This is a genomic window from Cohnella sp. WQ 127256, from assembly GCF_024519285.1.
Lineage (GTDB): Bacteria > Bacillota > Bacilli > Paenibacillales > Paenibacillaceae > Cohnella.
Window position 1 is genome coordinate 1 of sequence record NZ_JAMZCY010000002.1, and the last position, 57,671, is coordinate 57,671.

54 protein-coding genes, 7 tRNA genes and 1 rRNA gene (1 of these 62 running past the window's edge) are annotated in these 57,671 nt (G+C 48.2%); 55 read left to right on the forward strand and 7 right to left on the reverse strand.

What is annotated here, in order from left to right:
- From M1K58_RS08245 to M1K58_RS08405, 33 genes are all read left to right on the forward strand, one after another.
- Window positions 1–115: ribosomal RNA gene (locus M1K58_RS08245) — 23S ribosomal RNA — on the forward strand; the annotation flags it as partial.
- Between the two features lie 142 nt (window positions 116–257).
- Window positions 258–334, forward strand: a tRNA-Met gene (locus M1K58_RS08250).
- A 13-nt stretch (window positions 335–347) separates the two neighbouring features.
- A tRNA-Val gene (locus M1K58_RS08255) sits at window positions 348–423 on the forward strand.
- A gap of 9 nt (window positions 424–432) precedes the next feature.
- Window positions 433–509, forward strand: a tRNA-Asp gene (locus M1K58_RS08260).
- Window positions 510–526: 17 nt separating this feature from the next.
- Window positions 527–602: transfer RNA gene (locus M1K58_RS08265), tRNA-Phe, on the forward strand.
- A gap of 35 nt (window positions 603–637) precedes the next feature.
- Window positions 638–721 (forward strand) — tRNA-Tyr (locus M1K58_RS08270).
- Window positions 722–731: 10 nt separating this feature from the next.
- Window positions 732–807 (forward strand) — tRNA-Lys (locus tag M1K58_RS08275).
- A 117-nt stretch (window positions 808–924) separates the two neighbouring features.
- Window positions 925–1,872 (forward strand): MraY family glycosyltransferase, encoded by a 948-nt coding sequence (locus tag M1K58_RS08280; RefSeq protein ID WP_256758288.1) that lies wholly within the window; start codon window positions 925–927, stop codon window positions 1,870–1,872.
- A gap of 72 nt (window positions 1,873–1,944) precedes the next feature.
- Complete coding sequence (locus M1K58_RS08285) at window positions 1,945–3,042, forward strand: PucR family transcriptional regulator (RefSeq protein ID WP_256758289.1); 1,098 nt, start codon at window positions 1,945–1,947, stop codon at window positions 3,040–3,042.
- Window positions 3,043–3,133: 91 nt separating this feature from the next.
- The gene (locus M1K58_RS08290; RefSeq protein ID WP_256758290.1) at window positions 3,134–4,255 is read left to right on the forward strand and encodes an ABC transporter ATP-binding protein; all 1,122 of its coding nucleotides are present in this window, start codon (window positions 3,134–3,136) and stop codon (window positions 4,253–4,255) included.
- 128 nt (window positions 4,256–4,383) lie between these two features.
- Window positions 4,384–5,316 carry an HPr(Ser) kinase/phosphatase gene (gene hprK / locus M1K58_RS08295; RefSeq protein ID WP_256758291.1) on the forward strand — a complete coding sequence of 311 codons (933 nt, stop codon included), beginning with the start codon at window positions 4,384–4,386 and terminating at the stop codon, window positions 5,314–5,316.
- A 17-nt stretch (window positions 5,317–5,333) separates the two neighbouring features.
- Window positions 5,334–6,329, forward strand: a complete 996-nt coding sequence (gene lgt, locus M1K58_RS08300) for a prolipoprotein diacylglyceryl transferase (protein WP_256758292.1) — start codon at window positions 5,334–5,336, stop codon at window positions 6,327–6,329.
- Entirely contained in the window at window positions 6,292–6,966 is a 675-nt protein-coding gene (gene ppaX, locus M1K58_RS08305; protein WP_256758294.1) for a pyrophosphatase PpaX, read from the forward strand. Before lgt ends, ppaX begins: the two co-directional genes overlap by 38 nt.
- On the forward strand, window positions 6,963–7,436 hold the full coding sequence (locus tag M1K58_RS08310; RefSeq protein ID WP_256758295.1) for an acyltransferase: 474 nt from the start codon (window positions 6,963–6,965) through the stop codon (window positions 7,434–7,436). Before ppaX ends, M1K58_RS08310 begins: the two co-directional genes overlap by 4 nt.
- A gap of 248 nt (window positions 7,437–7,684) precedes the next feature.
- On the forward strand, window positions 7,685–8,908 hold the full coding sequence (locus M1K58_RS08315; protein WP_256758296.1) for an ATP phosphoribosyltransferase regulatory subunit: 1,224 nt from the start codon (window positions 7,685–7,687) through the stop codon (window positions 8,906–8,908).
- Window positions 8,905–9,543, forward strand: coding sequence for an ATP phosphoribosyltransferase (gene hisG / locus M1K58_RS08320; protein ID WP_256758297.1), 639 nt, complete (start codon window positions 8,905–8,907; stop codon window positions 9,541–9,543). Before M1K58_RS08315 ends, hisG begins: the two co-directional genes overlap by 4 nt.
- A gap of 55 nt (window positions 9,544–9,598) precedes the next feature.
- On the forward strand, window positions 9,599–10,888 hold the full coding sequence (gene hisD, locus M1K58_RS08325; RefSeq protein WP_256758298.1) for a histidinol dehydrogenase: 1,290 nt from the start codon (window positions 9,599–9,601) through the stop codon (window positions 10,886–10,888).
- A complete protein-coding gene (gene hisB, locus M1K58_RS08330) occupies window positions 10,885–11,493 on the forward strand; it encodes an imidazoleglycerol-phosphate dehydratase HisB (RefSeq protein WP_256758299.1) in 609 nt (202 codons plus the stop codon). Before hisD ends, hisB begins: the two co-directional genes overlap by 4 nt.
- Window positions 11,494–12,111 carry an imidazole glycerol phosphate synthase subunit HisH gene (gene hisH, locus M1K58_RS08335; RefSeq protein WP_256758300.1) on the forward strand — a complete coding sequence of 206 codons (618 nt, stop codon included), beginning with the start codon at window positions 11,494–11,496 and terminating at the stop codon, window positions 12,109–12,111.
- Window positions 12,112–12,267: 156 nt separating this feature from the next.
- Window positions 12,268–12,999, forward strand: a complete 732-nt coding sequence (hisA, locus tag M1K58_RS08340; RefSeq protein ID WP_256758301.1) for a 1-(5-phosphoribosyl)-5-[(5-phosphoribosylamino)methylideneamino]imidazole-4-carboxamide isomerase — start codon at window positions 12,268–12,270, stop codon at window positions 12,997–12,999.
- 46 nt (window positions 13,000–13,045) lie between these two features.
- Window positions 13,046–13,537, forward strand: a complete 492-nt coding sequence (locus tag M1K58_RS08345) for a hypothetical protein (RefSeq protein WP_256758302.1) — start codon at window positions 13,046–13,048, stop codon at window positions 13,535–13,537.
- 101 nt (window positions 13,538–13,638) lie between these two features.
- Window positions 13,639–14,397, forward strand: coding sequence for an imidazole glycerol phosphate synthase subunit HisF (gene hisF / locus M1K58_RS08350; protein ID WP_256758303.1), 759 nt, complete (start codon window positions 13,639–13,641; stop codon window positions 14,395–14,397).
- On the forward strand, window positions 14,394–15,077 hold the full coding sequence (gene hisIE / locus M1K58_RS08355) for a bifunctional phosphoribosyl-AMP cyclohydrolase/phosphoribosyl-ATP diphosphatase HisIE (RefSeq protein WP_256758304.1): 684 nt from the start codon (window positions 14,394–14,396) through the stop codon (window positions 15,075–15,077). Before hisF ends, hisIE begins: the two co-directional genes overlap by 4 nt.
- Before the next feature lie 24 nt (window positions 15,078–15,101).
- Window positions 15,102–15,905: a histidinol-phosphatase HisJ gene (hisJ, locus tag M1K58_RS08360; RefSeq protein WP_256758725.1), complete on the forward strand. Its 804-nt coding sequence runs from the start codon at window positions 15,102–15,104 to the stop codon at window positions 15,903–15,905.
- A 96-nt stretch (window positions 15,906–16,001) separates the two neighbouring features.
- Window positions 16,002–16,955, forward strand: coding sequence for a ribose-phosphate diphosphokinase (locus M1K58_RS08365; RefSeq protein WP_256758305.1), 954 nt, complete (start codon window positions 16,002–16,004; stop codon window positions 16,953–16,955).
- A 178-nt stretch (window positions 16,956–17,133) separates the two neighbouring features.
- Window positions 17,134–18,864 carry a tetratricopeptide repeat protein gene (locus M1K58_RS08370; RefSeq protein ID WP_256758306.1) on the forward strand — a complete coding sequence of 577 codons (1,731 nt, stop codon included), beginning with the start codon at window positions 17,134–17,136 and terminating at the stop codon, window positions 18,862–18,864.
- A gap of 109 nt (window positions 18,865–18,973) precedes the next feature.
- Window positions 18,974–19,921 carry a thioredoxin-disulfide reductase gene (trxB, locus tag M1K58_RS08375; protein WP_256758307.1) on the forward strand — a complete coding sequence of 316 codons (948 nt, stop codon included), beginning with the start codon at window positions 18,974–18,976 and terminating at the stop codon, window positions 19,919–19,921.
- Window positions 19,922–19,988: 67 nt separating this feature from the next.
- Window positions 19,989–20,942, forward strand: coding sequence for an ROK family glucokinase (locus M1K58_RS08380; RefSeq protein ID WP_256758308.1), 954 nt, complete (start codon window positions 19,989–19,991; stop codon window positions 20,940–20,942).
- Between the two features lie 91 nt (window positions 20,943–21,033).
- Window positions 21,034–21,915, forward strand: coding sequence for an RNase adapter RapZ (gene rapZ / locus M1K58_RS08385; RefSeq protein WP_256758726.1), 882 nt, complete (start codon window positions 21,034–21,036; stop codon window positions 21,913–21,915).
- A 9-nt stretch (window positions 21,916–21,924) separates the two neighbouring features.
- Complete coding sequence (locus M1K58_RS08390; RefSeq protein WP_256758309.1) at window positions 21,925–22,911, forward strand: gluconeogenesis factor YvcK family protein; 987 nt, start codon at window positions 21,925–21,927, stop codon at window positions 22,909–22,911.
- A 7-nt stretch (window positions 22,912–22,918) separates the two neighbouring features.
- Window positions 22,919–23,854: a DNA-binding protein WhiA gene (whiA, locus tag M1K58_RS08395; protein ID WP_256758310.1), complete on the forward strand. Its 936-nt coding sequence runs from the start codon at window positions 22,919–22,921 to the stop codon at window positions 23,852–23,854.
- Between the two features lie 101 nt (window positions 23,855–23,955).
- On the forward strand, window positions 23,956–24,225 hold the full coding sequence (locus M1K58_RS08400) for an HPr family phosphocarrier protein (RefSeq protein WP_094042918.1): 270 nt from the start codon (window positions 23,956–23,958) through the stop codon (window positions 24,223–24,225).
- Between the two features lie 45 nt (window positions 24,226–24,270).
- Window positions 24,271–24,501 carry a hypothetical protein gene (locus M1K58_RS08405; RefSeq protein WP_256758311.1) on the forward strand — a complete coding sequence of 77 codons (231 nt, stop codon included), beginning with the start codon at window positions 24,271–24,273 and terminating at the stop codon, window positions 24,499–24,501.
- Between the two features lie 89 nt (window positions 24,502–24,590).
- On the opposite strand, the gene M1K58_RS08410 is transcribed toward M1K58_RS08405, so the two are convergent.
- From M1K58_RS08410 to M1K58_RS08420, 3 genes are read right to left on the reverse strand one after another with little or no spacing between them, the layout of a single operon-like run.
- Window positions 24,591–25,562 (reverse strand): sugar ABC transporter substrate-binding protein, encoded by a 972-nt coding sequence (locus tag M1K58_RS08410; RefSeq protein WP_256758312.1) that lies wholly within the window; start codon window positions 25,560–25,562, stop codon window positions 24,591–24,593.
- Window positions 25,537–27,144, reverse strand: a complete 1,608-nt coding sequence (locus M1K58_RS08415) for a response regulator (protein WP_256758313.1) — start codon at window positions 27,142–27,144, stop codon at window positions 25,537–25,539. Before M1K58_RS08415 ends, M1K58_RS08410 begins: the two co-directional genes overlap by 26 nt.
- A 12-nt stretch (window positions 27,145–27,156) precedes the next feature.
- Complete coding sequence (locus M1K58_RS08420) at window positions 27,157–28,974, reverse strand: sensor histidine kinase (RefSeq protein ID WP_256758314.1); 1,818 nt, start codon at window positions 28,972–28,974, stop codon at window positions 27,157–27,159.
- Between the two features lie 278 nt (window positions 28,975–29,252).
- Between M1K58_RS08420 and M1K58_RS08425 the strand changes: the two genes are divergently transcribed.
- The 7 genes from M1K58_RS08425 (at window position 29,253) to M1K58_RS08455 (ending at window position 37,968) form a co-directional block, all read left to right on the forward strand.
- Window positions 29,253–30,314, forward strand: a complete 1,062-nt coding sequence (locus tag M1K58_RS08425) for an ABC transporter substrate-binding protein (RefSeq protein WP_256758315.1) — start codon at window positions 29,253–29,255, stop codon at window positions 30,312–30,314.
- A gap of 91 nt (window positions 30,315–30,405) precedes the next feature.
- Window positions 30,406–31,917: a sugar ABC transporter ATP-binding protein gene (locus tag M1K58_RS08430; RefSeq protein ID WP_256758316.1), complete on the forward strand. Its 1,512-nt coding sequence runs from the start codon at window positions 30,406–30,408 to the stop codon at window positions 31,915–31,917.
- Between the two features lie 6 nt (window positions 31,918–31,923).
- Complete coding sequence (locus M1K58_RS08435; RefSeq protein ID WP_256758317.1) at window positions 31,924–32,961, forward strand: ABC transporter permease; 1,038 nt, start codon at window positions 31,924–31,926, stop codon at window positions 32,959–32,961.
- Entirely contained in the window at window positions 32,954–33,919 is a 966-nt protein-coding gene (gene yjfF / locus M1K58_RS08440) for a galactofuranose ABC transporter, permease protein YjfF (RefSeq protein WP_256758318.1), read from the forward strand. The genes M1K58_RS08435 and yjfF overlap by 8 nt, the downstream gene beginning before the upstream one ends.
- A 39-nt stretch (window positions 33,920–33,958) precedes the next feature.
- Window positions 33,959–35,974, forward strand: a complete 2,016-nt coding sequence (locus tag M1K58_RS08445) for a methyl-accepting chemotaxis protein (RefSeq protein ID WP_256758319.1) — start codon at window positions 33,959–33,961, stop codon at window positions 35,972–35,974.
- A gap of 49 nt (window positions 35,975–36,023) precedes the next feature.
- Window positions 36,024–37,073, forward strand: a complete 1,050-nt coding sequence (locus M1K58_RS08450) for an ABC transporter substrate-binding protein (RefSeq protein ID WP_256758320.1) — start codon at window positions 36,024–36,026, stop codon at window positions 37,071–37,073.
- Window positions 37,074–37,197: 124 nt separating this feature from the next.
- Window positions 37,198–37,968 carry an SIMPL domain-containing protein gene (locus M1K58_RS08455; protein ID WP_256758321.1) on the forward strand — a complete coding sequence of 257 codons (771 nt, stop codon included), beginning with the start codon at window positions 37,198–37,200 and terminating at the stop codon, window positions 37,966–37,968.
- 221 nt (window positions 37,969–38,189) lie between these two features.
- On the opposite strand, the gene sda is transcribed toward M1K58_RS08455, so the two are convergent.
- The 3 genes from sda to M1K58_RS08470 all read right to left on the reverse strand — a co-directional run bounded on the left by sda (window position 38,190) and on the right by M1K58_RS08470 (window position 39,617).
- On the reverse strand, window positions 38,190–38,450 hold the full coding sequence (gene sda / locus M1K58_RS08460) for a sporulation histidine kinase inhibitor Sda (RefSeq protein WP_256758322.1): 261 nt from the start codon (window positions 38,448–38,450) through the stop codon (window positions 38,190–38,192).
- 240 nt (window positions 38,451–38,690) lie between these two features.
- Window positions 38,691–39,275: an ATP-dependent Clp endopeptidase proteolytic subunit ClpP gene (clpP, locus tag M1K58_RS08465; RefSeq protein ID WP_239616443.1), complete on the reverse strand. Its 585-nt coding sequence runs from the start codon at window positions 39,273–39,275 to the stop codon at window positions 38,691–38,693.
- Window positions 39,276–39,542: 267 nt separating this feature from the next.
- Window positions 39,543–39,617 (reverse strand) — tRNA-Arg (locus tag M1K58_RS08470).
- Between the two features lie 227 nt (window positions 39,618–39,844).
- On the opposite strand from M1K58_RS08470, the gene M1K58_RS08475 reads away from it, so the two are divergent.
- The 14 genes from M1K58_RS08475 (at window position 39,845) to M1K58_RS08540 (ending at window position 55,763) form a co-directional block, all read left to right on the forward strand.
- A complete protein-coding gene (locus M1K58_RS08475; protein WP_256758323.1) occupies window positions 39,845–40,867 on the forward strand; it encodes a sugar-binding transcriptional regulator in 1,023 nt (340 codons plus the stop codon).
- 121 nt (window positions 40,868–40,988) lie between these two features.
- Complete coding sequence (gene gap / locus M1K58_RS08480) at window positions 40,989–41,999, forward strand: type I glyceraldehyde-3-phosphate dehydrogenase (RefSeq protein WP_256758324.1); 1,011 nt, start codon at window positions 40,989–40,991, stop codon at window positions 41,997–41,999.
- A 657-nt stretch (window positions 42,000–42,656) separates the two neighbouring features.
- Window positions 42,657–43,838 (forward strand): phosphoglycerate kinase, encoded by a 1,182-nt coding sequence (locus tag M1K58_RS08485; RefSeq protein WP_256758325.1) that lies wholly within the window; start codon window positions 42,657–42,659, stop codon window positions 43,836–43,838.
- 11 nt (window positions 43,839–43,849) lie between these two features.
- A complete protein-coding gene (gene tpiA / locus M1K58_RS08490; RefSeq protein WP_256758326.1) occupies window positions 43,850–44,605 on the forward strand; it encodes a triose-phosphate isomerase in 756 nt (251 codons plus the stop codon).
- A gap of 1 nt (window position 44,606) precedes the next feature.
- Complete coding sequence (gene gpmI / locus M1K58_RS08495; RefSeq protein ID WP_256758327.1) at window positions 44,607–46,142, forward strand: 2,3-bisphosphoglycerate-independent phosphoglycerate mutase; 1,536 nt, start codon at window positions 44,607–44,609, stop codon at window positions 46,140–46,142.
- Window positions 46,143–46,180: 38 nt separating this feature from the next.
- Complete coding sequence (gene eno / locus M1K58_RS08500) at window positions 46,181–47,473, forward strand: phosphopyruvate hydratase (RefSeq protein ID WP_256758329.1); 1,293 nt, start codon at window positions 46,181–46,183, stop codon at window positions 47,471–47,473.
- 248 nt (window positions 47,474–47,721) lie between these two features.
- Entirely contained in the window at window positions 47,722–48,471 is a 750-nt protein-coding gene (locus tag M1K58_RS08505) for a DeoR/GlpR family DNA-binding transcription regulator (RefSeq protein WP_256758331.1), read from the forward strand.
- Window positions 48,472–48,763: 292 nt separating this feature from the next.
- Entirely contained in the window at window positions 48,764–50,263 is a 1,500-nt protein-coding gene (locus tag M1K58_RS29635; protein WP_256758333.1) for an FGGY-family carbohydrate kinase, read from the forward strand.
- Between the two features lie 15 nt (window positions 50,264–50,278).
- Window positions 50,279–51,064: an SDR family NAD(P)-dependent oxidoreductase gene (locus M1K58_RS08515; protein WP_256758334.1), complete on the forward strand. Its 786-nt coding sequence runs from the start codon at window positions 50,279–50,281 to the stop codon at window positions 51,062–51,064.
- Window positions 51,061–51,810, forward strand: a complete 750-nt coding sequence (locus tag M1K58_RS08520) for an HAD family hydrolase (RefSeq protein WP_256758335.1) — start codon at window positions 51,061–51,063, stop codon at window positions 51,808–51,810. The genes M1K58_RS08515 and M1K58_RS08520 overlap by 4 nt, the downstream gene beginning before the upstream one ends.
- 18 nt (window positions 51,811–51,828) lie before the next feature.
- Window positions 51,829–52,656 carry a carbohydrate ABC transporter permease gene (locus M1K58_RS08525; RefSeq protein WP_256758337.1) on the forward strand — a complete coding sequence of 276 codons (828 nt, stop codon included), beginning with the start codon at window positions 51,829–51,831 and terminating at the stop codon, window positions 52,654–52,656.
- A gap of 15 nt (window positions 52,657–52,671) precedes the next feature.
- Entirely contained in the window at window positions 52,672–53,982 is a 1,311-nt protein-coding gene (locus M1K58_RS08530; protein ID WP_256758338.1) for an ABC transporter substrate-binding protein, read from the forward strand.
- Between the two features lie 44 nt (window positions 53,983–54,026).
- On the forward strand, window positions 54,027–54,902 hold the full coding sequence (locus tag M1K58_RS08535) for a carbohydrate ABC transporter permease (protein ID WP_256758339.1): 876 nt from the start codon (window positions 54,027–54,029) through the stop codon (window positions 54,900–54,902).
- A gap of 39 nt (window positions 54,903–54,941) precedes the next feature.
- Window positions 54,942–55,763 (forward strand): BtpA/SgcQ family protein, encoded by an 822-nt coding sequence (locus tag M1K58_RS08540; protein WP_256758341.1) that lies wholly within the window; start codon window positions 54,942–54,944, stop codon window positions 55,761–55,763.
- A 144-nt stretch (window positions 55,764–55,907) separates the two neighbouring features.
- Here M1K58_RS08540 and M1K58_RS08545 read toward each other — a convergent pair whose 3' ends face one another.
- Window positions 55,908–56,951: an LCP family protein gene (locus M1K58_RS08545; RefSeq protein WP_256758342.1), complete on the reverse strand. Its 1,044-nt coding sequence runs from the start codon at window positions 56,949–56,951 to the stop codon at window positions 55,908–55,910.
- Between the two features lie 280 nt (window positions 56,952–57,231).
- On the opposite strand from M1K58_RS08545, the gene M1K58_RS08550 reads away from it, so the two are divergent.
- Window positions 57,232–57,671 carry the 5' portion of a sugar phosphate isomerase/epimerase family protein gene (locus tag M1K58_RS08550; RefSeq protein ID WP_256758343.1) on the forward strand. The gene runs 325 nt beyond the window's last position, so 440 of the gene's 765 nt are visible here — the first part of the coding sequence; it begins with the start codon at window positions 57,232–57,234; its stop codon lies beyond the right edge, outside the window.

The window sequence follows — 57,671 nt, forward strand, 5'->3', positions numbered from 1 at the left end:
GATGAGATTTCCCAATTCGTAAGACCCCTTGAAGAACACGAGGTTGATAGGCTCGGGGTGGAAGCGCAGCAATGTGTGGAGCTGACGAGTACTAATAGGTCGAGGGCTTATCCTAAGCGAATTGACACTGTAAGACATATGACACACCACTTCTTCTATATAGCTTTACTTCGCATCCAGTTTTCAAGGCGCAAGCCTTGTTCTCTTAATAATGGATTTAACGGTTCAGGTCTTGTACCGAATCGCGTACTTAATGTGGCGGTGTAGCTCAGCTGGCTAGAGCATTCGGTTCATACCCGGAGGGTCGGGGGTTCGAGTCCCTTCGCCGCTACCACTTATATTCCCATGGAGGCTTAGCTCAGCTGGGAGAGCATCTGCCTTACAAGCAGAGGGTCGGCGGTTCGATCCCGTCAGCCTCCACCATAAAAATACGGAGCTGTGGTGTAGTGGCCCAACATGCCTGCCTGTCACGCAGGAGACCGCGGGTTCGAATCCCGTCAGCTCCGCCATTTTTTTACTAAAGTAAGGCTCGATAGCTCAGCTGGTAGAGCAGAGGACTGAAAATCCTCGTGTCGGCGGTTCGATTCCGTCTCGAGCCACCATTATTTATCCGGTTCACCAGACCGGCTTGTATTGTGGAGGATTAGCGAAGTGGCCAAACGCGGGAGACTGTAAATCTCTTCCTTCGGGTTCGGTGGTTCAAATCCATCATCCTCCACCAGTTTTATTTCGAGCCATTAGCTCAGTTGGTAGAGCACCTGACTTTTAATCAGGGTGTCGAAGGTTCGAGTCCTTCATGGCTCACCAGTTTATCAAACATGCAGACGTGCAAACGTCTGCTTTTTTTGTGTTTATTTTTCGTTGTATGCCTTCAGTGAGGAAAGGGGAATGTTAAGATCAAATCTTTCCACTGGAGGAACACAAATGATCTATATATATGCTTTAGCATTCTCATTTACACTGGTCATCGTACTTGTTCCCCTTATTCGAAAAGTAGCCATTCATTATAAATTCGTGGATAAGCCAACACGTCGCAAAATTCATGCTGAGCCCGTACCGTTGTCCGGAGGTGTGGCGATATTTGTCGGGGTAGTCTTAACGTCTTTCATGTTTATGGGACATCCTGCATTATTTCGTACAATTCTTATCGGTGGGATTGCCCTTGTTGTGACCGGACTCGTTGATGATGGTTATAAATCTAGAAGTCGGGAATTCCCAGTGTGGCCAAGATTGTTGGTCTATATCGTTGTTGCATGTATCCCCGTTTGGCAAGGCATCTCCATTCATGGTATGTCCTCTCTCTCCTCATCATCGATGATCTTGTTTTCACAAACGATGGCAGCTGTGATTACGATTATCTGGGTTTTCTCGCTAATAAACATGCTAAATTTTATCGATGGGGTAGACGGTTTGGCTTCTGGGATATGTGTGATATCCGCTTTAACTTTATTTGTCGTATCGTTAATTTTCAATCATACAGAAACAGCGATGGTTGCCATTGCATTGGCAGGCTCTTGTTTAGCCTTCCTAACGTATAACTTTCATCCCGCGCGTATATTCATGGGGGATGCGGGAGCTACGTTCCTCGGTTATACCCTAGCAGTCACCGCTATAGATGGAACTCTGAAAGGGGCTACACTCGTTTCCTTATCGGTCCCTTTACTTGCACTTGGAGTACCCATCTTAGATACGGTCATTGTTTTCTCCAGAAGATTAATTGTGGGGAAAGGGCTGCATCATGCTGACAATCTACATACACACCATAGCCTAATGAAATGGGGACTCACACAAGTTCAAACGGTTTCATTTCTATACTTAATAGCAGCAGTGTTCTCCTTGCTGTCTATCGTTATTCTACTGATCCTTCGTTGATGATCCCCGTATAGGTGTTAAGTATGATACAATGACGCATATATTGCTGATCATCGCTGACAAGGGGCATCAATGATGAATAAAACCAAGCTACAACAATTGGGACAACTATTGAATGCATCGGTCGTGTCTAAAGTACTGACGGCAGCCGATTGGGAAAAAGAAGGCGGAAAGAAACATCCCGAGGTCGGAGATGCGATTCAACTTAAGAAGGCTTGTTTAATGCTTGCTCGCGTAAATGGATCAGAGCTACAATGCATTGAAGTTGCATCAATATTGACACCTGTTGAAAAGCAATTGCTAGGTTGGGTAATCCAACAAGAAGGTTCTCGTCCCATTTCTTCCGGAGCTTCGGATTTGGAGCGTCAGGCAAGACGGTTCGGTGATTGGATTCAGCAATCTGTAACTGCAGGTGAGTGGCGAGCGGAGGTTCCTGATCGTATGGAGCTTCGCAATCGTTTATTTGATGGGATGGTTCCATTCCTGCTTTTGTGTGAGCAATTGGAGGAGAAAGAACCTTCATATGGAGAGCTTGAGAAGACGATTCGTTCGTTTATTTCAGATGAAACCTTGCTTATTCCACTTAGGGAACACGAGTGGCTTATTCTAAGCAGTGATCGAGTATTGATGGAGGCAGATGCCGAAAGCGATGAGGTTCTCGGTCATGAGGAGGTCAAAGAAACCCTTGCAACACTGGCAGAAGGACTTCATCAGTTGATTACAGGTGAATGGGGCGGTGAGTGTCACATTGCGGTAGGAGAACCCATTGTTCCCTCTGAAAGTGTTGTTCGCATTGTTGGGACATTACGGGAGACGATATTTCTTGGTCGCAAGTTTCACGTAGGCATGCAAATCCATTTGCCATGGCTCGTTCATCTGGAGAGATTACTAAGTGGTATCCCTGAGATGGTAAGATCACGTTTTGTGGAAGAAATGATGGGAAGACCTGATATGTTTACTGATTCAGAGACGGTTTCAACACTAGATGCCTTCTTTTCCATGGACTGCAATGTCAGTGAAACCGCCAAAAAATTATATATCCATCGCAATACTCTATTATATAGATTAGATAAAATTAAGCACGAAGCAGGCTTGGACGTACGTTCCTTCAATGACGCAGTATTGGTGCGCATATTATTGCTATTGTACAAAGTCACGAAAAGGAAATGAATTTTTTGTACGCTTTGTGCATAGTCATTTAGCCCTGGTGTGAGGTAGAATAATCCTGTACCTTCAAAAGAATTTTAGGGGGAAATGTACAATGGCAGGCGTTCGCTTAGAAAATGTGTACAAAAAATATGCAGGTACCGATAAAGCTTCGGTAACCGACTTTTGCCTGGATATCCAGGACAAAGAATTCCTTGTTCTCGTTGGTCCTTCCGGTTGCGGTAAATCGACCACACTGCGTATGATCGCAGGTCTAGAAGAAATTTCCGAAGGCAAGCTGTACATTGGTGATCGTGTTGTGAATGACGTAGCGCCGAAAGACCGCGACATCGCAATGGTATTCCAATCTTACGCCTTGTATCCTCATATGAACGTATATCAAAACATGGCATTCGGTTTGAAATTGCGTAAATTCCGCAAAGACGAAATCGAACGTCGTGTACGCGAGGCAGCTCGCACACTCGAAATCGAGCACTTGCTTGATCGTAAACCGAAAGCATTGTCCGGGGGCCAACGTCAACGTGTTGCCTTGGGTCGTGCAATCGTTCGTGAACCGCAAGTCTTCTTGATGGATGAGCCACTTTCCAACTTGGATGCTAAATTGCGTACGCAAATGCGTGCTAACATCAGTAAATTGATGAAGCGTCTTGAAACAACTTGTATCTACGTTACCCATGACCAAACAGAAGCGATGACAATGGGCGATCGTATCGTAGTTATGAAAGACGGTTTCATTCAACAAGCAGGTACTCCTGACGAGCTTTACAACCACCCACTTAACCTGTTCGTTGCAGGCTTCATGGGAGCTCCATCCATGAACTTCATCACTGGTCAATTGGTTGAAGAAGGCGGATCTGTTCGTTTCCGTGCTACAGGCTTCAACGTTGAAGTTCCTGAAGGCAAAGCGAAAGCACTTCGTGCTAAAGGCTACATTGGCCGCGAGATCATTTTTGGAGTTCGTCCAGAAGATCTTCACGAAGAGCCTGTATTCATCGAAGCTTCTCCAAACAGCATCGTGAATGCAACAATCGAAGTATCCGAGAACTTGGGTCACGAGATGTTCCTCTACTTGAACGGTTTGGGTAAAGACAACGTTATCGCCCGTGTTGATGGACGTTCTGGCCTTCGCGAGAACCAAAACATTAAGCTTGCAGTCGACATGAACAAAATTCATGTTTTCGACAAAGACTCGGAATTGAACATTTTCGAAGGCTAATACTTCACATGAACGGAAACCGTTCGGCCATTGGCTGGACGGTTTTCTTGTATAACTAAAAGTAAAAATTGCTTTGTTAGATTATTTTCGTTACGATAAATAAGGAAAATTAGGAAAGGAGCTGTACGATGGCTAAAAAAGTGAGAGTATCTGAACTCGTGCAGCAGTTTCACCTCGAAATTGTCGCGGGTGAAGATGGATTGCGTCGGACAATTATAACAGATGACTTGAACCGTCCGGGTCTAGAGATGGCTGGCTATTTCAACTATTATCCGACAGAGCGGGCACAAATGCTTGGACGTACTGAGCTTGCATTTTTAGAGACGTTAACCACGGATGAGCGTCGTGATCGCATGGAGCGATTATGTCATGAAGAAACGCCTTGTATTATCATAACTCGTGGGCTAGATATTCCGAGTGAATTGATTGAAATTGCAAATGAGAGACATTTTCCTGTCCTTAGAAGTTCAGTTGCGACTACGATTCTCCTCAGCCGGATTACGAACTTTCTGGAGAAGAAGCTTGCTCCGTCCGTTACAATTCATGGCGTACTCGTTGATGTTTACGGCGTGGGGATGCTTATTACCGGAGGTAGTGGCATCGGTAAAAGTGAGACAGCACTTGAACTCGTTAAGCGGGGGCATCGCTTGATAGCGGATGATGCTGTAGAGATACGTCAAACTTCTGACAATCACCTGTTCGGTACAGCACCTGATTTGATTCGTCATTTGCTTGAGATTCGCGGTCTAGGAATTTTAAATGTGATGACTTTGTTTGGAGCTGGAGCGGTAAGAAATCAGACCGGGATCAGCTTGGTCGTCAAGCTGGAGAACTGGCAGCAGGATAAGCAATACGACCGTCTCGGATTAGATGAAGAAACGACTAAGATCATTGAGTCGGAAGTGCCGTTGTTAACAGTACCTGTCCGACCTGGACGGAACTTAGCGGTCATTCTGGAAGTGGCAGCTATGAATTTCCGTTTGAAACGGATGGGTTATAATGCTGCACTACAATTTACGAATAAGTTGACTGAAGCGATTTCCGAAGAGGAATACGAGTAAACTATTGGAGGTTGAAGATGTTCAATTTACTTTTGGATCCAATTGCATTTGCGATTGGACCGTTAACGGTACATTGGTATGGGATCATCCTAGGATTGGCAGCCCTATCTGGATTGCTAATCGCAGTACAAGAGGGTAAGCGATTTGGCATTAACCCTGACTTCTTTCTTGATTTAATGCTTTATGGAGTGCCTTCCTCAATCATAGTGGCACGTTTATACTATGTCGCATTCAAATGGGGATATTACAGTGAGCATCCAGGTGAGATTTTTCAAATCTGGAATGGTGGAATCGCGATCTATGGTGCGTTAATTGGAGCATTGCTGTGCGGATTTTTCTATATTCGTGCCAAAGGCTACGACTTCTGGCGGATCGTCGATATTTGTGCACCATCCTTGCTGATTGGTCAAATGATCGGGCGTTGGGGTAACTTCGTCAATCAGGAAGCTTATGGCGGAGAAGTAGAACGATCTTTCTTAACCGATAAGTTACATATCCCATCTTTTATTGTTGATCAGATGAACGTTAGCGGAGTTTATCATCATCCGACCTTCTTGTATGAATCGTTATGGAGCTTACTAGGTTTAGTTGTATTGTTCGTCATCAGACGTCGGAAGTTCCTTCGTGCAGGTGAGTTGTTTTTTGTATATTTCATTTGGTACTCGATTGGTCGTTTTTTTATCGAGGCACTTCGTACAGACAGCTTGGCGTTTAAAGGTCCAGAGTGGTTGAAATCATTTTTGGATGCGATATGGTCACCAATGACGACGTTGTTCGAACAGGGATACTTGAACCCAGCAGAAGGTAATATACGTATTTCGCAATTTTTGGCGCTTCTGATTATTATCGGGGGTATCGCTCTGATTGTCGTACGTCGCCAACTAGGGTGGGCCAAACAAAGATATACAGACCCGCTTATTAACCGTAAAGCTACAGAAGCTGTAGTTGTAACAGAAGAAACGGAGCCTAGCGAGAATGACACAACAAAAGAAGATCACGACCGTACTGTTTGATCTCGATGGTACAATCATTGATACGAATGAGCTCATTATCCAGTCTTTCTTCCATGCTTTGAAGGGTGTAGTTCCTGAAGGCTTTAGTAGGGAGCACATTATCCCAAGTATGGGACAACCGTTAACGATGCAGCTACAGCATTTCTCAGGGCAGGAAGACGTAGCGATGCTAACGCAGGCTTATCGGGAGTACAACCATCTTCGTCATGACGAGATGGTTGCTTTGTTCCCCGGCGTAGCTGAGGTCGTCTCTCAATTACATCATGCAGGGGTCAAGCTTGGCATCGTTACGACGAAAATGAGAGCTACATCTATTCGTGCATTAGAGCTTTTAGGTATATATCAATACATGGGGACAATTGTCTCCTTGGATGATGTAGAGCATGCTAAACCACATCCAGAGCCGGTAGCTAAAGCTATTCAAGCGCTAGGCTCGAATCCGGAAGAAACACTCATGATCGGAGATAGCTCGGTTGACATGCAATCGGCGATAGCTGCGGGAGCCATTCCTGTTGGCGTGGTCTGGTCCTTAAAAGGGGAGGATCATCTATTCGAGACTGGAGCTGTTCATATGCTACACGAGATGAATGAGCTTCTCTCCTTATGTGGAATCGAGAATGAGGGTGTCGAAGGTTGAGAAATGTAGAGCGGTATCCGGTGGAAGGACCGAATGCGCTTTGGCAGGTATATCGAACGGTATCACGATTTAAGGCTATTCGTAATTTCATATTCATTCAAGTGACCCGATATTGCCCAAGCTTACCCGTGAAAAATTGGATTTATAGACGCATACTCGGTATGAAGGTGGGACGTCATACGGCGTTCGCCCTTATGGTGATGGTAGACGTCTTTTTTCCAGAGCGGATTACGGTTGGTGACAACTCGATCATTGGGTATAATTCAACCCTACTAACGCATGAATACTTAATTGAAGAATACCGCTTAGGAAATATTGTAATTGGTTCTAATGTCATGATCGGTGCTAATGTAACGATTCTGCCGGGAGTCACTATCGGAGATGGAGCTATTGTCGCAGCAGGTGCTGTTGTTCATAAGGATGTTGCACCTCACTCTCGTGTGGGTGGAAATCCCTTAAGGGAGCTCTAAGCGATAATAGATCGGCAAATTTGCAACCGCCTGAATGCCTTTGTGGCACTAGGTGGTTTTGTTGTATAAGGGTAAAGATTGAGTTCTAGCGGGTACAATTTTCACCTCATTGCACGGGATTGACGGAGCAGGGTCATCGTGATAATATACGACTAAAGCTTTATTTTGGCAGTATGGTAACTTGGTAGTGCATTAACGTACTAAAGTGTAAAAAGAGCGATCTTTTCGATAGAGATGGGGCTGCGATTATGACGAAACCAAAAGTATTCGAAAAACCGACAGGGGTTAAAGATTATTTGCCTCACGCGGTAACTAAGCTGCGTCGCATCGAACGCAACGTGCTGGAGTGTATGCGTCTGTGGGGATATGAGCAAATCATGACTCCGACAATTGAATATTACGATACGGTGGGTGTGGCTAGTGCCACTTCTGACCAGAAGCTATTCAAGCTGTTGAATCAGCGTGGGACGACGATTGTACTCCGATCTGATATGACGGCTCCGATCGCGCGGGTGGTTGGTTCACTGCTTAAGGATGAACCTTTTCCCATTCGACTCAGCTATCACGGCAATGTATTCCGGGCATTCGAAGAAGAAGGCGGTCGAGAAGCAGAGTTTTACCAGACAGGCCTAGAGCTTGTAGGGGACTCCTCTCCTGAAGCAGATGCGGAAGTGATTGCTCTGGCGATTGCATCTTTGCAGGCTGCGGGTGTGCAATCATTTAAAATCGCGATGGGCCATGTTGGCTTCCTAAACGGGTTGTTCCAGGAAACGTTGCCTGGTCTTGAAAGCGAGCAGGAAGCACTGAAGGCGTGCTTATTACAACGTGACCACGTCGGTTACCGCGATGTTATTCGCACGTTATCGCTTGACGCAGCTTGGAAGCGGGAGCTTGAGGATATTTTGCGTCTCCGTGGGGGACAGGAAGTATGCGTTCAAGCGCTAGAGCTTAGCGTGAATGAAGGCGCTCAGGCGGCAATTAAGCATCTATGCGAAGTATGGGATGTTTTGGAGGCCTACGGCATCCAGGAGCATGTATTGATTGATTTGACGATGATTGGGGATTTCTCTTATTACACCGGGATGACTTTTGAGGGCTATGCTTCTCATTTAGGCTTTCCGGTATGTAGTGGGGGGAGATATGATAACTTGCTTGCTCAATTCGGACGTCCGGCGCATGCAACAGGCTTCGCTCTGAAAACAACTAGAATTCTAGAGGTTGTTGATGACGTGTTGGAAGAACAGGAGCGCTGCTTGATCCTATATGACTCGAACGAGCGGAGACAGGCATTACAGGATGCGGAGCATCGGCGTAAGGCTGGGCAGATTGTAGTAACGGCTGTCTATTCTCCTGAAGATGAGGAGCAGCTAACTGTAAGGCAATGGGAAGGTGGTACCGAAAAGATCACCTACCGAGGGATACAATACGGATATGTGGTTAGGATCGGCAAGGAAGTGGAGGGATTGTCATGAGGGATAACAGCGTGTTAAAGGTTGCGATGCCCAAGGGGCGTATCTATAAGCAAGCGAGCAAGCTTTTTCGGCAAGCAGGGCTTCCTATTCCCGAGGATTTCGATGATTCCAGACGCTTGATCATTCCGGTCCCCGAAGCGAATATGGAATTTATCATGGCTAAACCAGTCGATGTGCCAACCTACGTAGAATATGGCGTTGCAGATATAGGGATCGTGGGCAAAGACGTGCTCATGGAGGAAAGCAAAGACGTATACGAATTGCTTGATCTCGGTATCGCGAAATGCAGAATGTCAGTTATCGGTTTACCGGATTGGAAGCCAGTTATTAATCCACGTATAGCAACGAAATATGCGAATGTAGCTTCACAGTATTTCCGTGAGCTAGGTCAGCAAGTTGAAGTGATCAAGTTGAACGGTTCCATCGAATTAGCGCCTCTAATCGGCTTGGCAGATCGTATCGTTGATATGGTAGAAACCGGACAGACGTTGAATGAGAATGGTTTGGTTGAGATGGAGACTCTCTTCCAGGTTACGAGCCGTTTGATCGCGAATCGTGTAAGCTATAGGTTGAAAAATACGGCTATTCAAGAGCTGTGCGATCGTTTGGGAATCGCAATTGCTGCTCGGGTGTAAATCGTATTAGAAGATAGAGAGAATCATGAGGAAGTAAGCGGATGGAGGGGAAACCATGTATATAGGAAGAGCGGATGAATTCCGTTTGGAGCGGGAAAGTGAATACGGCTCTCCCGAGCAGAACGCCACGGTAAAGGAAGTTGTTGACGCCGTAAAGCTCGAAGGTGACGATGCGTTGCTCCGTTATACTGCGGCATTTGATAAAGTCACATTGAAGCCGGAGCAGTTGCGTGTGACCGACGAAGAAATTCAGGGTGCATATGCCTTAGTAGAGCAAGAGTTTCTCGATGCTCTAAGACAGGCTGCAGCGAATATTAAGGCTTTCCATGAGAAGCAGAAGCGTGGGACATGGATGGATGTAGCCGAAGATGGCACGATGTTAGGCATGGTCGTACGACCCCTGCGGCGTGTGGGGCTCTACGTGCCTGGTGGGAAGGCGGCTTATCCTTCGTCAGTGCTAATGAACGTGCTTCCGGCGAAGGTCGCTGGCGTGCCGGAGATCGTGCTCGTGACGCCCCCGTCGACTGGGGGGCGTGAAGGGATTGATCCGTACATCTTAGTGGCGGCCGCGGAAGCGGGAGTGACGGAGATGTACCGGGTTGGCGGAGCGCAGGCGGTAGCTGCGCTAGCCTATGGGACGGCGAGTATTCCCGCCGTCGATAAGATTTGTGGGCCCGGCAACATCTTTGTGGCGTTGGCGAAACGCGCCGTGTATGGCGCGGTCGACATCGACAGCATCGCGGGGCCGAGTGAGATTGTGGTGCTGGCGGACGACAGTGCGGATCCGCGGTTTGTGGCTGCGGATATGCTGTCGCAAGCGGAGCACGATGAAATGGCGTCGGCGGTGCTTGTGACGCCGTCGCAGGGGCTTGCTGACGCGGTCGCGGCAGAGCTTGAACGGCAGGTGGCTACGCTGCCACGCGTGGACATTGCTCGGCGCTCTCTGGAGCAATATGGGGCGATCTTGATCGTAGACAGCCTAGATGAAGGGCTGGATGTGGTGAACAAGCTGGCGCCGGAGCATCTAGAGGTGATGACGACGGATCCGCTTGATTTGCTTGGTCGGATCGAGACGGCGGGCGCAATCTTCCTTGGCCCGTACAGCTCCGAGCCGGTTGGCGATTATTTCGCCGGACCGAACCATATTTTGCCGACGAATGGGACTGCGCGATTCTCCTCTCCGCTGAATGTGGATGATTTTCTGAAGAAATCCAGTTTGATCCGATATAGCAAGAAAGCATTGACGAGAGATGCAGCAGGAATTGCAACGCTTGCCCGCCACGAAGGGCTGGAAGCTCACGCTCGCGCGGTGGAAATTCGATTCGAAGGGTTGGGAACAGAATGAGTGAAGAACAAGTGAAATTAGGCCGTAATTCAGCAGTGTCCCGTAAGACAAATGAAACCGATATTCAATTGTCATTAGGTGTAGATGGTACTGGCGAGGTTTCCCTTGAGACGGACGTACCGTTCTTGAACCATATGCTGGATCTATTCGCCAAGCACGGACAATTCGATCTAAAGGTCGAAGCACGTGGAGATGTGGATATCGATGATCACCATACGGTGGAGGATATTGGTATCTGTTTAGGTCAAGTGCTTCGCGAAGCACTTGGGGATAAAAAGGGCATCAAACGTTATGCCAGTGTATTTGTCCCGATGGATGAGGCGCTTGCACAGGTGGTAATCGACATTAGTAATCGGCCACATTTTGAATTGCGTGCGGACTTTCCAGCGGCAACGGTAGGAAGCTTCTCTACAGAGCTTGTTCATGAATTCCTATGGAAGCTAGCTCAAGAAGCGCGGATCACCCTGCATGTTATCGTGCATTATGGGCGCAACACCCATCACATGGTAGAGGCAGTGTTCAAAGCGCTTGGACGCGCTCTAGATGAAGCGACATCGATCGATCCACGAGTGAAGGGCGTGCCTTCCACGAAAGGAGTGTTGTAAGTGATCGCCATTATCGACTACGGCATGGGGAACCTTCATAGTGTCAGTAAAGCCGTAGAGAGACTAGGCTGCGAGATGATCGTTACCTCCGATCCAGAGCAGATTCTTGCTGCGGATGGGGCGATCCTTCCCGGTGTTGGTGCTTTCGGAGATGCGATGGGTAACTTACGTGAAACTGGGCTAGTGGATGTTGTTAAAGCGTATGCGGCTTCTGGGAAGCCGCTTCTCGGCATTTGCTTAGGCATGCAGCTATTGTTCACGGAGAGTGAAGAGCACGGGGTTCATCAAGGCTTGGATTTGCTTCCAGGCCGTGTTGTTCGTTTTCAGGGGGACTTTAAGGTGCCTCATATGGGCTGGAATGAGCTGGAGTTTAAGCAGTCGAGTCCATTGTTCGAGGGTGTCGAGCCTGGCCATGTGTATTTCGTACATTCCTATCATGCGTTGCCAGAGTTGAGCTCGGATTTGCTCGCAGTGTCGGACTATCACCAACCTGTAACTGCAATTGTGGGTCGAGGCTCCTTGTTCGGAATGCAGTTTCACCCAGAGAAAAGTGGCGAGTTAGGCATGGCATTGTTGGAAAAATTCGTTGGGTTGGCTGAGTTCGCTAAGACAAAGTAGAGTGGGATTTTTGGGGATACGGTTGAAATTGCGGAACGACGATCCGTTACTGGCGCTGTTTTCGGGGAATCGGGTGGAATAGCGGAACGACGATTATCGGGGTCTCGACGCAATAGGAATAGATAATATCAGGTTAACTATGGAGGTTATTTGGGAATGTCCAAGTTTGTTATTTATCCAGCTATTGATATTCGTGACGGTAAATGCGTCCGTTTAATACAAGGTGATTATAGCCAAGAAACGATCTACAACGAAGACCCAGTAGCGGCAGCTCGTGATTGGGAAGAGCAAGGCGGACAATGGATCCATCTCGTGGATTTAGACGGCGCAAAGGCAGGTCATCCTGTTAACGACGAATTAATTGGACGAATTGCCAAAGCCGTTAAAGTGCCAGTGCAAGTTGGTGGAGGGCTGCGAAAAGAGGAAGATGTGGAGCGTTTGCTCGGCTTAGGTGTATCTCGGGTTATTCTTGGCACAGCTGCAATCGAGGATCGGGCTTTTGTGTCTCGTGTGCTGAACAAGTACGGCAAAGCAATTGCCATTGGACTTGATGCTCGTGATGGATTGGTCGCGACAAGAGGCTGGCTAGAAACTTCCGCAGTGAAGGCAGAAGATTTGGCAGTTGAATTAGCTGGCGAAGGCGCACAGACATTTATTTTTACCGACATTTCTCGTGATGGCATGATGGGTGGACCGAATGTCGAGGCGATTCTATCGCTGGCGAAGATTTCTGGACGTACTGTGATTGCATCGGGGGGCGTTAGCAAACCTGAAGATCTAGATCATCTTGCGGTTCACGCAGATGAAGGCATCGGCGGTGCCATTGTAGGTAAAGCATTGTACACAGGAAGCATCAGCTTAGCCGAAGCGGTTAGTAAGTTCTCTTAGCATTATTGATTTCGTTACCGAAGCCCGCGAGGGCTAAAAAAGTGCCTTGGCGGTGCTCGGAGTAGCTCGGAGTACAAATGAAGGCCAAAAAAGTGCCTTGGCGGTGCTCGAAGTAGCTCGGAGTGCGGATGAAGGCCAAAAAAGTGCCTTGGCAGCGCTCGAAGTAGCTCGGAGTGCAAATGAAGGCCAAAAAAGTGCCTTGGCGGTGCTCGGAGTAGCTAAGTGTGCAAATGAAGGCCAAAAAAGTGCCTTGGCGGTGCTCGGAGTAGCTAAGTGTGCGGATGAAGGCCAAAAAAGTGCCTTGGCAGCGCTCGAAGTAGCTAAGTGTGCGAATGAAGGCCAAAAAAGTGCCTTGGCAGCGCTCGAAGTAGCTAAGTGTGCGAATGAAGGCCAAAAAAGTGCCTTGGCGGTGCTCGAAGTAGCTAAGTGTGCAAATGAAGGCCAAAAAAGTGCCTTGGCAGCGCTCGGAGTAGCTCGGAGTGCGGATGAAGGCCAAAAAAGTGCCTTGGTGGTGCGCGGTGCGTGGTGCGCGGAATAGCTCGTAGCAACAGCGACGATGTAGCGGAAAAACGTTCCTGAGCGAACGGGATAGCGAAGTCGCGGTATAGGTGATTAAAGTAGGAAAGGGGGCCAACCCTCATGTTGGCAAAACGGATTATTCCTTGTCTTGACGTGAAAGATGGTCGGGTCGTTAAAGGTGTTAATTTTGTGAATTTGCGTGATGCTGGAGATCCGGTGGAGCTTGCAGCTATCTATGACCGTGAAGGCGCCGATGAGCTTGTATTTCTAGATATCTCTGCTTCGGTGGAGGGTCGAGCTACTATGGTGGATGTCGTGCGTCGTACGGCAGGGGAAATTACGATTCCCTTTACGGTTGGCGGCGGTATTTCCGCAGTGGAAGACATGAAGCGGCTGCTTCGTGCCGGAGCGGACAAGATCGGTATTAATACGGCAGCGCTACGTAATCCTGAGCTGATCACAGATGGCTCACGGACCTTCGGTGCGCAATGTATCGTGGTCGCGATCGACGCAAAGTTTAATGCGGAGTGGGGCGAATGGGAAGTATTTACCCATGGCGGTCGCAATTCAACAGGGATACGTGCTCTTGCATGGGCGCAGGAAGCCGAGCGTCGTGGAGCAGGGGAACTGCTGCTGACGAGTATGGATGCGGATGGGACGAAGGATGGCTTCGACATCGTCCTTACTAAAGCGGTATCGAGCAGCGTGGGCATTCCAGTTATTGCTTCCGGTGGAGCGGGTAACGTACAGCATTTTGCAGATGTGTTCGCGGAAGGTCAGGCGGACGCGGCGCTTGCGGCAAGCATTTTTCATTATAAAGAAGTATCGGTGCAAGAGGTTAAAGAGGCCTTGCGCAATAAAGGAGTGAACGTTCGATGACGCAAATTCAATCCGCACAACAACTAATTGAGCAAATTGCCTGGAGCGCTGAAGGTTTAGTTCCTGCAGTTGTTCAGGATGCATTAAGCAAAGAAGTGTTGATGCTAGCCTATATGAACAAGGAATCTCTACAGAAGTCGCTAGAAAGCGGTCAAACCTGGTTCTGGAGTCGTTCTCGTAACGAGCTCTGGAACAAAGGGGCGACAAGTGGGAACACGCAGCAAATCACTTCCCTGCACTATGACTGTGATGGGGATACTTTACTCGTCAAGGTGCGTCAGAAAGGTCCAGCGTGCCACACAGGTGCTTATAGCTGCTTCTATCGTGAAGCATCTGTTTCAACGGATACAGGAGCATCCTCTACACCGCAGAACGAAGATCGTTTCGCTCCGCTAAGTCGCCTTGAAGAAACGATCGCACAGAGAGATGCAGAGCGTCCAGAGGGTGCGTATACCACGTATTTGTTCGAGAAAGGCGTAGACAAAATCCTCAAGAAGGTCGGAGAGGAAACGGCTGAAGTCATCATTGCTGCCAAAAACCGCGACCAAGACGAGCTTCGCTGTGAAGCGGCAGACTTGATTTTCCACTTAATGGTTCTATTGCGCGAGCAAGAAATTCCGTTCGATGGCGTTTTGCAGGAGCTAGAATTCCGTCATCGGAAACCCGTTAAGAAGGATTAGGTGATGGCTATGACGAGTAAAGGCATACCTATCGACTACCATACTCACAATTATCGTTGTGGTCACGCGGTCGGAACTTTAGAAGAATATGTACTAAGCGCTATTGATAAGGGTTTGGATGAAATTGGTTTATCCGACCATATGCCGCTACTACACATAAGTCACGAGGATAATCCAGACATTGCCATGACGATGGAGGAGCTTCCACGTTATGTGGAGGAATGCCTTAGCCTGCAGGAAAAATATAAAGATCGTATCGCCGTTCGAGTCGGACTAGAGGGAGACTTCATAGAAGGCTACGAGGAGAAGATCGAGGCGATTGTTCAGGCGTACCCCTGGGATTACGTGATCGGCTCGGTTCATTTTCTAGGAACATGGGATGTGACGGATTTTAGGCAAGTGCATCAGTGGGAAGGGCGAAGCGTTATCGCAGCGTACGAGCAATACTTCGATGCCATACAGAAAGCTGCTGCTACAGGATTTTACGATTATATCGGACACATCGATGCGATAAAACGTTTTGGCTATCGTCCAGAAGAAGATCCATCTGCCCTGGAAGATGCTGCATTACAAGCTGTTAAGAAGCATAACTTAGCGTTTGAGCTTAATGCAGCGGGCATTCATGCCCCATGCAAAGAGATGTATCCCTCTGTAAAAATGCTAGAGCGAGCTAAGGCTTACGATATCCCTGTGACGTTCGGTTCCGATGCTCACCACCCCGACAAAGTTGGACAAAAGCAGGCAGACGCGCAAACAATGCTGAAAAACGTCGGATATACGCACCTAGCGACCTTTCAAGGGCGTAAACGGGTACTGAAACCTTTTTGAATTATTGCCTCAGTCATGTATAATGAGGTTGACAAGTAGGTTTAATGACGGTTTTCGACACGTAGAAGTGTTGAATCGCTAAATTTGGAGGGGCACATGTACAGCAGCAGCAAACTTCGTATTTTTTCGGGATCATCCAATCCATTATTAGCAGGTAAAATCGCCGACCATCTCGGGTTACCCCTTGGGAAAATTAAACTTTCCCGATTCAAGAGCGGCGAAGTGTACGTTCACTATGAGGAAACCATTCGTAATTGCGATGTTTTCCTAGTCCAGTCGTTGTCTCATCCTATCAATGATTACTTCGTTGAGTTGCTGATCATGATTGATGCTGCCAAAAGGGCATCCGCACGTACAGTTAATGTTGTGCTACCGTACTACGGCTATGCTAGGCAGGAACGGAAAGCTGCTCCTCGTGAGCCTATCTCCGCAAAAATGGTTGCCGACGTATTGACGACAGTTGGTGCTAACCGAATTATTACGATTGATCTTCATGCTCCAGCTATACAAGGATTCTTTAATATTCCGGTAGATCACTTAACGGCGCTAGACTTGATTAGTGATTATTTGAAGGCTAAGAACATTGCTAATCCTGTTGTCGTATCTCCGGATGCGGGACGTGCTTCGACAGCTGAGAAGCTGGCGAATCAATTAGATTGCGGCTTTGCTATCATGATCAAGAAACGTCCGGCGCATAACGAGTCTGTTATCACCCATGTGATCGGGGATGTCCAAGGTTTTACACCGATTATAATCGAAGATATGATTGATACGGGTACGACAATCGTTAATGTAGTGGAAGGCTTGAAGGAACGCGGCGCGGAAGACGTATACGTATGTGCGACCCATCCGCTGTTCTCCGGTCCTGCCCTAGAGCGACTTGATCACCCGAACATCAAAGAAGTCGTGGTTACGGACTCCATATTATTACCAGAAGAACGTTCTGAACGCTTTAAGGTTATCACCGTTGCTCCAATGTTGGCAGAAGCCACACGCATTATTATGGAGGGCGGCTCGATCAGCACGCTGTTCAAGAACGCTGGAGTTTAAGGAATCCTGAAAACTTCTTTATGAATGATATACAAATGAGAGCATCTAACTACAGAAATGTAGGAGGGTGCTCTTTCCTTGTCAGAGGTATATTCATCGTTCTTATTTTATGGAATGCTCAGGCTGTGTTATAATCGTGGGTGATGAAGATCCAGAACAACTAGGAGGTGCCTTGCCGATGAATCAGCGGAAGCGTGCGGCCAAGAACCGACGTCCCAAAGTGATCCCGATGCGTCTGGACGCTACATTCTTCTTTGAACGCGCCGTGCAGTCGCTTGATCGATATCATTACGACAAGGCACTCAAATATTTTCGCCGTGCGGTAGAGTACGAACCGGAAAATCCAGTTAACCACTGTAATATGGCAGGAATTTTGTCAGAAATGGGACGATATGAAGAATCGAACGTTATTCTACGTTCGGTATTGGATCAGATTGACCCTGAGATGACGGAATGCTATTACTACTTAGCCAATAACTATGCCAATATGGACTTGTTCGAAGCTGCGGAAGAGGCTCTCGTTCGGTATTTAGAGAATGACGCTGAGGGGCAATTCCTAGATGAGTCGGACGATCTACTTGATCTGCTCAATTACGAGTTGAACCGACCAACCAAGCTGGTCACCATAAAGGCAAAGGAAAATATATATGCACATGACAAAGCCCGTGAATTATTAGAAGCAGGGCACTTTGCAGAAGCGGTTAAAATGCTGGAAGAAATTATCGGGCGTGAGCCTGACTTTCTTGCGGCAAGGAATAATCTTGGATTGGCATACTACTATATGGGGCTATTCGATAAATCAGTCGCCACGATAACCCAAGTGTTAGAGGCGGAGCCAGGGAACCTACACGCTTTGTGTAACCTCGCGATATTCTACCAGCACTCGAATCAAGAAGAGGCGCTACAAACCTTAATTGAAAAGCTTAATAAGACGGTGCCGTTCCACCCTGAGCATGTATTCAAAATGGCGACAACACTTGGAATTGTGGGTGAGCATCGTGAGGCTTACACTCATTTTCGCCGCTTGCTTAGGACAGGAGAACTTGCGGAAGAACCGAGTTTGCACCATTTTGCTGCGGTTGCCGCTGTAAATCTGCAACGTTTCGTTGATGCGGAGAGACACTGGAATCAGGCGGAGCGGTTAGATCCAGAATCACCGGTTCCTTCCTTTTACTTGCGCAGGTTGGAGAAGGTACGCACAGGCGAAGAAAGTCCGCCTACGCACTACCATTATCATCTTCCCTTTGAAGAACAGTTCCGAGAATGGGAGCATAGTCCGGGGCTCGTAACGGAAGCGTTGAAGCGCGACCCACTAATCCGCTCCTCGTTTTTCTGGGCGCTCCGCCATGGAGATCGTCATACAAAAGTACAGGTCATACAGGCTCTCGGGCTCGTTGCCGATGAAGAGGTTATCGAGGCGCTGAAGGCTTTCCTGATTGATGCAGATGAAGATGATGAATTAAAACGGGTTGCCGTTCTTGTTCTGCGCTCCATCGGCGTTCAAGATTCGTTAACGGTCACTTTCAGCGGGCGAACGGTTACATTGGAAGCACGAAGAAAGTCAGCAAAGCTTCCCATTTGGGATGGGGCTTGGCAAGAAGTTCTGGAGCACGCACTTGAAGGCATGTCCGGTCGATACGACGTTGTACAGCAACATGACATGATGACATTGTGGGTTGATTATTTATCTCGTGTGTATCCAGAGGTACCTAAGCTTCATAAATCGACGGGCTGGGCAGCGGCTTTGGAATACTGGACCGCTAAGATGCATCGTAGAACCGTTACTTATGCGGATTTGGTCAATCGTTACGGTGTGTCTCAGGCCAGTATAAGCCGTTATGTGAACCGGATTGATGAAGCTTGCGGCATTCGGGAGAAGCTAGACTTAACGACACCTTCTTTTTATTAGCACATCGACGTGGACGTGTAATGACAACCTAGAGGCAGACACAAATGACATGACAATGGAACAGTTTCGCTGGCGAAACTTATTCGTTGTACAACAGGAGGAACAAGGAATGCACAAGACAATCGTTATCGGAACAGGGCCTGCGGGCTTGACGGCTACCATCTATTTAGCACGAGCTAATCTGTCCCCCCTCGTTATTGAAGGTCCAGAGCCTGGAGGTCAGTTAACGACTACGACAGAGGTGGAGAATTTTCCTGGCTTTCCTGAAGGGATAATGGGCCCAGATTTGATGGCGAATATGCGGAAGCAAGCAGAGCGCTTCGGTGCAGAGTTCCGCACGGGCTGGATTAATAAAGTGGATATGTCTAAACGTCCGTTCACGCTTTCTCTCGAAGGCGGGGAAGAGCTACAAGCAGAAACATTGATTATCTCTACTGGCGCTTCTGCTAAGTACATGGGGATACCGGGGGAGAAGGACAACGTTGGTAGAGGTGTTAGCACCTGTGCGACATGCGATGGATTTTTCTTTCGTGGCAAAAAGATTATCGTCGTTGGTGGCGGAGATTCAGCGATGGAGGAAGCTAATTTCCTAACTCGTTTTGCTTCCGAAGTTACGCTTGTTCATCGTCGTGATGAGATGAGAGCTTCTAAGATCATGCAGGATCGTGCGCATGAGAATAACAAAATCCTGTGGGGGTTAAACAAAACTCCGATTGAGGTTATTGCTGGTGATAACGGCGTTACAGGACTGAAGGTTCGTAACAATGCAACCGGTGAAGAAGAAATTATCGACACTCAGGGCTTATTCGTGGCCATCGGCCATACGCCAAATACGAAGTTCTTGGACAATCAGCTGGATACGGACGAGTTAGGCTATCTGAAAGTGAATCCAGGTACGACGGAGACGAATATTCCAGGTGTGTTCGCATGTGGTGATGTTCAAGATCATAAATATCGTCAAGCGATTACTGCAGCGGGAAGTGGATGTATGGCTGCGCTTGATTGCGAGAAGTTTTTAGAAAACTCTGCGGTGCATGATTGGAGTCAATCACTTTAATACCGCATAAGGACTAAGATCCTGTATACTAGTAGTAACAACATTATTGTTTATGAGGTGTCGATCAATGTCAGAATCATTGTATGTAGGCGTAGATTTGGGCGGGACTGCTGTTAAGGTAGGCTTGTGCAATGCAAACGGGGATTTACTCCGTACTCACGAAGGACCCACACAAGCTGCTGGTGGAGCGGACGCTGTATTATCCAATATTGCGACCTATGTCAAAGAGCTAGTACCTCCTGGAACACCAGAATGGGATAACGTAGCGGGTGTAGGGATCGGTATCGCCGGATTTCTGAATATTCCCGAGGGGATTATTGACTTCTCGCCAAATCTTCCTTTCAAAGACGTTCCTGTCACACGGATTATGGAAGAGAAGATTGGCAAGCCGGTCAAAATTAATAACGACGCTAACGTGGCTGCGCTTGGAGAAGCGTGGGGCGGGGCAGGCAGAAATGTTGCGAATTGCGTATGCTATACGCTAGGTACAGGGGTCGGCGGCGGTATTATTCTAAATAATCGGCTTATAGAAGGATCAACGGGTATGGCAGGAGAGCTTGGTCACTTGTCGATCGTAGCTGATCTTGAAGCGATTCAATGTGGTTGTGGTAAGATGGGGTGCCTTGAGACGGTATCTTCGGCAACGGGAATTATCCGTATGGCTGTCGATGCGGTAGAACGGGGAGACCGAACCTCACTCACTTTCATAGAGGGTGAGATCACGGCCAAGGACGTTATTGATGCGGCTAGAGACGGTGACGAGGTTGCTCAGCGAATTGTGTCTCGTGCTGCGTTTTATTTGGGAAAATCGATGGCTGCTGTTGCTGTCGTCGTTAACCCACAACGCTTTATCGTTGGAGGCGGGGTGAGCAAAGCCGGTGAATTCCTCTTTGCTCAAATTCGCGAGGTATTCGATAAGTTGACTCCGGGCAATGCTCGCAATGGGGTCGAGATCGTCGCTGCCGAGCTAGGAAACAATGCAGGGGTTGTAGGTGCTGCAGGATTGTTCCTACGAGCATAATTGAAGCAAGCGCTCGGTTCCGCTAGCTTATAAGGCGGGTCGGGCGTTCTTTCGTTCATCGCAATAGGTGGAGGGGATAGACTTGGATACGATGATAACACAGCCGACTCTTATTATTATTACTGGGATGTCGGGTGCCGGAAAAACGATTGCTGTTCAGAGCTTAGAGGATTTGGGTTTTTTCTGCGTTGATAATTTACCGCCTGTACTTATACCTAAATTTGCTGAACTCATAGAGCAATCGCAGGGACGTATTGCGAAAGTAGCTTTAGTCATTGATTTGCGGGGGAGAGAGTTTTTCACGGCGTTATCTGAATCTCTCAATCATATTCGAGAGCATTATACGATTCATTATGAGATTTTGTTTTTGGATGCGACGGATTCAGTCCTCGTTCAGCGTTACAAAGAAAGCCGCCGCAGACACCCACTTGCACCAGAAGGATTGCCGCTTGAGGGAATACATTCTGAACGTAAGCTACTTGAGGACTTGAAGGGCTGGGCGACTCAAGTTATTGACACAAGTAGTCTCAAGCCAGCAGCGTTGAAGGAAAAGATCATAGGTCGGTTCACCAACCTAGATCGGAATAACATTTCTATAAACGTGACTTCCTTCGGATTTAAGTATGGGGTTCCCATCGACGCAGATTTGATTTTCGATGTACGCTTTTTACCTAACCCACATTATGTTGAGAACCTTCGGCCTAAGACGGGTGTTGAGCCAGAAGTGTATGACTACGTCATGAAATGGCCTGAAACTCAAACCTTCTTAACGAAATTACTGGATATGCTCCAATATTTAATTCCGTTGTACCACAAAGAAGGCAAAAGCCAGATTGTTATCGGAATCGGATGCACAGGAGGCAAACATCGTTCCGTTGCATTAGCGGAATACCTAGGGCGTATGTTAGGCTCCAGCGAGACAGAATTAGTACGAGTGAGCCATCGCGATTCAGAGCGCGACAGGCAGAACTGAGGTGGGGCTATGAAGGAGAGGCAAACCCTCTCTCGTAAACCACGAATTGTTGTCATTGGTGGGGGTACGGGATTATCCGTAATGCTGCGTGGATTAAAGCAGAAGCCTCTGGATATTACAGCTATCGTAACAGTGGCTGATGATGGTGGAAGCTCGGGTATTTTACGTGAGGAATTGCAAATTCCACCTCCAGGGGATATACGTAACGTATTGTCTGCGTTAGCAGATACAGAGCCTTTACTAGCAGAAGTGCTTAATTATAGATTTAATAGTGGCACAGGGCTAGCTGGGCATAGCTTGGGTAACCTTATTCTCGCAGCGATGACTGACATTACGGGAGATTTCGTAACAGGGATTACTGAGCTCAGTCGGATCTTCGCGGTTCGTGGCCGAGTTCTACCTGCTGCGAATCAAGCTATCGTTCTGAAGGCTGAGATGGAAGATGGGTCAATTGTAGTTGGAGAGTCCAAAATTCCGAAAGCGGGTTTAGCTATTCGTAAAGTGTTCCTCGAGCCTGCAGATGTCGAGGCACTACCGGAGGCTGTTCAAGCGTTGCGTGAGGCAGATGCGATACTGATCGGCCCAGGGAGCTTGTATACGAGCATTATTCCGAATTTGATCGTTCCGAAGCTAGCGGAAGCAATCGTCCAATCGGATGCGGTCAAGTTGTTTGTATGCAATGTGATGACCCAGCCTGGTGAAACCGACAATTATTCGGTAAGTGACCATCTTGCTGCCGTTCATGCTCATATTGGTCAGCATTTATTTGATTATGTGATCGTGAACGATGGAGAAATTCCTCCTCAAGTTCAGGATCGGTATGCGGAGAAGGGCTCTAAAGCTGTACACTTGGATTTGGAGGAAGTGACCAAGCGAGGATATAAGGTAATTGCGGATACGTTGGTATTATTCCGGACTTACTTGCGTCATGATGCAGCCAAATTAAGTGATCATATTTATCATCTGGTCGAAGATTGGATGTTGCGGAAGGGGTGAAAAGGGTATGTCATTTGCGGCGCTAACAAAAAAAGAACTCACTTTGCTCGAATCTGATGGCTGCTGTGAGAAGGCGGAGTTATCGGCTTTGATACGGATGAATGGAACGATCTCATTGTCCAATAAGCGAGTTATACTGGATATCTCCACCGAGAATGCCGCAATATCACGCCGCATCTACACCCTGCTTAAGCGACATTTTAAAGTTATAACCGAGCTTCTAGTGCGTAAAAAAATGCGTTTGAAGAAAAATAACGTTTATGTTGTGCGAGTACCAGCAGGTGCGGAGGCTATTCTAAATGACCTGTCGATTGTCTCCGAGGGATTTCTATTCCATCCGAGTATTGATAAAGAATTGGTTCGTAAGGCATGCTGTAAAAAGGCTTATTTGCGTGGTGCGTTTTTAGCGGGGGGTTCAGTGAATAATCCGGAGGGCTCATCCTATCACTTGGAAATATCCTCGATGTATGAGGAGCATTGTCAAGCTCTTGTGGACCTTGCGAATAAATTCCATCTGAATGCACGTTTTATCGAACGCAAGAAGGGATTTATCCTCTACATTAAGGAAGGCGAGAAGATCATCGAGTTTTTAAGCATCATCGGTGCCCATCAAGCCTTGTTTAAGTTCGAGGATGTCCGTATAATGCGAGATATGCGTAACTCGGTGAATCGGATCGTAAATTGCGAGACGGCTAATCTGAACAAGACGATCGGGGCAGCAGTCAGACAAATTGAGAATATCAAACTTCTTGTTAAAGAGGTCGGACTTTACAATTTACCTGATAAGCTTCGAGAGGTCGCGGAAATAAGACTTCAGCATCCTGACATTAACCTGAAGGAAGTCGGAGATTTGCTTAAAGGACAGGTCAGTAAATCAGGTGTAAACCACCGACTTCGTAAGCTAGATGAGTGGGCTGAAAAAATCCGGAACGGCGGAGCATAACCGTATGGCGCATTTGTTCGAATCAATGGTATAATAGTTAAGAAACTGTAGCACGGGGGTCCCCAGATGAGGGACGAACAAAGATAGGGGGTATCCGGTCCATGACGAGACAGCCGGTAGTTGTTCGGCTTAAAACGGGTCTTCACGCCAGACCGGCGGCACTATTCGTGCAAGAAGCCAATAAATTCTCCTCCGACGTCTTTGTGGAGAAGGATGAAAAGAAAGTAAATGCGAAAAGCATCATGGGAATTATGAGCCTGGCTATCAGCTCCGGTACGGAAGTCGCGATCAGCGCGGAAGGTTCCGACGCAGAGCAAGCTGTAACCGCTTTAGTGCAGCTTGTAAGCAAAGAAGAGCTAGAGAACCAATAAGTCATTTTCACTTAAAGCTCCCTAACGGGAGCTTTTTGCATTTCTATGCGCCTAGACAAGCTAGACACAACAAGCCGATGCAAGTCCGGTCGAGGTAAGAACAAGAGAACTGTTGGTGACTCGGGTACAGCGGCACTCGCAATGAAAAAAACGGATATCCAAGGAGTCGTAGATGCAGCCATTATCCAATACGGCTTGACTTCGCGGACCTCGCTGCCATGGCTCAACGCATACTTCACCCATAACCCACAAGGGCTTTGGGGTCGGCAAGCTTAATCCCAAGAATCAGCTCGAAGGTCAAAAAAGTGCCTATATGGAACGAACCTATGTACCGAGTAATGCAAGGGTCATGTATGTATCTTACCCTAACGGTTTCCCGACACCTCAACGAATCCCGTATCGTCGAACCGGGGGACCTGTCGCCCTTCGGCAGCATCCAAGAGCCGAGCGATGATTCGGTTTCCCCACTCTTCCTCGTGTTGCGATAATACCGACGTTAACTGGCCGTTGCGGATCGCTTCTTGGATTTCCGGAGTTAGCCCGAAGGTAAGGGCGTAACGTGCCAAGCCTTTGGCTTTCCATACGAGAATGGAAGCGGATCCGGACACGAAGTCGAGTCCGACGAAGGCGTCGAAATGAGGATGGGAGTCGATCATTTCCTCGAGATCCCTTAACGCGCGGATCTCGCTCCCTTCGTTATAGCGAACTTCCAGCACTTGTATTTTCGTTTTATTGTTTAGATAGGTAAGCATTCCCTCCAACCGCTGGTCCATACTGAGCGTCCGGCGCGTTCCGGTTTCCACCAGCACCATGCCACTCCCGTCGAGCAGCTTATCCAGAGACTCTCCCATTCTACGCCCCGATTCCAGGTTGTTCGTTCCGATATAGGTCAAGCGTTGGCTTGCGGGAGAATCCGATTCGAAGCAGATGACGGGTATCCCGCTGTTAACGGCTTTATCGATGATAGGGGCGAGCGCGTTCGCATCGATCGGGTCTATGGCGATCCCGTCGACTTGTTGGCGGATCATCGTCTCCATCATGCGGATTTGCTGCTCCAAGTTCGATTCTCCCGGAGCCTTGACGATAAGCTGGACGTTCGACTCCGCTGCAGCCAATTCGGCCGTGCGGGTTATCGTTTCGTAGAACGGATGTGTCATCGGATAGATGATCCCAAACGTATATGCAGTTGCGACTTTCGTTATGATGGGAGAGGTAGTCGATGGGGGAGGTGCGACCGAATCCACATCTTTGGTACATCCCGATAAGATAACCGACAAGAGAGCAATCGGCAGAAGAAAGCATAGTAATGGTTTACGCCAAGCGCTCGGGACTATCATGATACTCTCCTTCCGCGGATCGGCCTTCGGGCATCCCTTGCCGGCGAAATTCCCGCGTCGTCATACCCGTCATCTTCTTGAACAGATTAGAAAAATAGTGCGCGTCGTTATAGCCGACCTGATAGGCGATCTCGTAGGATTTATCATTGGTCGCTTGCAATAGTTCCATCGCTTTGCGAATTCGGGTTTGCGTTAAATACTCGATGAAGGTTTGATCGTTTTCTTGGCTGAACACTTTGCTTAAGTGGCTCGGACTGACGCGAACGTGTTCGGCGGCGTCTTGGAGCGATAACCGATCGTTCACATATTGCTGTTGGATGAATCTTTTGACTTTGGCGATGATGTCCGCGTACTTGTTGGACGCATCCGCCCTCCAGGTCCATAGCTGTTTCAGCAAATCCGCCAAGAAGCGGCAAGACTCCTCCCAGCTTGAGACCTTGTGGATTTCTCCTTGAAGCTCGGCAACTAGGGAGTCAGATACTTCCCCTGAACGGAAGCCGTTCTTCGCTTCTTGCAAAGACTCCAGCATTAATTCGTTCAGCAAGTAGTAGCCATACATAGAAGATTTCCAATCCACTTCCACGAGATTGGCGGCGAAGTCGCGAACGAACTCTTGGAGCTGGGAGACCGTTCCGATCTTAAGAAACTCGATGAAACGCGCGCGGTCTAGGTAGGCGGTCGATCCGGCCGAACGACCGGCCGTTTGCCATAATTCATTCTGATTGATTTTCGTTAGCCGATGTATAATCCGGTCTTCCTCGGCCTCCAAGAAAGAAACGTGGATGCCTTGTAATCGATTCTGCACGCTTCCGACTCCGAATGAGACCGAGCATGGAAGCTCGCTCTCGAGATGAGGGACGAGCTTATGGCGGATATGATCGAGAGTAACGGCTAAATCTTGAGCGGAATCACCATGAATGATCCATACCTTTTCCGTCCGGCTGCGCTTGAAGCTCCATCCGGTAACGGTATCGGACAGCTTATCGTCGATGACCCGTTCCGCCTGCAAGATCGTATCGGTATCGGTATACGAGTTAGATTCCGAGCATCTCAGGTCGCAGATCAAGACAGCATAGTATGATGAAATCACGTTCAAGGACAGAGAAGTCGCCGCTTCGACGGCCTCGGTCGTGGTGATGAGTCCGCCACATAAGTCGCCGAAGAGCTTCTCCTGGGTGTAAGCTTTACGTTCCTTCAACCGGCGTTCATGGTCGATCTTGTCTCCAACGGAATGCAGAAGCTTAATCAGATCAAGAGAATGAACGGGCTTCAAGCAGTATTCTTCAACGCCTATTTGTAGCGCTGATCGGGCGTAGCTGAATTCATCGTGACCGCTAAGGATAATGATCTTCGTATCCGGCAACCGTTGGCGAACGATGGAGCTTAGCTCAAGGCCATTCATGAAAGGCATCTTGATGTCGGTAATCAGAATATCCGGCATCCACTTCTCGATCAGGGGGAGCGCGACTTCTCCGTCCGACGCATCCCCGCAATAGATGAAACCTTCCTTTTCCCAATCGATGCAAACCCGAATGTTTTCTCTAATGACGATTTCGTCGTCGACGAGCATGACCTTTTTCACCGATAGTCACCCCTATTTCTTAGGTATCCGAACGTAGATGCATGTCCCCTTGCGTTCTTCGCTTTCGATATGTAACCCGTAACGTTCTCCGAAATACAGCTTCAGTCGCTGATGAACGTTTTGCAGACCGAATCCGCCGTTTTTACCGTCCTCCAATCCCGTGTCTCTAGTATCGTTCGGTTGCGAATCGCGCGGTTGCTCCAGTTGTTCGCGGACCTCCTCCAAGTGATCCGTCGTCATGCCGATTCCGTTATCCTCGACAAACAAGACAATATCTTGAACCTGGTCGACATACCCGCCAATACGGATCAATCCTTTGCCTCGTTGATTTTTGATGCCGTGGTACAGAGCATTCTCTACCAGCGGTTGCAGCGTCATCTTCAGAATCGGATACATCTGAAGCTCGGGGCTCACGTCGACTTCGTAATCGAGAATATCGCGATAGCGCATCTTCTGGATAATCAAATAGCTTTGCACATGATCGAGCTCGATCTTGATCGAAATCCAATCGCGGCCTTTATTCAAGCTGATGCGGAAAAATCGGGATAAGGCTTGTACAAGCTGGATGACTTGCTCGTTCTTGCCTGCCTCGGCCATCCAAACGATGGAATCGAGCGTGTTATAGAGAAAGTGAGGATTAATCTGGGCTTGTAGCGTTCTGAGCTCCGCCTTCTGGATATGCTCCTGCTCGCGGATGCTTTGTTCGAGCAGCATCTTGATTTTCTCGATCATTGTATTGAAGCTCGCGCCTAGATCGGCGATTTCATCCTGCCCCGAAGGCTTCACCTTGGCATCGAGATAACCGGAGGCGGCTTGCCGCATCTTGCTCTTGAGGAGCTGGATCGGCCGGGTTAGACGCGAGGTGATGAAGAAATAGAGAGTAATCGTAAATACAATGCTTAAGGCAACGCTTACGATAATGAGCGTGCGAATTCGGTTAGCATCCTCTACGATTTCTTCAAGCGGAGCGCTGCCTACGATTTTCCAGCCGGTTGCTTGCGAAGTGGCGAACACGACGAATTTGGATGGATCGGCAGTGGAGTCCACGAAGCTGTCTCTCTGGTAGCCGGTATGTTCGCTAAGATTAACGGGCTGGGACGAATCTCCGGATTGAGCGGGCGCGGCAGGCGTAAAGATCGGAATTCCTTGATCATCCGCGACGTAGAACAATCCGGTCTTGCCGATCTTCACATTATTAGAAAACCGCTCCACGACCGAATCATCCAGATCGATGACGATGAAGCCGACGACTTCGTTGGTGATCTGCTGCTTGACAGTCGCCATGATTGTAATGACGTTACGGTCGGGATAGCGGAAGCCGTCCAGACGGTCCCAATCGGAAGATTTCGTAGGCGGAATATTAAGCACTTCATTAGGCTCCGTCATTAAATACGCGAAATGGGGATTTCTCAGAGGGTTGTAATCTAACTGAAACACTCCTTTGCGTTCGCTGATCCCTCTGCCGTATAAGTTAATCATCGTCATGTTGAGTACGCTTTCATATTTGTATGTCTGACGGTATAAATCGAACGTCTTCAAAATGAACTTGGCGTCCTCGTAGGTTTCGCTCTGAGAGAAGAGGAAACGAAGCACTTGAGGGTTTTTCTCCAGTTCGAGCAGGCGGCTCGTATCTTGGAACAAGACGTCGATGTCCAAGGCGAGACGATCCGCGACGAGCATCGTAGCCGCCTTGCTATGGCCGGATACGGTGTCGAATGATTTCTGGTAGGAAACGAGGCCGACCGCGATGAGCGGAATCGACGTTAATATAACGAACATCGTGAGCAGCTTGGCTCGCAAGCTGGAGGTAATCTTCCGTACGAAAGGCATTCCGCAGCGTTCCTTCCTTAATTGTGGCATTCGCGGAGAGACGCGGTCCCTTTTCTACTAACTATAGCAAATATCATCCATTTCGTGGGCTTCCTATTCAGACGTGATGGCAATTTCCAACTTTTGAATGAAAAATTACAACAAAACGATTCCCATGAGCTCAAACATCCCGTAAAAACGCAAAAAACGGCTATGATCGTCCGTATAATCGGCATCTGACAGCGTTTTATAATGAGTTCACGCCAACAAATGGTGAACGAATGGGGAGGAAGTTACAGATGAAAAGTGTTAAGAAGTGGGGCGTATCGCTCGCCTTGGTCGCTCTAATGGTCGTTGTTTCCGCTTGCGGCGGCAACAACAAGGGAAGCAACTCGAGCTCTTCTCCGGCTGAAAGCTCGAAAGCGCCAGCTGCGGCTGCTGAAAGCGCAAGTCCAAGCGAGTCCGCACCCGCGGCGACGGATAAGAAAGTGGTTCTCGGCTTCGCGCAGGTTGGAGCGGAAAGCGGCTGGAGAACGGCCAACACGAATTCGATCAAGGAATCCGCGGGAGAGGCCGGCTTCGATCTGAAGTTCTCCGATGCGCAGCAGAAGCAAGAAAATCAAATCAAAGCGATTCGTTCTTACATCCAACAGAAGGTTGACGTTATTGCCTTCTCGCCTGTCGTCGAGTCCGGATGGGACACGGTTCTGAAGGAAGCTAAAGATGCGGGCATCCCTGTCATTCTGACCGATCGGTCGGTAGATTCCAAAGATACGTCCTATTACAAAACGTTCATCGGTTCGGATTTCGTGGAAGAAGGCCGCAAAGCAGGTCAATGGGTGCTCGATCAATATAAAGACACTCAAGAAGTCGTAAATATCGTTGAGCTGCAAGGTACGACGGGTTCCGCTCCCGCGAACGACCGCAAAGCAGGCTTCCAGGAAATGATCAAATCGAATGACAAGCTTAAAGTTATTGCATCCCAGACGGGCGATTTCACTCGCGCCAAAGGGAAAGAAGTCATGCAGGCGTTCCTGAAAGCGCACAAAGACATCGACGTGCTGTATGCCCACAACGATGATATGGCTCTCGGCGCGATTCAAGCGATCGAAGCGGCCGGACTTGTTCCGGGCAAAGATATCATCATCATTTCCGTCGACGCCGTTAAAGACGGCATGACTGCTGCCAGCGAAGGCAAAATCAACTTCATCGTGGAGTGTAATCCGCTTCTTGGACCGCAGTTAATGCAAGCGGTTAACGATGTTCTCGCTAACAAAGAAATCCCGCAACGCATCGTAACGGAAGAATCGACGTTTACGTCGGAGCAAGCCAAAGAGGCGCTTCCAACACGTAAATATTAATCGTTCAGTCGTAAGTTCGCATGCTGGAAGAGCCGCTCCGCTACCGATGGATCGAGTCGGAGCGGCTTTTTCTCTTAAAGGAGGAAGGAACATGATCGATCGGCAGCCGATCCTACAGATGAATGGAATATACAAAAGCTTTCCCGGCGTTCGCGCGCTGAAAGGTGTCGACTTCAGATTGTTCGCAGGCGAAGTGCATGCCTTGATGGGAGAGAACGGGGCGGGTAAATCCACGTTGATCAAAACACTGACGGGAGTGTACTCCGTCGATGAAGGGAAAGTCATGCTGGACGGGAAGGAGATTCGTCCCCATAGTCCGCAGGATGCTCAAGGGGTTGGGATTAGTACCGTCTATCAGGAAGTCAATCTTTGTCCGAATCTAACGGTGGCGGAAAACATCTATATCGGCCGAGAGCCGCGCCGGTTCGGGATCATTCAGTGGAAGGAAATGAACAAGAACGCGTCCGTGCTTCTATCGGAACGGCTTAGTCTTCACATAGATGTTTCATTGCCCTTGCAATCGTATTCGGTAGCTATTCAACAGCTCATCGCTATCGCGCGCGCCTTGAGTATTTCCGCTAAGGTATTGATTCTAGACGAACCGACTTCAAGCCTCGACCGGAATGAAGTGCAGCAGTTGTTCACCATCATGCGCAAGCTAAAAAACGAAGGCCTCGCGATCTTGTTCGTGACGCACTTCCTGGACCAGGTCTACGAAATATCGGATCGGATTACGATTCTTCGCAACGGGGAATTCGTCGGAGAGAGCTTGGCGGCGGATTTACCTAGAATCGAGCTCGTATCACGTATGATCGGCAAGGAGTTGAATCTGCTAGAAGAGATGCCTAAGTCGCAAGCCGAGGAGCAAGCGGATACGGACGACATTTGGATAGAAGCTTCGAATCTTGGCCGTACGGGGGCAATCGAGCCGTTTAACCTCGCTATCCGCCGCGGGGAAGTCGTAGGATTGGCAGGTTTACTTGGATCGGGCCGTACGGAAATCGCCCGCTTATTCTTCGGAGCGGACAGGGCGGACCAAGGAAAGCTGAAGCTTGCGAAATCAGGCGAGGCCATCCGTTCTCCGCGGGATGCCATCTCGCAGGGAATCGGATTCTGCCCCGAGAACCGGAAGATCGAGGGGATTATTGACGATTTGTCCGTCCGCGAGAACATCATCTTGGCACTGCAAGCGACCCGTGGCTGGTTCAGGACGATCAACCGCAAGAGGCAGGATGAGATCGCCGAACAATATATCGGTACCTTAAATATTAACCCTCCTAACCCGGAGCATCTCGTGAAAAATTTGAGCGGAGGCAACCAGCAGAAGGTCATTCTGGCCCGTTGGCTTCTGACGCAGCCGGAGCTGCTCATTCTGGATGAGCCGACCCGCGGAATCGACGTCGGGGCGAAAGCCGAAATCCAGAAGCTGGTCATGTCGTTATCGCAGCAGGGGATGTCCGTCTTGTTTATCTCATCCGAGCTGGAAGAAGTGCTTAGGGTGAGCGGGAAAATTGCCGTTCTTAGGGACCGCCGGTTGGTAAAGGAAATCGAAGGCCAAGACATCAGCCCGCATCATGTGATGCAGGCCATAGCGGGGGGTTGAGCCACATTGAACCGGATCATGAAACATCATTTGTTTTGGCCGCTAGCCATGCTGGGAGCATTGTTATTATTTAATCTCATCCATTCTCCCGATTTTTTCTCCATTAGAATGCAAGGCGGGCATCTATACGGGAACTTGATCGATATTTTGAACTTCGGTGCTCCGCTTATTCTCGTAGCCGTCGGAATGACGCTAGTCATTGCCACCAAAGGAATCGACTTGTCGGTAGGATCGATCGTCGCGATTGCCGGAGCGATGTCCTGCATGACGATTAGCAAGGGAGAGAATCAAAATTCGCTGAGCCTCGTTCTGATGGCTATCGGGCTTGCCCTGGGCTTGTCTTTGGTTCTAGGCTTGTGGAACGGATTACTGGTGACGGGGGCCGGAATTCAGCCGATTATCGCGACCTTGATCCTCATGGTAGCCGGCCGGGGAATCGCCCAGTTGATTACGGATGGTCAGATCATTACGCTCTCCAGTTCGAGATACGAATATATCGGCACGGGCTCCTTAGCGACGCTGCCGTTCTCCATTTTCATTGTCGCGGCGGTATTCGCTATCGCCTCGTTGTTAACGCGGAAATCCGCGCTCGGCCTTTTCATTGAATCGGTCGGCACCAATCCTCAAGCTAGCCGCTTGGCGGGTATTCGCTCAAACATCGTTATCGTGGCCGTCTATATGTTCTGCGGATTATGCGCGGGAATCGCAGGACTGTTGCTCAGCTCCAACGTATCCAGCGCCGATGGAAACAATGCGGGCTTGTGGTATGAGCTGGATGCGATCCTGGCGGTCGTTATCGGCGGTACCTCGCTGAACGGAGGCCGGTTTTATTTGTCCGGCACGCTCGTCGGGGCGCTGATGATCCAGACGCTGTCCACGACGATCTATTCCGTTGGGATCGCTCCGGAAATTACGCTCGTCGTGAAAGCATTCGTCGTATTAGCGGTCTGCTTGATCCAATCCGAATCGTTCCGTAAAGCGATCGTTAGGCGTTGGAAGACCCGGCATTATCCAGGCGAGAAAGAGGCGACCCGACATGCTTAATCGCAAATTCATTCCCATACTAGTCACGATCGGCTTGTTCGCGGTGATGCTGGCTGCGGGTTCCTTCCGTTACACCGGATTTTTCTCCTTGCAGGTCGTATTCAACTTGCTGATCGACAACGCTTTCTTGCTTGTGGTTGCGGTGGGCATGACCTTCGTCATCGTTTCCGGGGGCATCGATTTATCGGTCGGTTCCATGATCGCGCTGACGACGATGATATCCGCTAGCCTCATCCAGGAGCATGGCATGCCGCCGATTGTCGTCATTCCTATCGTTCTGGTCATCGGGTGCGCTTTCGGATGGGCGATGGGCGCGATCATTCACTATTTTAAGGTTCAACCTTTTATCGTAACGTTGGCCGGAATGTTCTTGGCGCGGGGGCTGTGTTATATCATCAGTCTTAATACGATTACGATTGATAACTCCACGTACACGACGATTGCGCAGACGAAGATCAAGCTACCGGGGGGGAGCTTCCTCTCGATTAACGTCATTATCGCATTGATCGTTGTTGTACTAGCGATATTCGTGGCGCATTACACCCGTTTCGGCCGTAACGTATATGCGCTGGGGGGAAGCGAGCAATCTGCTCTGCTGATGGGATTGCCCGTCGCGCGTACCAAGATTGGCGTTTACGTCGTGAGCGGGTTCTGTTCTTCTCTAGCCGGAGTGATCTATACATTCTACATGCTGTCCGGATACGGGCTTCATGCGGTCGGGGTCGAGCTTGACGCGATCGCGTCCGTCGTGATCGGAGGCACATTGCTGACCGGCGGCGTCGGCTATATTGCCGGTTCGTTCTTCGGGGTCATGATCTATGGAGTCATCCAGACGATCATTAGCTTCCAAGGGACGCTTAGTTCCTGGTGGACCAAAATTGTTATTGGTTTGTTGCTGTTTGTCTTTATTTTGCTCCAAAGGGTGCTGAGCGCGCGCCGTTCGTCGGTCAAGATGTAGAGATGTCGGCTTATAATACTAGTGGGGGAGCCTGTTAGCATGCGATCAATCGGAACTAAGTTGTTTCTGGTCATCTTCGTCATCGTCGGCTTACTGTCCACATCCTTGGGGTTGTTCTCCTATTTCACCGCAAAGTCGGCAATCGTCGAGCAAGCGGAGACGAGTTCCGTTCAGACGATATCGCTAACCGGCGAGAAGCTGGATATGAAGCTGCGTTTCTTGCTCGATGCGACGAATCAGATCGTCAATAACAGCGACTTTCGGGAACAGCTCTTTCAATTCGCCAATGCGGGCAGGATGCGTTCCGAGGAAAAGAATAGCCGGATGGAACAAGTGCTTGGGCTGCTTGACCAGATTAAACTGTCCGAACCGCGCATTCGCGACATCACGTTACTTCCGCTCGTGGATCCGGTTTCGATGATGAGCACGGATCGGCAGGCGGACAAGCCGGATATACAAGCGGACTGGATACGCCGAATTCGGGAATCCGATGGGAAACCCGTCTGGCTTGCCATTGCCCAACAAGGCTATTTGGGTAACTCCCCGAAGCCGTTATTCGCCTACGGCAAATTGCTGGGTAAGAAAAATCTAGGCTCGAACGAATTCGTGCTGCTCGTTCAGATCGAGTCGACCGTCCTGCAAGAAATGATCCAAGGCGTTAAACTCGGCGATCGTTCTGTCGTCGCCATCTATGACGCTTCCGGTGCGCTTATTATGGGTAATAGCGATTCGAACTTGCCGCTAAGCGAACGATTGCCGATGCTTGCACGTAACGAAGCTGCCGAAGGGAGAACCAACAATTACACTGGAGAAGATGAGCGGTTGGTCGCCTATCGCAACTCGCCGGTAACGGGATGGACGCTAACCGGGATAGTCCCCTTAAGCGAATTAACGATCGCGGCCGACCGTATTAGGGCCTGGACCATCGGGGCTATCGCGGCTAGCGTAGTCGTTGCGGTCATTGTCGGTATTTGGCTAATCCGAATGATATCCAAGCCGCTCGGACAGTTGAAGCTATTGATGCGTAAGGCGGCGGGAGGCGATTTGCAGGGTAGGATGATTACCCGCAGACGGGATGAGATCGGGGACGTGTCAACCGCATTTAATCAGATGGCGGAGCAAATTGGGATGCTGGTGTCTAACGCCCGTCGATCCGTAGAGGATATGGCAGGTTCTAGCAACCGGATGGCGAATGCCGCGCAACGTACGGCTTCTTCTGCGAATGAAATTCATTCGGCCGCTGCGCAGATCGCATTAGGAGCCGCGGGGCTTGCCGCGAATGCCGAACTGAGCGGCAGTAACGTCAGCGTCATGGGAAGCCGGACGGACGCCGCTCGCGCGTTTCACGAGAAGATGGAAGAAGCAACGAGCGTCGTCGATGATTTCTGCAATGAAGGCGGGGAAATCGTAGAGGGGCTTCTCGTCAAGACGAAAGAGACCGATTTACATTTTCGTTCGCTTGCGGCGCGTGTGAACGGCTTGTCGGACAGCGCGGCTTCCATTCAGGGGATATTGAAGTTGATTACGCAAATGGCCAAACAGACGACGATTCTTTCCCTTAATGCGGCGATCGAAGCTTCGAGGGACGGGCAAGCAGGAGGCATGAAGGCGATTGCCGACGAAATCAGGCGAGTGGCCGAACAATCCCATGCTTCTATCGGCCGAGTAGAAGCATTGGCGATGAACATTAGGTCAGAAGTTGACTCCTCGGTCGGAACGATGCGGGAGACGGAGCCTTTTTTTCGGGAGGTGTCCGACGGCGTTAGTTCGGTTCACGATTTGTTCCGCAACGTTCGGGAGATGATGGGGCAATTGAAGAGACGTCTGAATGAAGTGAACTTATCCCTGCAACAGCTTCATCGAAGCCATGAAACGATCAGCGCCTCGATTGAAGAAGTGACGGCGGTTTCCCAGGAGGCCTCTTCTTCTGCCGATCAAGTTGCGGTGTTGACCAATGACCAGAAAGAGATCGGGTTGGAATTGGTGCAGGTGTCGGAGGATTTGAAGCAGGTATCTGCCGAATTAGAGCAACACATGTCACGCTTTTTGGTATAATGAACGCACGTAAAGGCTTGTCTAGACAAGCGTACTGGGGGCCGGCATTGTGACAAACAGGTATAAAAGCTTTCAGGGAATCATGGCTGTCATTGTTCTTCTACTCTTCTCAGGTTGCAATGGCTCGACCTCATCGGCGACCTCCCAGCCACCCGCGCAAACGGAGAGCGATGACAAAGCTCAAGACAATATGGGAGAGATCCCAATCTCTTCCCAGCAGGATATTACTCTTGGATTTTCCCAACTCGGTTCCGAAAGCGATTGGCGGCTGGCGAATACGCAGTCGATCCAAGAATCGGCTGCGGAGGCGGGGATTAAGCTTGTGCTCGATAACGCGGAACAATCTCAAGAGAAGCAGATCGAAGCGATCCGCAGGTTCATCGAGCAGAAAGTCGACGTCATTGCAATGTCTCCCGTTGTCCAATCGGGGTGGGAGCCGATTATGAAAGAAGTGAAGCAGGCGGGTATTCCCTTGATTCTGTCGGATCGTTCGGTAGACGTTGACGATTCGTCTCTATACGTGACCTTTATAGGCTCGGATTTCACGGAGGAAGGGCGAAAAGCCGGTAAATATTTATTGGATAAAATGCGTGACGAGGTTGGCTCTATCGGCATAGTCGAACTCAAAGGTACGGAAGGATCGTCGCCGTCTATTGAACGAGGCAAAGGCTTTCGTGAAATTATGGCCAAGCGGGAAGATTTCAAAATATTAAAAAGCGAATATGCGAACTTTACGCAAAAAGAAGGAAAGGAAGTCATGAAATCGTTCTTGAACGAAAAAGGACGCGACATTCGCGTGTTATTCGCCCATAACGATGACATGGCGCTAGGAGCGGTCGAGGCTATCGAGGAATACGGGCTTACGCCCGGCAAGGATATCATTATCATTTCCGTAGACGGAACCCGCAAAGCTTTCGAGATGATGGCGGAAGGTAAAATCAACTGCGTAGTCGAATGTAATCCGCTGTTAGGCCCGAACCTCATGCAAGCGGTTAAAGAATTGATGGCCGGCCGAACTCTGCCGAAACGCATCGTGACACCGGAAAGCGTATTTACGGAAGAGATGGCGGAGAGGGAAGTGTCGAAGCGAAAGTATTGATTAGCGATAGGAAAGAGGGTTCACTCTCCAATGAAATTCCAGTTCTCTACTCTACATGAAATTGTTGAAACATTTGGGTGATCTTATGCGTTATAAGATCAAACAATCGAAAGGGGTAAGGTTGATGAAGCAACGCACGCTGAAAGTGTTGATGGTGACTATGGCTGTAGTTGTAATTGGATGGGGTGGTATTGGGAGAGGGGGCAACGAGGTGGTGTCAGCTGAATCGTTACCGGCTACGACAACATCTGCTTACACGGTAACGGTTGGAGCCACAGGATCGATTATGGTAGAACCGGATGTCGCGTATTTGAATCTGGCAGTTGAAACACGTGGCTCGAAAGCTGCAGATGCTCAACAAGCGAATGCTACGAAATTTGCTGTAGTAGAGAAGACGTTGTACGAGAAATTTGCGATCGATAAGAAAGATGTAAAAACAACAAGTTTCGATGTACAACCCGAGTATAACTACACAGAGAAGGATGGTCGGGTGCTGAAGGGATATGTGGCTGTTCATTCTATTCAGATTACTTACCGGAAGCTGCCGGAAATCGGCAAGCTGTTTGATGCATTAACCGCAGCGGGAGCTAACCGTCTGGATGGTGTGCAATTCTCTACCGAGAAGAAGGACCAATATGAGCTGGATGCGTTGAAGAAGGCGATGGACAATGCTGCTGCTAGGGCGGGTGTGCTTGCGACGTCAGCTAAACGTCAGTTGAAGGGTGTAGTTAATATCGTGCAAGGTGGTGGATCGAGTATCCCTATCAACTACTATGCAAATGATTCTGCGCAGATGAAATTGATGGCCACTCCTGAAAGCGCGGCTTCCTCTTCCGTACAATCCGGACAAATCGAGATTAGTACACAGGTAACCGTTCAGTATGAAATGCAATAGCTTGTGTGGTTAAACGAAGCAGTGTTCAAGTCGCCACCAAGAATAGGGCGAGCGACGCTCACAAATCGAATGGTGAAGCCTTAGCAACCCTTATGGTGGTTGTTGAGGCTTTATTTTTTGGGGCTTGATATAGATTGCGGGACAGTGTTCCAAGCTTTTGTGGATAATAAATAACCCGCCATCCATAAGGAGGCGGGTTTAGGGTTCAGCTCTGTGGGCGTCTATGCTTCTTTGTAAGAGCTTAGCTGGCGAATAGAGAGTGCTTCTTCTAGCAACTCAATGAATTCGTTAGATAAGTTCATCTTCTTAGCTTCCCTATACACTTCTAGTAGGTGTTCATCTTTCAGCGGACGAAGCAGTGATGCTTTATCGCTAAGCCGACGACTGGCCACCATGTCTATGTGGCTTTCATTGATGTTCCTTAAAGGTGTATGGTCTTCGGTTGAATTGGTAACAAGGTACGGATAGGACCGTTCAGGCACGGGGATCCCTCTCTTCCACAGTTCCTAAGAAATGTCTATAATTGGAGCTAAATGGTATTACCACATAAGACAGCATATCATGGATTGTCCGACTAGCAGAGAGGGCATTCAAAGATTTGAATTTGTATTGACATATTTTTGGGTGTGTGATATTTAGCATACTAGGTTTGAGGAAGTGAAAAAAAACGCGTATTGTCGTCGGATGACGGCGATACGCGTTTTTGTTTGATAAAGCTTTAATTAAACGACTTTATCGATAACCTTATCGATTAGTCCATATTCCCGAGCAACTTCAGCTTCCATGAAGTTATCACGGTCTGTATCCTTCTCGATACGCTCAAGGGGCTGACCTGTGCGTTCAGATAGAATACCATTTAACTTATCCCGTAGCTTCAGGATACGTCGAGCCCGAATTTCAATATCACTAGCTTGACCTTCTGCTCCACCAAGTGGTTGGTGAATCATGACTTCGCTGTTCGGAAGGGCAAATCGTTTGCCTTTGGCTCCTGCCGCGAGCAGGAACGCTCCCATTGATGCAGCCATGCCCACGCAGATAGTGGAAACATCGGGTTTAATGAACTGCATCGTATCGTAAATGGCCATACCGGATGTGATGGAGCCGCCGGGGCTGTTAATGTATAGGTGGATGTCTTTTTCCGGATCTTCGGCTGCCAGGAACAGCAATTGGGCGATGATGGAGTTAGCAACTACATCATTAACCTGTGTACCTAGAAAAACGATACGATCCTTGAGTAAACGGGAATAAATGTCGTAGGCACGTTCGCCTCTGTTAGTTTGCTCGACAACCATAGGTACAAAACTCATGTTTGACGTCCCTCCTCATGATTTGGTTTTTTTATCATAGCGAATTCGCGGGTAAAAGTCAAAGAAAGTCAAAGCGGCGTCAAAGACACATTTCTGGTTATTCTGGTATCCGTATATGCCGAAAGGGGGTACCCCCTTTCCTCTATATACTTCCTGAATAATAAAATGGATTTGTACTGCTGAAAGGGTAGGAGGGGAGAAGAAACAAAAAAACCGACCGTATGGAACGGTCGGTTGTGCTGTATGCTACTGATTGGTAAATAGAGTTGGCGCGCCCGTGAGGAATCGAACCTCAATCTCAGCCTTCGGAGGGCTGCGTCATATCCGTTGGACCACGGGCGCTCGTTATGACAGCAAGGGTTATTATATGGGATTTGAGAACAAAAAGCAAGTGAATATACGGTTTTAAATTTGTTATTTTCGTGACTCGGAAGTATTGCAACTATGGGGGATTTTCGATAAAATAGAAGTGGGACTCAAAGTGATATGGCGGGACAATTAATGTCCACCTATCTCGTTCTCGTCATTGCTGACAATGACCATTTGGTCTCAGGAGGATGCGCGAAAGAATGCGAAAAATTGTAGACATTCAGAAGAAGCTGCTTCCTGATCTGTTAGTGGTGATGGAGAAAAGATACGACATATTGCGCTGGTTGTACTTATCCGGAACCATTGGACGTCGTACGCTTGCAACGAATCTGAATATGACTGAGCGCGTGCTTCGTTCCGAATTGGAAGTATTGAGGGCGCAAGGCTTATTGGACACAGCAGCGGCAGGAATGACGCTTAGTGAGAGTGGCCGACAGCTTGTGGAAGAGATGGAGCCGATCGTCAAGGAAATGTTCGGCTTATCGGATCTGGAAGAAACGGTTCGTAGCGCATTCGGGTTGAAGCGGGTCATTATCGTACCAGGCGACTCAGATACCTCAGATCATTTCAAAATGGAGCTTGGTAGAGCGGGAAGTCGGGTGCTGCGGGATATCCTTTCCCCTGGTGATGTCGTTGCGGTCATGGGTGGATCTACAATGGCTCGAATGGCGGCACAGTTCGCCATACCTTCACAATTGAAGGACAACTGGTTCGTGCCTGCACGAGGTGGTTTGGGAGAGAGCGTAGATTACCAGGCGAACACGATTGCCTCAGAGTTGGCTAAACGAACGGGAGCTCGGTATCGTATGCTTCACGTACCTGATCATCTAAGCGAGGAAGCTTATCAGACGATTATGCAGGAGCCCAATGTTCGTGAAGTAGTGGATATGATACGTAGTGCACGTATCGTTGTTCATGGGATTGGGGATGCCGAAACAATGGCTAGACGTCGGAAGCTCGTAGATGAGACAAAGGCGGAATTGGTCAAGGACGGAGCACTGGCTGAAGCATTCGGTTATTACTTCGACCGTAATGGCAAAGTCGTGCATCGGATGGCGACGGCGGGATTACGCTTGGAAGATATCGAAGCCGCAGGAATGGTCATTGGCATCGCGGGTGGACGTAGTAAGGGCGAGGCAATCGCATCGGTAATGAGATTTGGTCATGATGACATCCTTGTTACAGACGAAGCGGCGGCTATTGAAGCTCTACGGCATGTTTAATCCAAATGATGGAGTTTCAAGTGTGAGAAAAGGGTAATCCTACTTATAGTGGTCTCGGCGCTACAGGCGCCTTGATATATAGATCAAAACAAATCTTTATTATTCCAAGGAGGAACCAATCATGGCAGTAGTAAAAGTTGGTATTAACGGATTTGGACGTATTGGACGTAACGTATTCCGCGCATCCCTGAATAACCCGAACGTAGAGATCGTTGCAATCAACGACCTTACAGATGTTAGTACTCTTGCGCACCTTTTGAAATATGACACAACTCACGGTAAATTGGATGCTAAGGTTGAAGTGGGCGAAGGCGCACTTATCGTAAACGGCAGAACAGTTAAAGTATTCGCTGAACGTGATCCTGGTAACTTGCCTTGGTCTTCCGTTGGTGCTGAGATTGTTGTTGAATCTACTGGTATCTTTACTGCGAAGGACAAAGCTGAGCTTCACTTGAAAGGCGGCGCGAAGAAAGTTATCATCTCCGCACCAGCTACTAACGAAGATATCACAATCGTTATGGGCGTTAACCATGACAAATACGATCCAGCTGCTCATACAATCATCTCCAACGCTTCTTGCACAACGAACTGCTTAGCTCCATTCGCTAAAGTATTGAACGATCAGTTCGGAATCGTTAAAGGCATGATGAACACAATTCATTCCTACACTAACGATCAAAGCGTTCTTGATCTTCCACATAAAGACCTTCGTCGCGCACGTGCTGCGGCTGAGAACATCATTCCTTCATCCACAGGTGCTGCTAAAGCAGTTGCACTTGTATTGCCTGAGTTGAAAGGCAAATTGAACGGTATGTCCATGCGTGTTCCTACACCTAACGTATCCGTAACAGATCTCGTTGCTGAATTGAAAGTTAACGTAACTGTTGAAGAAGTTAACGCTGCTTTGAAAGCTGCTTCTGAAGGTCCGTTGAAAGGCATCTTGAACTACTCCGAAGAGCCGCTTGTTTCCAGCGACTACAATGGCGATCCTGCTTCTTCCACAATCGATGCATTGAACACAATGGTTGTTGAAGGCAACATGGTTAAAGTTCTTTCTTGGTACGACAACGAGTGGGGCTATTCCAACCGCGTTGTTGACTTAGCTGTTTATGTTGCTAGCAAAGGCCTGTAAGGATATCTAATCCCCCTAAGTCCCCCTTTTCAAAAAGGGGTATTCCAAGGGCTCTGCCCTCTGGACACCCGTCGTTGTCGAAGGAGTTTTCGATGACGGTGGGGAGATACAGTGTGCTATGATCGCTACGTCCCGGATTTGCTGCGCAAACCCGGGACTACGCTTTACTTATGAGCAGGCTGGGTGACTCCGTTACGCGCTTTCTGCGCTGCGGGTCTGTTGGTAGAGAGTGACTCCCCCGCGCATGACTGCGCTTCTTGGGGAGTTGCAGATAGGGAATGACTCCCCCCGCGCATGACTGCGCTTCTCTGGGAGTTGTAGGTAGAGAGTGACTCCCCTGCGCATGACTGCGCTTCTCTGGGAGTTGCAGGTAGAGAGTGACTCCCCTGCGCATGACTGCGCTTCTCTGGGAGTTGCAGGTAGGGAATGACTCCCCCGCGCATGACTGCGCTTCTCTGGGAGTTGTAGGTAGAGAGTGACTCCCCTGCGCATGACTGCGCTTCTCTGGGAGTCGTAGGTAGAGAGTGACTCCCCTGCGCAATGACTGCGCTTCTTGGGGAGTTAGAATATACGAAGTACGGAAACTAGGTGGGCTCCCTTCATTGGAGCCTAGCTTTGTTCCCGGAGATTTACACCCCACTCGAGGAGGTTTGACTCTTGAACAAAAAAAGCGTAAGAGACGTCGATGTTGCAGGGAAAAAGGTATTTGTTCGTGTTGATTTCAATGTACCTTTAGAAAATGGTGCTATTACGGACGACACGCGTATCCGTGAGACGTTACCGACGATCAAATACTTGATCGAAAAGGGTGCGAAAGTTATCCTCGCTAGCCACTTGGGTCGTCCTAAGGGCGCAGTTGTGGAAGAATTACGTTTAACGCCTGTTGCTACTCGTTTATCCGAGTTTCTAGGTAAAACGATCATTAAAGCAGACGAAGTTGTTGGTGCAAGCGTGCAAGCACAAGTAGAAACGCTGAAAGACGGCGATGTTCTATTGCTTGAGAACGTGCGGTTCCACCCAGGTGAAGAAAGCAATGATTCCGAATTGGCCAAGGCTTTGGCCGCATTGGCGGATTTGTACGTGAACGACGCTTTCGGCGCGGCTCACCGTGCACATGCGTCGACAGAAGGTATCGCTCATCACATTCCTGCTGTATCGGGCTTGCTGATGGAGAAAGAGCTGGACGTACTCGGCAAGGCGCTGAACAATCCGGAGCGTCCTTTCACAGCTATCGTAGGCGGATCGAAAGTTAAAGATAAGATTGATGTTATCAACAAGATGATCGAGATCGCGGACAATATCATTATCGGCGGTGGAATTTCCTATACCTTCTTCAAAGCACAGGGCAAAGAAATTGGTCTGTCCCTTTGTGATGATTCCAAGCTTGAGCTGACTAAGGAATTCGTCGAGAAAGCGAAGAAGTTAGGTAAAAACCTCTATCTTCCAATCGATATCGTTGTTGCGGATGATTTCAAAGCAGATGCGAATAAGGATATCGTAGATATCGACCATATTCCTGCAGGTTGGGAAGGCGTGGATATCGGACCGAAAACTCGTGAAATCTATGCTGAGGTTATCAAGAACTCTAAGCTAGTTGTTTGGAACGGACCAATGGGCGTATTCGAAATCGAGCCATTCTCCCATGGTACTCGTGAGGTTGCTCAAGCTTGCGCAACGACAGATGCTTACACCATCATCGGTGGTGGAGATTCTGCTGCTGCAACTGAGAAGTTTAAGTTAGCGGACAAGATGAACCATATTTCCACAGGCGGCGGCGCGTCACTTGAGTTCATGGAAGGTAAAGTCCTTCCAGGTGTTGTAGCACTTAACGATAAATAGAGGTGAACCTAATGAGCAGAACACCAATCATTGCAGGTAACTGGAAAATGTTCAAAACAGCAGGCGAAGCTACGGCTTTCGTTGCTGACGTTAAAGGCAAAGCAGAGGTTGCTGGTGTAGAGAGCGTTATCTGCGCTCCGTTCACGGCGCTTCCGGCGTTGGTAGAAGCGGTTAAAGGCACGACGATCAAAGTCGGTGCACAAAACCTTCACTTCGAAGATAATGGTGCTTTCACAGGCGAAATTAGCGGAGTTATGCTGAAGGATCTTGGCGTTCACTACGTTATTATTGGTCACTCGGAGCGCCGTCAATATTTTGGTGAATCAGACGAAATCGTGAACAAGAAAGCTCATGCTGCTTTCCGTCATGGTCTTACTCCGATCATCTGCGTAGGCGAGAAGCTCGAAGAGCGTGAAGCTGAACAGACGAAAGAAGTTGTTCGCGTTCAAACAGAAGGCGGCCTAGCAGGATTAACTGCTGAGCAAGTTGCGGAAACAGTTATCGCATACGAGCCAATCTGGGCGATCGGAACAGGCAAATCCTCGACTTCCGAAGATGCTAACGAAGTAACTAGCTACATCCGTGGTGTTGTTGCAGCTCAATTCGGTGCTGAAGTTGCTGACAAGGTTCGTATTCAATACGGCGGAAGCGTTAAGCCGAACACGGTAGCCGAGTACATGGGCCAATCCGATATCGATGGCGCTTTGGTTGGTGGCGCTAGCCTTGAGCCAGCTTCATTCGTGGCACTAGTCGAAGGGGCGAAGTAAGATGGCAGTTCCAAAACCGGTTGCGCTCATTATTCTCGATGGCTTCGGCCTCCGCGAAAGCACTCACGGTAATGCCGTTGCTCAAGCTAATAAACCTAATTTTGATAAATTCTGGAGCACTTATCCCCATACGACTCTAACAGCATGTGGGGAAGCGGTTGGATTGCCAGAAGGACAAATGGGTAACTCCGAAGTAGGTCATCTTAACATCGGTGCGGGTCGTATCGTTTATCAGGATTTAACTCGTATTTCCAAGTCGATTCGCGATCAGGATTTTTACGATAACTCCACGTTACTCGGTGCGGTTAAGCATGCGAAGGCAAATAACAAGAAACTTCATCTGTATGGCTTGTTGTCTGATGGTGGCGTACATAGCCATATTGCACATTTGTTCGCTTTACTAGAGCTGGCTAAGAAAGAAGGGCTGGATCAGGTTTATATCCATGCTTTCCTTGATGGTCGCGATGTATCTCCGGACAGTGCAGTTGGTTATTTGACGGAATTGCAAGGCAAGATTGAAGAGCTCGGAATTGGCCAGGTCGCGACGGTTCAAGGTCGTTACTACGCGATGGATCGTGACAAACGTTGGGAACGGACGGAGAAATCCTACCGCGCTATGGTGTATGGCGATGCTCCAACTGCTGTTGATCCTATTGTGGCGGTTAAGGAATCTTATGAGAAATCCGTATACGATGAGTTCGTCATGCCAACAGTAATTGTTGGAGCAGATGGAAAGCCGGTTGGATTGGTGGAGTCCGAGGATGCTGTTATTTTCTTCAACTTCCGTCCAGATCGCGCGATTCAGCTGTCAAACGTGTTCACGAACGAGGATTTCCGTGGGTTTGACCGTGGAGCTAATTTCCCGAAAAACCTGTATTTCGTTTGTATGACGCTTTTTGCGGAAACCGTTGGAGGTTTCGTTGCGTATAAGCCTAAGGAGTTAGATAACACTTTAGGTGAAGTTCTCGTGCAACACGGGAAGAAGCAGCTCAGAATTGCTGAAACGGAGAAGTATCCACACGTTACGTTCTTCTTCAGCGGCGGGCGGGATCATGTTCTGGAAGGCGAGACTCGTATTCTCATTAATTCACCGAAGGTTGCAACCTATGATCTTCAGCCTGAGATGAGTATTTATGAAGTTACGGAATCGCTTGTTAAAGAGATCGAAGCGGACAACCATGATACGATTATCCTTAACTTCGCTAATGCGGATATGGTAGGTCATTCTGGTATGCTAGCGCCGACGATTAAAGCAGTAGAAGCAACGGATGAGTGTCTTGGTAAAGTTGTTGAGGCAGTTACGGCTAAAGGCGGAGTGTGTGTGATTATTGCTGATCACGGCAACGCGGATATGGTCACTGACGACAACGAACGGCCTTTCACGGCACATACGACGAACCCTGTTCCTTGTATCGTGACACAAGCTGGACATACGCTTCGCGAAGGCGGTATTCTAGCGGATGTGGCACCAACGATTCTTGCTCTTATGCAGCTTCCACAACCAGAGCAAATGACAGGTAAAACCTTAATTGTCTAACCCGATTAATCATTAACCCATTTAAAGGAGTGTTACTCATGACAATGATTACTGATGTATATGCACGCGAGGTTCTTGACTCCCGTGGTAATCCAACGGTTGAAGTTGAAGTTCATTTGGAATCCGGTGCACAAGGTAGTGCAATTGTACCATCCGGTGCATCTACTGGTGCTTATGAAGCGGTTGAGCTTCGCGATGGCGACAAAGGCCGTTACCTTGGTAAAGGTGTATTGAAAGCTGTTGAAAATGTTAACATGATTATTGCTCCAGAAATCATTGGCTATGACGCTCTTGATCAAGTCGAAATCGACCAAAAAATGATCGAATTAGACGGTACTCCAAACAAAGCTAAGCTAGGCGCTAACGCGATCCTTGCTGTATCGATGGCTGTTGCACGTGCGGCTGCTGAAGCTCTTGATGTACCTTTGTATACTTACCTTGGCGGTTTCAACGCTAAGACTCTTCCAGTACCGATGATGAACATTGTTAACGGCGGCGAGCATGCTGACAATAACATCGATGTTCAAGAATTTATGGTGCTTCCAATCGGTGCAGCTACGTTCTCCGAAGCTCTTCGTATGGGAACTGAGATTTTCCACGCACTTAAAGGCGTATTGAAAGCGAAAGGCCTTAACACTGCTGTGGGTGACGAAGGCGGCTTTGCTCCGAACCTTGGTTCGAACGAAGAAGCTCTTTCCACAATCATGGAAGCGATCGAAAAAGCGGGCTACAAAGCTGGCGTTGACGTATTCTTGGGTATGGACGTTGCTTCTACTGAGTTCTTCAAAGACGGCAAGTATCACCTTTCAGGCGAAGGTAAGTCCTTTACTTCTGCTGAGTTCGTTGATCTTCTTGCGAGCTGGGTGGATAAATACCCAATCATCTCTATCGAAGACGGTTGTTCCGAAGACGATTGGGCAGGTTGGAAATTGCTTACTGAGAAATTGGGCGGCAAAGTACAACTCGTTGGTGACGATCTGTTCGTTACGAACACTGAGCGTCTGTCTGACGGAATTCAACAAGGCGTGGGTAACTCCATCCTCGTTAAAGTTAACCAAATCGGTTCGCTTACTGAAACTTTCGATGCGATCGAAATGGCGAAACGTGCTGGCTACACAGCTGTTATCTCTCACCGTTCTGGTGAGTCCGAAGATAGCACAATCGCTGACATCGCTGTTGCGACTAACGCTGGTCAAATTAAAACGGGCGCACCGTCACGTACGGATCGCGTTGCGAAATACAACCAATTGCTTCGCATTGAAGATCGCTTAGGCTCTACTGCGAAATACGGCGGCAAAGCAGCGTTCTACAACCTTAGCAACCTGAAGTAATTCAATAGCATCAAAGCTCTTCCACATAACAGACAGCTTAGTCAGTCATCACGATAAATAAGAAGGACGGACCCTGCGCTTATGCGCGGTCCGTTCTTTTTTCGTATTCTAAGCAGGGTGGTTATCTCTAAGGTTTCCGAATAGATTGTCAAATAGCTCCCGATTGTCTACAATAGATAATGATCGAAAGGTGATCATTATTTGCGTTTTATGTGCATAAATAATCGAAAAACATGAGGTGATCGAAAGTGAATAATAAGCGTGAGAAAGATATTTTGGAATTTCTCCATGCGCAGTCGCCTTCGTCAGTTCTTCAGCTTGCTTCCCATTTGCAAATATCTGAGGTGACGGTGCGGAGGGACCTAGTCGAGATGGAGCAAAAGGGGTTAATTGTTCGAAAGCGGGGGTGGGCTTTCCTTCCTGGTCTTGGAATCGAGCCGTTGTTTAATCAAAGAATGAAGCAGAATGCTGACTTGAAGCAAAAAATTGCAGCTTACGCGGCAGATCAGATATGCGAAGGAGAAGTGATAGCGCTCGATATTGGAACGACGGTTACGGAGCTAGCCAAAGAGCTGTTTCGTAAAAAGAACATAACAGTGTTCACGTTTTCTTTTCAGGCGGCCAGTATTCTCTCGCAAAGTAACATTAACTTATACCTCGTGGGCGGTAATCTACGTAAAACAGAAATGTCCCTCGTAGGATCAATTACACGCGATACGATCATGAAATTTCACTTCGACCGTTTTTTTATGGGTGTTGCTGGTCTTTCCAAGGATAATGGACCGACGGATTTCAATTTAGAGGAGTCTGAGATCAAGCGTGCGTTCATCGAACGCTCCAAGCATGTGGTCGCCTTGGTCGACAAAATGAAGATTGGCGTAACGTCGCTCGTGAAGGTGTGTGAATTTGAAGAGATTGACGAAATTATAACGAATGACGATGAGGATAAATCGCTGTTCGAGAGCATTCCGTTCCATGGTAAATGGACGCTTGTATAGCTTTTGCGAAGTGAGATTGGGTAACTAAAGCTTAGAAGGACGGTGAAAACCGTCCTTTTTTTGTTTTTTTATGAAAATATTGATGTAATTTACAAACGTAGATATGGCAAAATGATCACAAATAGATCGTACGGTGATTGAAATTAGATCGTTATAAGTTTTTTATTGACCGCAATGTTACATTATGGTATATTTTATTCACAAATCGAAAGTTGAGTGAGATAACCTAACATAAATATGTCTTCGCTTGCTTTCAACAACAACTTCCATGAGTAACTAAGGAGAGTGGATTGTGAGTCGCTACGCACTTGGCATCGACATCGGCACGACATCGGTTAAAGTCATTCTGATTTCTCGTGAGGGACGAATTGTTTACGAGACAAGCTCTGCCCATGATCTTCATTCGGAATCAATTGGTTGGGCGGAGGAAAGTACGGAGGATTGGTGGAGTAATACCTTACTTGTCATCAGGAGAATGATCAACGAAGTTCCGCAAGCCATTGAAGGTATTGAGGCGGTAGGTGTCAGTGGCATGGTGCCTGCGATTGTACTGCTCGACGAAGAAGGCAATCCATTGAGGCGATCGATTCAGCAAAATGATGCGCGTTCAGTCAAGGAGATTGAATGGCTGAGAAGTCGTCTAGACCAGGATGAGCTCTATCGATTGACTGGAGGCTTTACTAACCAGCAGCATGTTCTGCCTAGACTGCTATGGGTAAGAGCAAATGAGCCTGAAGTTTGGAACAAGACGGCGACAATCCTGGGTTCCTACGACTATATTACCTACAAGTTGACTGGGCAAACCTCTATTGAAGTAAATTGGGCTGCCGAGAGTGGTCTGTACGATATTCACCGTGGAGAATGGCTTACAGCTCAGATGCAAGGGTTCAATATTCCTCCTAAACTGTTTCCGGATGTTCACTTATCTACAGATATCGTCGGAACCATAACGAAAGCGGTTTCATTACTAACGGGTCTTCCTGAGGGCATACCTGTCATTGCTGGAGCTGCAGATCATGTCGCGTCAACATTGGCGGCGGGAATCGTGGAAGAGGGAGATTTGTTAATTAAGTTCGGAGGGGCAGGAGATATCCTTTACTGCACCAATGAACTTGTTACGACTCCTGAGTTATTTTTTGACTACCATGTTGTTCCAGGTAAATACCTCTTAAACGGTTGCATGGCGGCTAGTGGCTCACTTGTGAAGTGGTACATCAAGGATTTGTTACAAGCGACGGACGACAGTATTTACAAAGAGCTAGACGAAGCGGCGCTACAAGTCAAGCCTGGAGCTGATGGGTTAATCATTCTGCCGTACTTCCTAGGAGAGAAGACTCCTATCTTTGATCCAGAAGCTAGAGGCGTGATGTTCGGCTTAACCTTATCTCATGGTCGAGGCCATATTTTTCGGGCGATTTTGGAGGCGGTCATTTACGGCTTCCGGCACCACGTCGAAGTGCTCGAATCTCTTGGCTATCGTCCTAATAAGGTTTATGCGACTAATGGCGGGGCAAAGAGTAAGTTTTGGTGTCAGATCGCTTCAGACGTGCTGAAATGCGACATTCGCTCGTTTCCATCCCATCCAGGCTCTGCACTCGGAGTTGCGTTCGTAGCAGGGATGACCGCAGGGCTGTTCACGGATTGGTCTGAAATTCATGATTTCCTGCAAGACTATCGGGATTTCTCGCCGATCCCTTCCAACTCGGATGTTTATGATAAATCGTATCAGGTTTATCGAGATTTGTACCGGCAGCTAAAGCCATCGTTCGAAGCGATACAACACTTATATTAAGGGAGAGATGACATCATGACTTACCAACCCTTGCACAATCAAGTTGCTCTTGTAACGGGTGGCGGTGCTGGAATCGGTCAAAGTATTGCTCACAAGCTCGCATCTTTGGGAGCGACAGTCGTTGTGACGGACATGCGGGTGGAGGCTGCTGCGACTACAGTTACGCAACTGACACCGCAAAAGCCTGAACATTTAGCGAAGAAGCTTGACGTAACGAATAAAGACGAAGTTATTCAGGTATTTGGCGAAGTGGTGGAGCAATTCGGCGCTATCGATATTTTGATCAACAATGCTGGTGTTTCTACGATGAACACGATAGAGAACTTAACAGAGAAGGAGTGGGACTTTAACTTCGACGTTAATATCAAAGGTATGTTTTTCTGCACTCAAGCGGTCATTCCGCATATGCGGAAGGGTGGGAAAGGCAAGATCGTGAATACTGCGTCTATGGCTGGTAAACGCGGGGTGCCATTGCTGGCTCACTACGCGGCTTCCAAATGGGCGGTCATAGGCTTCACGAAGAGCGCAGCGATGGAGCTGGCAGCTTTGAATATTACCGTAAACTGCGTATGTCCTGGTTATGTAAAGACCAGCATGCAGGAACGTGAGTTGGAGTGGGAAGCTGAGCTGCGGGGAATGACGCCGGAGGAAGTGAAGGACGAGTACATTCGCAACACACCTTTAGGTAGACTTTGCACAGCGGATGATGTGGCTAAAGCGGTCGGATATCTTGCCTCCCCAGATGCTGATTTTATCAGCGGAGAGGCAATGGATGTGACTGGAGGGGCGGGATTGGGTTGACGATTATCAAGGTAGGCTCGGACGAATACGACATCGATGGCGTTGTTTTTGATAAAGATGGACTACTCTTTGAGTCGATGCACTTCTGGAAAGGGTTAGCTGAGATCCGAATCTCCCATCTGAAAAGGATTAAAGGTTTTCCGATAGAGAAATGGAGCGAGCTGTTTGGTGTCCGCATGGAGGAAGGTCGCGTTGTTGACATCAATCCCAAAGGGATCTTCGCAATCGCAGCTCCACATGAGGAAGTCACAATCACTGCTTCGTTGATACATGAAGCTACAGGAAATGAATGGGGGCTGTGTCGTAATCTTTCGGATACTGCTTTCCGAAGCTCGGATGAAGAATTCGATGTACGCAAGGTACTATTTCCGAAGCCCGGGTTTCCCGATATTTTCCGCAGGCTGAGGGAGGCTGGCATTCCTTATGGAATTGCGACCTCTGACGATGCAGAGCGGACACAAATCTCAATTGACGCTTATGACCGTGCCGATGCACTTTCGTTCATCATCACGCCCGTCCATGTGAAGAAAGGGAAGCCGAGTCCGGATATGCTACATCTTGCGTCTGACATCATGGGAATTCCGACGAGTCGGCTACTCATGCTCGGAGATTCCTATGTGGATGTTCAGATGGCTCACGAAGCCGGTAGCATTGGAATCGGAATCCCGGATGACGACGAGATGAGAGCAAAGATGGTGCCTTACGCTTCCAAAATTATCGCATCATTAGAGGAACTTGAGTTTTAGCGAGAGAGGAGCTGTTAAATGACCGCAAAACGGAGCGAAAGGCTACTAGATAGCCTAACCTATATCGCGCTCACCGTATGTGCACTTATTTTTCTTCTGCCGATCTTATGGATTGTCCGTACCTCGTTTACGACCAAAGCGATCGCCTATCAGATTCCTCCGAAATGGTTCATAACGCCGACGTTAGATAATTATCGAGATATTTTTACCGATAATCCGTTCGGAAAGTACTTTATGAACAGTATGGTCGTTTCACTGGTTTCGACGGTCATTGCTGTTTTTCTCGGGGCAATGGCGGCTTATTGGATCGCTAGACGGGTTAAGGGTGGGAACTTCCTAAGGATCGCAATTCTGGGAACACAGATGCTTCCTCCAATCGTGATGGTCATTCCGATTTTCATGATGATTAAGAAGCTGAACTTGCTTGATTCATGGGTTGCTCTGATCGCGACCTATTTATCCTTTAGTTTGCCATACATGATCTGGCTGCTGATGGGGTTCTTCGAGGCTATTCCGAAAGACTTGGACGAAGCCTGCGAAATCGATGGCTGCACCAAAATGCAGGCTTTCACAAAAGTGGTCTTACCCTTAGCGGCACCCGGAATAATGGCAGCTGGTATTCTTAGCTTCCTGATGGCATGGAACGAGTTTTTGTTCGCCTTGGTGCTTACGGGCACTGGAGCGCGTACGCTTCCTGTCGCGATTGCCAACATGGAAACCCAACAGGGTGTCATGATTGCACAATTATGCGCGGCGACAGTAATCATCATTCTTCCAGTTGTCGTTTTATCATTGTTTATTCAGAAATACCTGGTTAACGGCATGACAATGGGCTCTGTCAAATAGGGAGGGGATTATCAGATGAGAAAACATGGATTAGTACTGATGGCAATTATTCTTACTCTTTCGCTTCTGTCCGCATGTAGTTCCGGAAACAAAAGCAATTCATCAGAAAGCTCCGCAGCGTCGGGTGGTAAAGGAAAGAAAGAACTGAACATCTTAATGGAATCGGTGCCAGACACCGAATTCGTTAAGCAAGTGGTGGACAAATACACTGCCGAAACGGGAGTTAAGATCAACATCGAAGCCGTCAACTATGCTTCGATGCACGAGAAGCTTGTTCCGCAATTGTTGAATGCAACGAGTAGCTACGATCTCATCGTCGTAGACAATTACTGGGTTGGTGAATTTACAGACGCGGGTTGGATGGAGCCGCTTGATAGCTTCATTGAGCGTGACAGATTTGATACAAGCGTTTACTTGAAATCGTTGTTTAACATGGTTGGTCAAGTTGATGGCACTACATATATGCTTCCTTTCTACAATTATGCAATGTCTCTTATTTATCGCACGGACGTCTTCATGGATCCTGAATTGAAAAGCAAGTACCAAGCGGAATTCGGACGGGAGCTCACAATTCCAGAAACCCTTGAAGAGTACGTCAACATCAGCAAATTTATCACTAAGGAAAAAGGCTCGACCATGTATGGCTCTGTCATGATGGGTCTACGTCCGGATCCGATCAGTGTTGAATGGTTGAACTATCTGTATAGCTCCGGAGGAGAGTTCTTCAAAGAGGATGGTTCTCCGAGAATTAATGATGCAAATGCACTCAAAGCGTTAGAGCTATACATCGACAACATGAAGAATGCGGCTCCAAAAGGTGCAGCAGGTTTCGGCTTCGACGAAGCGTTTAATGTTTTTGCGCAAGGTAATGCTGCTTCCTTCGTTACTTATAACTGGATGCTAAACAAGCTTCAGGACAAAGAGGAGTCCAAAGTAGCTGGCTTGGTTAATGTAGCCGAAGTTCCGGGAGGTGCTTCACTTAACGGAGGCTGGGGATGGGCTATTCCTAAGAATGCTGAAGATAAAGAAGCTTCTTGGCAATTTTTGAAATGGGTTGAATCCTTCGAGATAGCTAAAGAACGTGCATCTCTAGGTGGGTCTCCGACACGTAAGGATGTTTTGACGGATAGTGATGTGCTAGGACAATTCCCTCATTATGTTAATGTCCAGAAGATCATCGAGAAATCTAAAATGATTCCGATTATTCCACAAGCGCCGCAATTGATTGAGATTCTGGGACGTGAATTGTCGGAGGCTGTATCCGGTGGGAAGTCTCCTCAGGATGCACTGGATACGATAGCGAAAGAAGTCAAAGAATTCGAGTAGTCACAGGATATATCATTTCATAAAGGGGAGGTGGTGGGTGGACAGTGTTATCGGTAAAACGTAAGCAATTTCTGATCTTTATCGTTCCTTCCTTGCTCGTGCTCGCTGTGACGGTCCTTTATCCACTTGTCTATTCGTTCATCATGAGCTTTACTTCGTCATCTCTTAAAGTACGAGGTTTCGGCGATTTTGTCGGGCTGGATAACTATATCAAAGCGTTCAAAGATGCTTACTTTATTAAGTCGGGCTGGACTACGGGGCTTTTTACGGTAATCGTAGTTACGCTGGAATTTGTATTCGGACTGTCTGTTGCTTTAATGCTCAATCGGATCAAACGGGGTAAAAAGCTCTTTTTTACAATCATCATTGTGCCGATGCTGATCACCCCTGTTGCCGTTGGCCTTATTTGGAGGCTGCTACTGCACCCTGATTTGGGAATTGTGAACTATTTGCTTGGAGTAGTAGGGCTGGAGGGTCAGGCATGGCTTGGTGATGCGAAGTTGGCCATGATGACCGTTGTGCTCATCGATATTTGGCACCAAGTTCCGTTCATGATTTTGTTATTGCTTGCCGGATTGGTTTCTTTACCCGGAGAGCCCTATGAAGCAGCCACGATCGATGGAGCTAGTCGATTGCAAACCTTCTGGAATGTAACATTGCCTTTGATGAAGGAAACCATTATCGTTGCCGTCTTGTTCCGCGTCATTACCGCCATCAAAACCTATGATCTCATCTATGTTTTGACTAAGGGGGGGCCAGGTACGACAACGGAGGTTATTAGTTATCACATCTACAAACAGGCCTATACATTCTTGAATACAGGATATTCTTCCGCAATGTCCTACTTACTCCTTCTCGTTATCATGCTGCTCAGCGTCGTATTCGTGAGATTGGGTAGAGGGAAAGCGCAAGCTCGTTAAACAAACCTAGATAGAAATAACATAAAAGGAGTGATTGGAATGACATGGTTAAAAGAAGTTATCGGGACGGAAAAAGCAATTATTGCGATGTGTCATCTGTTACCATTACCGGGAGATCCACATTTTGATGCTAATAAAGGTATGGAGTACGTTATCGAGATGGCGAGAAAGGATTTTCTTGCCCTTCAAGAAGGTGGCGTAGATGCGGTCATGTTCTCTAATGAATTTAGTCTTCCTTATCTGACTGACGTCAAAACAGAGACCGTAGCCGCAATGGCTCGGATTATCGGCGAACTCATGCCTCTAATCAAAATCCCGTTTGGTGTGAACGTCCTATGGGATGCCAAAAAGTCGCTTGATCTAGCCGTAGCAACCGGAGCGAAGTTCGTTCGGGAAATCTTCACCGGTGTATATGCCAGTGATTTCGGTCTGTGGAATACGAATGTAGGAGAGACGATCCGTCATCAGCACCGCATCGGTGCGGAAAATGTGAAACTGTTGTTTAACATTGTGCCGGAAGCAGCTAAATATGTAGCGGATCGTGAAATTGAAAGCATCGTAAAGTCGACCGTGTTTAACAACCGACCAGATGCACTCTGCGTATCGGGATTGACGGCTGGTGCGGAAACCGATGATCAAATTTTACAGCGTGTTAAGAATACTGCGAACGGAACGGTCGTACTCGCGAATACGGGTATCCGAATGGAGAACGTGGAACGGCAGCTTGCAGTAGCTGACGGCGCGGTCGTTGGAACAACTTTTAAGTACGATGGTATATTTGAGAATCACGTCGACATCGAGCGTGTTAAACAGCTGATGGATAAGGTGAAGGCGTTCCGCGAAGCTGCGGTCGCTGTATAATTGGTCATGCAAAGGGATTATCAATAGTTATAAAAGCAACCCTGAACCGTGTACAACGGTTCAGGGTTGCTTTTATATGTGGAGATGCTATGAATGTGAGGGCTGTTATTGATCAATCACGTTCAGTGGAACTGGTGCCAATAGTTAGCTAGCAAGCTGCTCCTGCACATAGCTTTTTATTTTTTCAGGTTCGATTACGAGAACATCCATTCCATTAATGATTTCGTTCTTGAAGGCGCCCGAAGGTGGGATTTGAATCCCTGCTAGACTACTCGTATCGAGCTTCATGCCTAGCCGTGCTAGCTTAATAAGATCACTTGGTGGAATACTTGTCTCGATGTATGGAGCAATTCCGTTGAGTAGCTGTGGCAGCTTCAATAAAGAGGTTGTCTGCTGCAGCTTGTCGGCGATGGCCGTTAGAAATTTTCTTTGTCGGTCTGATCTTGCAAAGTCGGACATTGCATCACTTCGATAACGGACATACTGCAACGAGGTTAAGCCGTCAAGATGCTGCATTCCTTTTTCCAGCTTAATGTTATATCTAGGGTCATCCCTGTTGTCCGTTCGCTTCATATTCTTGTCGACCTCAAAATCAATACCGCCAAGCTCGTCAATTAAGGAGATGAAGCCTTCGAAATCTGTGTAGACATAATAGTGGATAGGTAGATCAAGGAGGTTGTGGACCGTATCCATTGCAAGGAGGGGCCCGCCCACCGTAATGGCCGCGTTAAGTCGATTTGAGCCGTGCTGTGGAATCTTAACGTATGTGTCCCTCAAGAGGGAGAATAAATGCGTACTCTTAGTGACCGGATCGATAGAGACGAGCATCATGGTATCTGATCGTGGCTTGGCATTGCTCTTTACTCCACGGGAATCCCCGCCTAACAATAAAATGTTAATGCGCTCGTCTCCGGACCATTCAGGTGGCTCAATAATGGCGAGCGGAGTTGGGATTGTTCCGTCGGTCGCGGTGACTGGAGAGGGTTGATTGTGTATTGGATTGACATAGATCTTATCCGCGAAGGAATAAATAGAATAAATATAATAAGCCGCTATGGAAGCGATAAGGATAACGACGCCTAATATCGAATAAAGCCATATTTTTCGTTTGGTACGCTTATTCAATGATCTCTTCGGTGGCAAAGCGGGGTGCTCCGGATGCTCGGATAGCGTAGATTGTTCTTCCATGTATCTTTCAATCCTTTCCGAATGAGTGTCATCCAATAATACGACTCAAGTGTGTGGAAAGTTGTTCCATTTCGTAAAAAAATGTTATGTGATTGTAAAGAGAATCTTTCTTCTAAATCAAAGGGGATACGAGTAATCTCCAAAATGCCATACAAAGAGGACAAAAAACCTTATCGTGAAAATGCTTTCTTAAGACTATAATGGATAACAGAAGACGAAAGCTTGAACAAACCCGAGCAACGGGCGACTAGGATTAATTCATAGGAATGGTGGGGTTGAGATGAGTAAACCGCAAGTAGGCATTCAGTTATATTCCGTTCGTGATCGCAGTGAGAAGGATTTTCTGGCTACAATTAAGGAGATTGGTGAAATCGGTTACCGTAACGTGGAGTTGGCAGGTTACTATGGTCACTCCGCTCAGGAAGTTCGTCAAGCTTTGTCCGATGCGGGCTTGAACGCTCCTTCCGCGCATGTGGGATTAGCCGTTGGCAATGAAGCGATATGGGACGATCTGAAGACTAAGGTTGAGTATAGCTTGGAGCTTGGAGTGAAGCGGTTTATTGTTCCCTATTATCCACTTGGAGACAATCCGACATTAGATGCTGTGAACCAAATGGCGGACAACCTTGAGCAGGCAGCTAAGATTGTTCAGGATTCCGGGCTGCAGTTCGGCTATCACAATCATGCATTCGAGTTTAAGCCAGTTGAAGGTAAGCTGAT

Coding starts and splice junctions, on each gene's coding strand:
- eno (WP_256758329.1), top strand. CDS start 46,181: ATGACAATGATTACTGATGTATATGCACGCGAGGTTCTTGACTCCCGT.
- M1K58_RS08475 (WP_256758323.1), top strand. CDS start 39,845: ATGCGAAAAATTGTAGACATTCAGAAGAAGCTGCTTCCTGATCTGTTA.
- M1K58_RS08370 (WP_256758306.1), top strand. CDS start 17,134: ATGAATCAGCGGAAGCGTGCGGCCAAGAACCGACGTCCCAAAGTGATC.
- M1K58_RS08430 (WP_256758316.1), top strand. CDS start 30,406: ATGATCGATCGGCAGCCGATCCTACAGATGAATGGAATATACAAAAGC.
- yjfF (WP_256758318.1), top strand. CDS start 32,954: ATGCTTAATCGCAAATTCATTCCCATACTAGTCACGATCGGCTTGTTC.
- M1K58_RS08545 (WP_256758342.1), bottom strand. CDS start 56,951: ATGGAAGAACAATCTACGCTATCCGAGCATCCGGAGCACCCCGCTTTG.
- whiA (WP_256758310.1), top strand. CDS start 22,919: ATGTCATTTGCGGCGCTAACAAAAAAAGAACTCACTTTGCTCGAATCT.
- M1K58_RS08455 (WP_256758321.1), top strand. CDS start 37,198: ATGAAGCAACGCACGCTGAAAGTGTTGATGGTGACTATGGCTGTAGTT.
- clpP (WP_239616443.1), bottom strand. CDS start 39,275: ATGAGTTTTGTACCTATGGTTGTCGAGCAAACTAACAGAGGCGAACGT.
- hisB (WP_256758299.1), top strand. CDS start 10,885: ATGAGTGAAGAACAAGTGAAATTAGGCCGTAATTCAGCAGTGTCCCGT.
- hisF (WP_256758303.1), top strand. CDS start 13,639: ATGTTGGCAAAACGGATTATTCCTTGTCTTGACGTGAAAGATGGTCGG.
- gap (WP_256758324.1), top strand. CDS start 40,989: ATGGCAGTAGTAAAAGTTGGTATTAACGGATTTGGACGTATTGGACGT.
- M1K58_RS08530 (WP_256758338.1), top strand. CDS start 52,672: ATGAGAAAACATGGATTAGTACTGATGGCAATTATTCTTACTCTTTCG.
- trxB (WP_256758307.1), top strand. CDS start 18,974: ATGCACAAGACAATCGTTATCGGAACAGGGCCTGCGGGCTTGACGGCT.
- M1K58_RS08410 (WP_256758312.1), bottom strand. CDS start 25,562: ATGATAGTCCCGAGCGCTTGGCGTAAACCATTACTATGCTTTCTTCTG.
- hisG (WP_256758297.1), top strand. CDS start 8,905: ATGAGGGATAACAGCGTGTTAAAGGTTGCGATGCCCAAGGGGCGTATC.
- M1K58_RS08425 (WP_256758315.1), top strand. CDS start 29,253: ATGAAAAGTGTTAAGAAGTGGGGCGTATCGCTCGCCTTGGTCGCTCTA.
- hisD (WP_256758298.1), top strand. CDS start 9,599: ATGTATATAGGAAGAGCGGATGAATTCCGTTTGGAGCGGGAAAGTGAA.
- hprK (WP_256758291.1), top strand. CDS start 4,384: ATGGCTAAAAAAGTGAGAGTATCTGAACTCGTGCAGCAGTTTCACCTC.
- M1K58_RS08540 (WP_256758341.1), top strand. CDS start 54,942: ATGACATGGTTAAAAGAAGTTATCGGGACGGAAAAAGCAATTATTGCG.
- rapZ (WP_256758726.1), top strand. CDS start 21,034: ATGATAACACAGCCGACTCTTATTATTATTACTGGGATGTCGGGTGCC.
- M1K58_RS08365 (WP_256758305.1), top strand. CDS start 16,002: ATGTACAGCAGCAGCAAACTTCGTATTTTTTCGGGATCATCCAATCCA.
- M1K58_RS08390 (WP_256758309.1), top strand. CDS start 21,925: ATGAAGGAGAGGCAAACCCTCTCTCGTAAACCACGAATTGTTGTCATT.
- tpiA (WP_256758326.1), top strand. CDS start 43,850: ATGAGCAGAACACCAATCATTGCAGGTAACTGGAAAATGTTCAAAACA.
- M1K58_RS08280 (WP_256758288.1), top strand. CDS start 925: ATGATCTATATATATGCTTTAGCATTCTCATTTACACTGGTCATCGTA.
- M1K58_RS08445 (WP_256758319.1), top strand. CDS start 33,959: ATGCGATCAATCGGAACTAAGTTGTTTCTGGTCATCTTCGTCATCGTC.
- M1K58_RS08400 (WP_094042918.1), top strand. CDS start 23,956: ATGACGAGACAGCCGGTAGTTGTTCGGCTTAAAACGGGTCTTCACGCC.
- ppaX (WP_256758294.1), top strand. CDS start 6,292: ATGACACAACAAAAGAAGATCACGACCGTACTGTTTGATCTCGATGGT.
- M1K58_RS08290 (WP_256758290.1), top strand. CDS start 3,134: ATGGCAGGCGTTCGCTTAGAAAATGTGTACAAAAAATATGCAGGTACC.
- M1K58_RS08515 (WP_256758334.1), top strand. CDS start 50,279: ATGACTTACCAACCCTTGCACAATCAAGTTGCTCTTGTAACGGGTGGC.
- gpmI (WP_256758327.1), top strand. CDS start 44,607: ATGGCAGTTCCAAAACCGGTTGCGCTCATTATTCTCGATGGCTTCGGC.
- M1K58_RS08380 (WP_256758308.1), top strand. CDS start 19,989: ATGTCAGAATCATTGTATGTAGGCGTAGATTTGGGCGGGACTGCTGTT.
- M1K58_RS08525 (WP_256758337.1), top strand. CDS start 51,829: ATGACCGCAAAACGGAGCGAAAGGCTACTAGATAGCCTAACCTATATC.
- M1K58_RS08420 (WP_256758314.1), bottom strand. CDS start 28,974: ATGCCTTTCGTACGGAAGATTACCTCCAGCTTGCGAGCCAAGCTGCTC.
- hisA (WP_256758301.1), top strand. CDS start 12,268: ATGTCCAAGTTTGTTATTTATCCAGCTATTGATATTCGTGACGGTAAA.
- hisIE (WP_256758304.1), top strand. CDS start 14,394: ATGACGCAAATTCAATCCGCACAACAACTAATTGAGCAAATTGCCTGG.
- M1K58_RS08405 (WP_256758311.1), top strand. CDS start 24,271: ATGCGCCTAGACAAGCTAGACACAACAAGCCGATGCAAGTCCGGTCGA.
- M1K58_RS08315 (WP_256758296.1), top strand. CDS start 7,685: ATGACGAAACCAAAAGTATTCGAAAAACCGACAGGGGTTAAAGATTAT.
- M1K58_RS08285 (WP_256758289.1), top strand. CDS start 1,945: ATGATGAATAAAACCAAGCTACAACAATTGGGACAACTATTGAATGCA.
- lgt (WP_256758292.1), top strand. CDS start 5,334: ATGTTCAATTTACTTTTGGATCCAATTGCATTTGCGATTGGACCGTTA.